Source organism: Lysinibacillus sp. K60, assembly GCF_019731275.1.
Classification (GTDB): domain Bacteria; phylum Bacillota; class Bacilli; order Bacillales_A; family Planococcaceae; genus Lysinibacillus; species Lysinibacillus capsici.
Genome location: NZ_JAASJR010000004.1, coordinates 230,686 through 288,356 on the forward strand (window position 1 = coordinate 230,686; position 57,671 = coordinate 288,356).

Genomic DNA, 57,671 nt, shown 5'->3' on the forward strand with positions numbered 1-57,671 from the left:
TGGGAAAGTCGGTACAAGTACATCCCCTTCCCACTGCGTTAATCCACCAGCATGATCAAAATGTAAATGCGTCATTAACACTGCATCAATATCCGCTGTCGTTAATCCTAACTCTTGTAAGCTATCTGCTAACGAAGATTCTTCTGTTACACCAAAGTTTCGTAGTTGCTTTTCATTTAATTTGTTAAAGCCAACACCCGTATCAATAAGGTAGTTTTTGCCCCCAAATTGAATAAGGATAGGTTCTGTTGGCAATTCAATTTGGTTTTTTTCATTGACTGGATATTTGCGGGACCAAAGAGGCTTTGGTACAACACCAAACATCGCACCACCATCTAGGCACGTAACACCCCCGTTTAGCCATGATAATGACATATTGTGAAACTGTAACTGATCCATCCATATTCCCCCTACAATTTAGTGATAAATTGCGATTCTAAGCGATAAATCGGCTGCCCCTTCGCAGAAAACTTCTCTTCATATTCCGTCATCACATTATCCTCTGGCATATTTGCATGCAGGTCGAGAGATACATACTTTAATAACATCCCATATTCAGACATACTGATTAAAGAATACTCGAAAAGACCTCGGTTATCTGTTTTAAAATGGACTTCCCCATTATCCACTAAAATCGACTCATATAATTTCAAAAAATCCCCGTGCGTTAAACGTCTTTTTGCATGTCTTGTTTTTGGCCAAGGATCTGAGAAATTCAGGTATACACGTGATACATCGTTTTTGTCAAAGAATTTATATAAATCTGCGCCATTTACTTTTAGTAACCGTAAATTCGCTGGAGATTTTGCCTCTAGCACTTTTTCTAGTGCACAAACAATCACACTATCGTAAAGTTCAATGCCAATATAATTGATTGTTGGATTTTGCAAAGCCATACCGGTCACAAATTGTCCTTTTCCAGACCCTACTTCAATATGGATAGGGTTGTCATTGCCGAAAACAGCCTGCCAATTTCCTTTAAAGTCTTCAGGATTTGGAATAATCACCTCTGGGTGATCTGTAATCATTTCCTCTGCCCAAGGCTTATTTCTTAATCTCAATGTTGTTCCTCATTTCTTTCTTATGAAATTATTGATTTTTTTATAGTATAACGTATTCCCTTATAATTCGCATGAAATTATTGCACCATGATATTTTTATAAATCCTTAACAATAACCTGCCAAGCATTTTTCTGTATTGTACAATGGATATTGGTCTCTTGATTGACAATGCCAATATAATTACCATCCGTATGGCAGTCAACCTTATCTGCTACGATAAGTTCAAAGACCTGCCCCTGTAAAAAAGTAACTTCCTTAAATTTTGTATGCTTTTCAAAAAACACAGTGACAAATACAAGTAATAATTTGATACGAGAAATATCATGTACAATCGTGATATCCACTTGCCCATCATCTGCTTTTGCGGCAGGTGATATTTTCATGCCGCCTCCAAAATAAGGTTGATTACTCATCGCCACAAACCACGTCTGCTGAAATTGCCATTCCTGTTCCCCTGAACGTATCGTTATGTCAAAGCGTTCAAAGCGAAATAACCCTCTAATTACAGCGACAGCATACGAAAGTTTGCCTAGTCCAATCTTATTGAGATAAAACTTAAGACGAGAAGTGTTAATTGATTTTGTCACAAAGGCATCAAAGCCTATGCCAGCATTATTAACAAATATTTCCTTTTTTTGATTACCAATATGAACGATCCCTGCATCCATTCTTACATTAGCCAAGGTAGTCTTTACATAATCCTCGATTTGCTGGGCATTGGAAAAGGTATGAAAATAACGTGCAAAGTCATTACCAGAGCCAGCACGAACTACACCAATTATGATGTATTTATTATGTATAACACCACTAACCACTTCATGAATAGTGCCATCACCGCCAACAACGACAAGCAATTTTTTCTCTTGTTGCTGGTGTGCCCATTGTTGAGCGATTTTCTGTCCATGTCCTGCATATTCAGTAAAAGCCACTTGGTAGGAAATCGTTAGTTGCTCTTGAAGTTGGAGCCAAACTTTTTTTCCTTTTCCATTCCCAGCAGCCTCATTGACAATAAATAGAATGTTCATAGATCATTCCTCTGTTGGCTGAGATGCTTGCTGCCAAATATCTCGGTTAAAGGAGGTGGTTTGGACCGTATTTAAAATTGTCTGCGCAGCTCGGATTTGCATATGCTTCATAGGAGAGGAAACTTTTCTTAAATGCTCTATCCATTCATGATAATTTCGACGATCAACAAAGCGAACCCCAAATGGTGAACCAGGATAATCAAAATAACCATTACGAGATAGCACAACCTTACGGATGGGCATATCAATATCCTCTTGTTTAAATAATTGCGACAGTACCGATTCCATCCGCCCTAAGTTAATTGTTGGATTCAGAACTTTAGAATCCTTCGTCCCTACTTTTTTAATCCAGAAGCGATCACTGCCACCTACATATACAGCTTGATTTTCAGCCTCTAAGACCGTAATACAAATACACTCTGTCGGCGACATTAACACTACATCTAGCTCTATAGGTGCTTTTCTAATTTGTAGTATTGGATAATAAAACAACAGATAATTATCTGGCAATGTTTGCAATAGCATACGGAGCAATGAGTCACGCATGAAGCGAGGATCTACATATGATTTTTCCCGTAATGTTGAACTGGCCCATTTCATTTGAAAATGAAAGAACTGATCAATAAACATTCGTTTCAACTCATGGATGGATTGTGGTGCATACACAATTTTAGGTTCAAATGTGAGCGTCGTTTCTTCTTCAGGAATGATATCCTCATCGCTAACAAGCTCATTTGATATTTCTACTTCTTCCACATCCTCCGTTGTTTCCTTTTGACGTCCAGCAAATAATTTTTTTATGAAGGAAAAACGTTCTTTTTCCTCGTAAGCCTCCGCTTCAGCCTCATTGTCGACATGTTGCCACTCGCTAATATCTTCTCCCAATTCCCACTGTCGCTTAATGCGCTCCCATTGGTTTTTCTTCAAGCGCACAAATTGTGTTGGGTATCTCGCTAAATCAATTTGATAGCGTGAAATGTAATCTTGTAATTTCACCAATTGTGCCATGTAAAGGTCACTCCATTCTTACTCACCATATCTATAGTTCTCTTTTATCTAGATTGCTTTGGTAGAAAAAAGAGGCATTGTATTCAATACATCGACAATTATTCTACAAATTTCAATCTGTAAAATTATTCATTACTATCCTTTTTATTTTACATGACGATACCAAACATTACATCCATAAAAAAGAGAACTACCCTTATCGATAGTTCTCTTAAACGGTTCTTTTATTTTGTATTCAAAGAAAGTGGTAATTTCGCCTCAAAAGCTTGTTGCAATTTACGCGTCCATTCACCTGGCACTCCAGTACCGATTTGGTTGCCATCCACATCAATAACAGGAGTAACTTCTGAAGATACAGAGGATACAATGATTTCATCCATTGTTAATAAATCAGCTTTTGTCATTGGTTCTTCAACGACAGGTAAACTAATTTCCTCTGCACATTTTAAAATGACCTGACGAGTAATACCGTTTAAAATGAAGTTATTAGCTGGGTGTGTATAAAGCTTACCATCTTTAATCCCATAAACATTTGCTGATGAACATTCTGTTACGATATCCCCTCGATGTAAAATTGCTTCGTAACAGCCCTTTTCAGCTGCCTCTTGTTTTGCTAATACTGCACCAAGTAAGTTTAAAGATTTGATATCACAGCGCAACCAACGAATATCCTCTACAAACGTAGCCTTAACCCCTTTTTCAAAGTTTTCATATGCACGTTCACCAGCTTTCACATTACCTGTTAATACAGCTGGGACACTCGCATCTGGGAAAACGTGATTACGTGAATTGGCACCACGTGTAATTTGGAAATAAACATGCCCTGTACCAAGATTATTTTTTTCAATCAGCTCATGTAATAATTTGTGTAAAACGTCTTTTGTATAAGGAATAACAAGACGAATTTTTTCGGCGCTTGCATAGAAACGATCAATATGCTCTTGTGCTGTAAACATATTTCCGTTATACACTTTGATTACTTCATAAATGCCGTCACCAAATTGATAGCCTCGATCTTCTGGTGATACTGCAATGGATCCTTCTTCAACAATTTGATCATTCCATAATGAATATGCCATGTTTTGTTCATCCTTTTCGTCTTTGAGTTATTTTTTTCCTGCAAGTTCAACAATTGCTTCAGCATAAATTGCCGCTGCTTTTACGAGGTTTTCAACGACAACAAACTCATCCGCTCGATGCGCTACATCTGGCTCCCCTGGGAACAACATGCCAAATGCCACGCCTTTTTTCATCACACGTGCATACGTCCCACCACCAGTTGATAATAAAGGTGTTTCTGTATCTCCCGTTTGACGTCTATATATAGCTGCTAATGTCTGGATGAATGGATCATCTTCGCTGACATAATGTGGCTTGGAGTCGTCTTGTATGTCTAGAGAAAACCCTTTTTCTACCGTTAAGCGTTGTGCTGCTGTTATTTTTTCATCGAACGGATAGGAAACTGAATAGCGCATACTAATTACTAAACTGCCACCTTTATGGACATCATAGCTTACGATCCCTGGATTTAATGTTGTTGGTCCTGACATTGTATCCTCAAACTGCAGATCGAGCTGACTACCATAATGATCCTGATAAAAAACATCTGCAATAAAGTCGACAAATTGTTTACTTGCTTCTGTCGTCAACTCTTGTTGTAAAAATGCTGCAAGATAAACAGCTGCATTGATACCTTTATCTGGTTCCATTGCATGGGCTGCTTTACCTTTGATAGTTATTATATAGCGAGACTCCTCCATTAATAAAGAGCCTTCTAGCTGATTTTTGCTTAAAAATGTTTGAAAATTCTGTTCGAATGATGCTGTTACATGCTGAATCATTGCTTTTGCAAAATCAGGTACCATATTTGAGCGCTTTCCTGCATTAAATAGTAGTAGTTGTTCTTTCGTTGCATCACCCACTTTATTTTGAGAGAACACAAGCTCTGCAATGCCTTTTTCTGCATTGATGAGCGGGAAATCTGCATCTGGTGCAAAACCAATTGTCGGCATTTCCTCCTGTTTAAAATAGTGGTCGACACAGCGAAATCCTGTTTCTTCGTCTGTACCAATAATCATTCGTACTCTTTTTTCTAACGGAATACCTGCATCTTTCACAAGTTTCATGGCCATCCATGCCGCAATCGTAGGCCCTTTATCGTCAATCGCACCACGTGCAAATAATTTACCATCAGCTACTGTGCCGCTGAAAGGAGGGTAAGTCCAATCTGCTTCTTCTCCAATTGGGACAACATCAACATGACATAAAATACCAAGTAAATCTTCACCAGTTCCCATTTCAATATGTCCAGCATAATTATTAACATTTTTCGTGAGCAGGCCTTCTTTTTGACCTTTTGCTAGTAACCATTCAAGCGCTTGAAGTGGACCATCTCCAAAAGGTACTTCAGTAGTTATTGTATCCTCATCGAGCACACTATTTATTTGCACAAGCTCCTGTAACTCTTGTATTAATTCGTCTTGCCTTTCTTTTGCAGCTTGTAACCAATCCATACCATGTACCTCCTTCAAAGTATTAACATTATTCTACACCTTACAACATATATGACAATCAGCTTTCTGACAACTATTTTCAGTAACTTCTACTGTCACTACCATATATAGCACGTTTTTCACGTATTCCCACAAAATACAGTATAAATTTTATATATTAATTGTAAATTTCTCTTGCATTCACTAGAAAATTAAGTAGTTTTTCTATATAATAAAGTTATCAGAATAATTGTTCTGACTATAAAATTAGAAAAGGGGATGTCTAAGGCAGCTACTTATTAGCCTAAGTGCACTCCGCACATATTGTCGTCCGCTAGTCTTTGCCAAGAGAATTAAGATGAAGGAGTGGTTCATTTAATGAAACCAACTACTGATCGAATGCTTAATCGTATTAAAGACGTGTACATGTTTATTTTAGACAAAGGAACCGTGTCTACACAGGATTTAGTCGAAGAGTTTAGTATCACTCCTCGCACCGTTCAAAGAGATTTGAACGTGTTAGCCTTTAACGATTTGGTGACGAGTCCAAGTCGAGGCAGATGGACAACGACGAAGAAAAAAGTAAAATTAACGTCTTAGTTTTACGTTTTGTACGTAAAGCATTATGTATGGAAAAAGAATGACCTTTCGTCGGGGTCATTCTTTTTTGTCGTAAGAAGATTATTAGATTTTTTGCCCACTTTGCTTACTGACTTCTCCGTAAATTGATGATTTATAAAGTGATTATTTACATCGCTCCTTTACCCTTCAATCTGAGCTACACATTTTAGCATAGTAGCATAAATCTGCGCGCCATTAGCTGCTCTGTTCTCTTTCAAGATTATTTTAACTATTTACAGTTGCTTAACAATCCGTTAAACTCGAAACATTCTAAATGTTGAGAGGAGGATTTTATATGACTTTGTCAAAGTTGTTTCATCCATTAGTTTGGATTATTTTAGGTGGGACAATTTTTACACGTATTGCAAGCTTTATGGCAATGCCTTTTTTAGCTATTTATTTACATAATGAAATTCAAGCCTCTCCCTTACAAATTGGATTGACAATCGGTATCGCGCCGCTCATTTCCACAGTAGGTGGATTTTTCGGGGGGTATTTAACAGATCGCTTTGGTAGAAAAAGCGTTATTCTATTAACAATTATCGTTTGGAGTCTTGTGTTCTTTGGCTTCGCAACGGTTCATGCTGTTTGGCTTTTTATCCTATTCAATGCTTTAAATGGACTTTGTCGATCATTTTTTGAACCTTCCACACAGGCATTGATGATTGATTTTACACCTGCCGATAAACGAAAAAGACTATTTTCCTTACGTTATACGGCCATAAATATTGCAGCGGTTATTGGTCCTATTATTGGCGTGTATATCTCACAGCTATCCAGTCCAAGTATCCCTTTTATGCTGACAGGGATGATGTATATTATTTACGCAGTGTTTTTATTTTTTGTGTTAAATCGCTATCAAATGCAGCAACCCAAAGCTGTTACACAAACAAAAATACTCAGTACATTCACGATTCTTTTGACAAATCGTGTGCTGCTTAGCTTCATATTGGGAGCCATTTTAATCAATATTGGGTACTCGCAATTTGACTCAACGCTACCTCAAATTATCGAATTAAAGATTGATGAAGGTGCGAAACTTTATTCGTTATTAATCTCTCTCAATGCAGCAGTTGTGTTATTACTACAATTACCTATTAGTATAGTATCAGAGCGCTTTTCATCTACAGCAACATTATTAGTAGGTGTACTGTTCTTTGCTATTGGATTATGTATGTTTGGATTCTCCAATAATTATACGCTCTATATCATTGCCATGATTATTTTTACCATAGGTGAAATCTTTGCCTTCCCTACAATGAATGTCATGATTGATGAAATTGCACCAGATACTCAAAAGGCAACCTATTTAGGTGCTGCACAATTTAAAAATTTAGGTGGCTTTATTGGCCCAATAATAGGCGGATGGCTCTTGACTCATTATATGAACGCTATGTTTCCAGTCATCGCTGTTCTTGTTTTATGTAGTTGTATCTTTTATAGAACAAAAATAGCAGCTCAATAATAAACGCCCCATTGCTATCAAAATAGCTAATTATGCTATCGATAGAATGGGGCGTTTTTTTAACTATTATAACCCTCGTCAGCAGCGACCTCTGCATAACTAGAATATTGATCCTTACCAGCATTTTTGGATTGATAAAGCGCTTTATCGGCCCGTTCAAATAAGCTCATTTCTGTATCCTCAGCATGATTATAAATGGCTCCGCCCATGCTCACAGACAACACAGACCATTTCTCGCTCACTTGGCCATCATATCTAACTGATCTTATTTGAGTCAAGATGTCCTCTGCCATGTGCTGCATCTGTTCCTCTGTTGTATCGTATAAAACAATGGCAAATTCATCCCCACCGAAGCGTACGACAAAGCCACTTTGTTTCACAACATGCTTTAAAATTTTCGCTGTTTCAATGAGGATATGATCTCCTTCTACATGACCAAATTGATCGTTTACTTGTTTAAAGTTATCTAAATCAATTAACAATAAACCTGGCACATTCATTTTTCTTTTTCTTAATAAATTATCAATTTTTCTAATATATGTAGCACGGTTATAAACACCTGTTAACGGATCGAAGGTAGCTAGGTGTATTGTTTTAGATAAAATTTTATTAATAACTAACAGCATAATAAAGGATGTTAGTAGGGCGATAGACAGTAAAAACCAAAATTGTTTCGTATTTTTTTGAAGAGCTTCCATTTTAGTGAAATTAATAAATTTCACATAGACAATTCTTTTGGATGACTCCCCTCTCACTGTCTCTGCTTCATAGGGCAGAAAACGATGTGTTTCTATATAACCATTGTCTAAAGCCTTTTCATACTCAACTGGCTCCATTGTTTTCTTTGCTAGCTCGAAGTATTCTTGAAATTTCTTAGATTGCTCCTGTACAGTGATTTTCTTCGATCTCGAATCATTAAAGAAAACGCCACCTGCATTAATAGCTTGCACATCCACTAAATCAATATATTTACCAATTAAGTACTGTGCAGTTTTCTCAAAATTAAAGGTTTGGAAGACAGGATCATTTAGTAGGTCTATACCTAACTCAAGCAAATATTTCTTATCATGTGTTGCCAGATAGCCAAATTTTCGATATTCTCCTGTTGATGTTGAAATATCAATGCCATCTGTAAAAAATTCGCCACTAGCGCGCCGTTCATCCAATAAAGCAGAAAAACGTTGACAACAAAGCGAGAAATCCAAGCCAATATCTTTGGCAAAAGTCGTGTAAACCACTGTATTGGATTGATCTACTATGTAAATATCCATACCATGTTTCTTTTTCATTTGCTGCAAATCCCAAGTAGCTACATTAGGGTTTTCATGGTAATAGTTTTTTAACTGTCTAAGCTCCTGTTCCATTTTGTCTGAAATAGTATTATCAAAATAAAAATGGGCATTATCAACAGTTTGCATATCTGTCAAAATATGATTTTCAATTAATATTTTATTCATGCTCACTTGTTTTTCTATCTCTGTTACCAGTATTTGTCGGTTCACATATGAAATAACAGCAACAAGTATGAGTGCAAATGCTATTAAAGATAGTAATAATTTAATACGCAGGTTCTTCATTTCATTGTCCTCTACTTATTTATACCATCGTCTTTTGGGAAACATTTCAAAATATGATACATTCTATGACTATATCACAATAACTCATTTCATATTATACAGTTACAGTCATATTACTGTATATAAAAATCCCCGATGCTATGTGAGGCATCGAGGAATAATATGTTTAATGATTGTTTTGTAAACCGTTTAGCTCTTCTGTAGTGAGCTCACGATATTCACCTAACGCTAGATTTTCATCTAATATCAGGCTTCCCATAGAAATACGCTTTAAATATGTTACACGTTTTCCTACAGCCTCAAACATTCGCTTTACCTGATGAAACTTGCCTTCTTGAATCGTTAGCTCTATTTCCGATTGCTGTGCAGACTTTAGAATCACAAGCTTTCCAGGCTTTGTAACATAGCCATCATCTAGTTCAACACCATTTGCAAATTTCTCGGCATCTTCTTCTGTCACAACGCCTTCAATCTGTGCGTAATAAACTTTTGGCACATGCTTTTTTGGAGACAATAAATTATGAGCTAATTGACCATCGTTTGTTAATAAGAGCAACCCTTCTGTATCTTTATCTAATCGACCAACAGGAAACGGTTGAAAATGCTGGTGTAATGGCTCTAATAAATCAATTACTGTTTCATCTCTTAAATCCTCAGTGGCAGAAATAACACCAGGCGGTTTATTCATTATAAAATAAACAAATTCTGTATAAACAACGCGCTCTCCAAACACTGAAACAATTTGCTGTTCTGGGTCTACATGTAAAGCTGCATCCTTGACATAAGCACCATCTACTGTGACAGCTTTTTGCTTTAATAACTGCTTCACTTCCTTACGAGAACCGTACCCCATATTTGCTAGTAATTTATCTAAACGCATCGTTCCACTCCTATTTCAATCCCAGTTTACTCATAATACGGGTTAATCGTTCACCTAATAGCTTTTGGGCTAAACCTAGGCGTAATGATAAAAAGCCATAAACAGCCGCACCAACACCCGCACAAATAATTGAGAATAGTAATGCTGAGAATTTACTATCAACTGGTCCCATTAGTAATTCCAATAATTTATGCACCATCAGCACGCTAATGGCCATCGCCATTGTCAATAAAGCAATTAGCATGACACGACGCACAACCATTTCTGATCGATAATTCAACGTTTTTCGTAACACAAGCATATTAATGATAATCGAAACACTATAGCCAATAGCTGTAGCTACTATTGCACCATCTGCCTCTAACCAGCGAATTAAAGGAATATTTAATGCTAGCTTTACGAAAATTCCAGATAATAAGCTGAAAACAATCCACTTTTGAAAATCAATTCCTTGAAGTAGTGCTGCTGTGACTTGAAATAACGCAAATAAAATAGCAACAGGTGCATAATGCGCTAAAATCGTTGCTCCCATTTCGCTTTCTGAATAAAGCATAAAATAAATTTCATTGGCTAATAGAGAAATACCAACCACAGCTGGCAATGTAATAAAGATTAAAATTTGATAGGTCTTATCCATTGCATGGCGGAGCGCTAAATACTCCCCCTGTGTAAAATACTTTGTAATTGTTGGTACAAGCGCCATCGAAAATCCAGTCGCTAGCATAACAGGGATGATAACAACTTTATGTGTCATAAAGTTAATCATCGATAAATAAGTATCTGTTACTTCTGCTAAACCAATGGACGTCATTGCTCCATTAAACGTAAGCATGTCGACTAATTGGAATAACGGATTGGCCACCCCTACAAACACCATTGGGATGGAATAGGTAATCACTTCTTTATAAATATTGGACATTGGTAACTGTGTGGAAGTCACACTTTGGCTACGTAATAAGTTAAATTCAGGCTGATACTTTTTCCAGTAATAATAAAGAACACCTAATCCTCCGATTGCCCCGATAAATGCAGCAAACACAGCAAAGGAGATGGCTGTCTCTGGTTTTCCTTTAAACACAATAACCACTAGGAACGATCCACCAAGTAACACAACAATTCGCACAATTTGTTCCACCAATTGTGAAACGGCAGTAGGCTCCATTTTGTCGTAGCCTTGGAAGAAGCCACGCCATAGACTCATAAATGGTACTACGATTAAGGCAAAACTAACCCATCGTATTACTGAAGCAATTTGTTCGACTGTAAAGACTTGTTCCTCACTCTTAATAACTAACCCTGCTATTGGCGTAGCAAGTAGAAAGAGGGCAATAAATGCTGCAAAGCCAGTCATCATCATAATAAGAATGCCAGATTTCATCAGCTTGCGACCCGATTGATAATCCCCCATGGCATTATATTTGGATACAAATTTAGAGACGGCTATTGGTGCACCTGAAATGGCGATTGCCAGCATAATTGAATAGGGAATATATGCATATTGGTAAAGCGCAATGTTCTTCTCGCCAACAATTGCATAAAACGGAAAAATATAAATTAATCCGAGTACCTTCGATAAAAACATCCCCATTGTTAATATCGCAGTACCTTTCATTAAATTGGACATCATACCCATCCATTCATTGTAAAATCAATATTATTATCGTAACACTTTAATGGCTCTTATAAAACATTTTCCTTACTCATACACGACATGCAAACGCTGTCACCTTGTAAATGATTTAAGTAAACCAATTGTAATCTTACCACATTTATAGGAAATGAGACGCATAAAAACACCAAAAAGTTCATTCATAAAGAAACTTGAAGAAAAAAGGCCTTAAAATAATCGGTGAGGAATTGAACATCCCCACCGATTAAGGTATTTCTTATACCATGTCCACAAAGAACTTTTTATACCATACTAGGAATACATAAACTGTCCAAATATAACGACCACGATTTGCTTTCCCTTCGTAGTGCTCATCTAGATAGCCAACTAATTGTTTTGTATCAAAAAATTCATTTGCAAAGTCAGTTGTAAACATTTCTTTTACCATACTGTAATACTTTTCTTCACGTAACCAGTGACGAATTGGCACTGGGAATCCAAGTTTCGGACGCTTTGCCCATTCTTCTGGCAATTCCTGATGTGCAGCTTGACGTAAAACATATTTTGTATCGATATCATTCACACGGTATCTTGAAGGAATATTTTTCGCTAACTCCATTACTTCCTTATCTAAAAATGGTACACGTAATTCAATCGAGTGTGCCATACTCATTTTATCTGCCTTCAATAAAATATCACCAGGCATCCAAAGATTTAGATCTAGATACTGCATTTTTGTCACATCATCATCGCCAGGCACTTCATCATAAATACGTTTTGTAATCGATTTTACAGATGGGGCATTTTTATAAGCTGGCTTTAAAACATTAATAGCATCTACTTCATCCCACACTACCGCTTCTCCAATAAAGCGCTCTTCTACTGTTTGAGCACCTTTAATAAGGAAATTCGTGTATTGATTTTTCGGTAGAGCTTCTGCCATCCCACGTAATGTTTTACGAAGACCTAATGGTAATTTTTCGTATTTTTGCATTCTTCCTGAGTTTTGATACCAAGCATACCCACCAAAAATTTCATCAGCACCTTCACCTGATAGGACAACCGTTACATCCTTTGAAGCAAGCTCCGAAAGGAAGTAAAGTGGCACTGAAGATGGATTGGATTGTGGTTCATCCATATGCCATTGAATTTTAGGTAGCGCTTCAAAGCACTCATCTGCTGTAATGTATCTACGTTCATTTTGAATATTCAACGTATCCGATAAATCTTTTGCAAGATTTGTCTCATTGAACATATCTTCATAGTCCGCAAACCCGACTGAGAAGGATTTATCTGGGCGTAATAAGGACGTAATATAACTAGAGTCAATACCACCCGATAAGAATGAACCAACTTTTACATCACTGATTTGATGAGCCTCTACAGATTCTTTAACAGTTGAACGAATTTCTTCAATATATTTTTCGATTGGTGCTTCTTTTGCATGGAATTTTTTATCCCAATATTGCACGATTTGCTTTTGTCCATTTTGAATTAGCATATAGTGTGCTGGTGGTAATTTAAAGACACCTTTAAAGAATGTTTCATCCATAGATGAATACTGGAATGTTAAATAAGGGCGAAGTGCCTGTTTATTTAACTCTTTAATAAATGATGGGTGTGGTAAAAACGATTTAATCTCAGAACCAAAGATAAACGTACCGTCAGTTGTATGCTCAGAGTAATACAATGGTTTGATTCCAAAGCCATCGCGCGCAATGAATTGTAAATCATTCTTTTTATCCCAAATACAGAAGGCAAACATCCCACGCAGTTTCTTCACAAAATCTACGCCATATTCTACATAGCCATAAATAATGACTTCACTATCTGACTGCGTTTTAAACGTATGACCTTTTTCAATAAGATCTGCACGCAGCTCTTGGAAGTTAAATATTTCTCCATTAAATACAAGCACAATATTGCCATCTGCACTATATAATGGTTGATTTGCTACGTCTGATAAGTCAATAATACTTAATCGACGGAAACCCAACGTCACTTTATCGTCACTATGAATACCACCGCTATCTGGTCCACGGTGAATAATTGTATTCATCATATTTTCTATCGTCTGATGATGATCAATCACATTTGTTCCATTAATATAACCTATAAATCCGCACATTCTATTTTTCACCTCATAATTTAGTGCATAACCTTTACCATAATAGCACGAAAAGACATTCATTTCATGCTGACAATGCTAATAAAGGAAAACTTTCATTCATCCAATTGTATAAAAAGAATATTGTGTTTCATTCTACTGTATAAGCTCTTCATCCCAAAAGAAGAGATAAAGAATTATAAAACACTTTTCTATTATTTTCAATGTCAAAGAAAGCCCCTCTCTATATAGACTTCATGTATAATAGGAAAGATTCCTAATTTGAACAGAAAGTGAGTTTCTAACTATGTATGATGTAATCGTGATTGGTGGTGGCCCATCTGGATTAATGGCGGCGATTGCTGCTGGAGAGCGCAAAAAGAAGGTGTTATTGTTAGAAAAAGGCACAAAACTAGGCAAGAAATTGGCCATTTCTGGCGGAGGACGCTGTAATGTTACAAATCGTTTGCCTGTTGAAGAAATTGTGAAACATATACCCGGTAATGGCCGTTTTCTCTATAGTCCATTTACCGTTTATAATAATGAAGATATAATTGCATTTTTTGAAGGACTTGGTGTCGCCCTAAAGGAAGAGGACCACGGTAGAATGTTCCCTGTATCCAATCGTGCACAAGATGTCGTTGATGCGCTGATTAGACAGCTACAACGTCTTCATATTGAAGTTCGTTTACACACAGCTGTCAGTAAGCTTCTAATGGATGAAGATAAAATTTTGGGTGTACGTCTTGCTGATGGCACAGAAGTCCGTAGTCAAGCAGTCGTTGTAGCCGTTGGGGGCAAGGCGGTTCCACAAACAGGCTCAACAGGTGATGGCTATCCTTGGGCTGAACGTGCGGGTCATACAATCACTACCTTATTCCCAACAGAAGTCCCTGTTATTTCAAAAGAAGATTTTATTCAAGCACGTGAGCTACAAGGACTAGCATTGCGTGATGTTGCTGTCTCCGTGCTAAATAAAAAAGGCAAGACACTCGTCACCCATCAAATGGATATGCTCTTTACCCATTTTGGTTTAAGTGGTCCTGCTATTTTGCGTTGTAGTCAATTCGTTGTGAAAGAATTAATGAAAACAGGCTATGAGCCCGTGACAATGCGTATTCAAACACTGGTACATTATAATGAAGAAACATGTCTACAATATTTAAATAAATTAATAAAAGAAGATCCGAAAAAGGCTGTGAAAAATGTTTGGAAAGGCATAGCACCTGAACGATGGCTCTTGTTCTTATGTGAGCGAGCACATATTGATGTTCAATTGACGGGCGCTGAATTATCCCAAGAGAAAATTCGTCAGCTAGCACGTTTACTAGTAAACTTCACCTTAACAGTGAGTGGCACACAGTCACTCGATAAGGCGTTTGTAACAGGTGGCGGTGTCTCTGTAAAAGAAATCGAGCCAAAAACAATGGCCTCAAAGAAAAAAGAAGGACTGTTCTTTTGTGGAGAAATTCTTGATATTCATGGCTATACAGGCGGCTATAACATCACTTCAGCCCTCGTAACGGGACGTATTGCAGGAATGCATGCGGCATTATAATAGAAGAAAAAGCGTGTCCGTAGAAAACGGACGCGCTTTTTTAGCTTTCACTAGACATATAAACTTCTTCAAATGGTTGGATAATAACAAAGCCCTCACCAGAAAACGCCATCTGGATGGATTCTCCACTGCCTCGGCCGATAAATGTACGGAAGCTAATATCTGTTTTAAATTCAGGTGTTAAGTTGCCTGACCATGCGACAGTAGCATGCGGATCAGTATATACTGTTTCACCTGGTTTCACTAATAATGTCAGTGGTTCAAAATGAGTTGTAATCGCAACCTTCCCTGTTCCTTGAAGGGTTACATTAAATAAACCACCTGACATGATGCCAGCCATTTTACGCATCAAACGTATATCCCATTCGATGCTAGGCTCAAAGGCAAGTAAATCATTGCCATTGACACAAATACTGTCGTTTCTCAAATCAAAAACAGTTACTTTCTTTCCTTGGTCCGCTAAGTAGAGTCTGCCCTTTCCGCTAGCTTTCATCAATTGCGTACCTTCACCCGTTAAAGCCTTTTTAAACATTTTGCCAAGACCATGCTCCAAGACGCGCTCACGTTCAAATTTAATATCACCTGTATAGGAAATCATAGCGCCCATTTTTGACCACACTTCACCGTTTAGATTAACCTCTAATACGCGTTCAGTTTCCAATTCAAAATAATCATTCTCATTATCGTCCTGCTGTGTTTTATGAACAAATTCATCTAAAGAAAATTTCCCCATGATTGATCCCTCCCTAATTACTTTATATACGTTGATCTTTGAGAAAAGATTCAATTTTTAACGGTTTGTTCCTCATTGTGCATTTCGTTACAAAATTTCTCTTTTAATAACGAAATCACTTTATTTCCAGTAATGTTATTGACATCAGACATGTGCTGTTATACATTAAACAAAGAAATTACAATTGTTATATAACAAGCGCTTCAAAAAAATAACTATATAAGTGCCATCCACGAAATGACACCTATATAGTAATTTGAAAGTTCATATTATTGTGTAGCAGATACATCTCCAACATTTTGCGCTGCTTTTAAAGCTGTTTGCTTACGTACATCTGCACGTAACGTTAAGGAAATAATCAACGAAGCTGCGATTAAACCTGCGAATACATAGAATACAGGAATATAGCTTCCATACGCATTTTTGATTGCACTTACTAACAACGGTCCAAATACTCCACCCAATGACCACGTTGTTAATAAATAACCATGAATCACACCAAGTTGCTTTGTGCCAAATAAATCACTTGCAAATGCAGGTAGATTTGAGAACCCACCACCATAGCAACTAACAACTAAGAAGATAAGTGCTTGGAAAATAATTACGTTAGTTGTATGTGGTAAAACGATAAATGTGATTAGCTGTGCTGTAAAGAAAATAACGAAAACGTTAGAACGACCGATATAATCAGACACAGCGGCCCAGATTAAACGGCCACCACCATTAAATAACCCCATAATTCCTACCATTGCGGCAGCACCTGCAACTGATAGACCAACAATTTCCTGTGCCATTGGTGAAGCAACAGAAATCATCATAATCCCTGCTGTTACATTAACTAAATGCATTGACCAAAGCATCCAGAAGTGCTTTGTTTTAACAGCTTCTCGTGCTGACATAACAGATAAATCTTTCTTCACTACGTCCTTACCATTATTGGCAGCTGCTTTCATATTAGCAGGCATATAACCTGGCTTAGGTGGTGCTATATATGAAGCCCCTAAAATCATTAACGTGAAGTAACTTGCCCCTAGAATAAAGTATGTTGTAGAAATGCCAACTGCCTCCATTAAGTTGGCTGCGACTGGTGCTGTAATCAGTGCACCCGATCCAAAACCAAGTACGGCCATACCTGTTGCTAGACCACGACGGTCTGGGAACCATTTTACAAGTGTTGATACAGGTGCAATATAGCCAATCCCCATTCCTAATCCACTAAGAACACCATATGTTAACCAATACATAACAACAGAATCCATTGAAATGGCTACACCAGCACCAGCTTGTCCTGCTCCAAATAAGACAGCTGCTACCATCGCCGATTTACGTGGTCCCATTTTTTCTACTAAACTACCAAATAATGCAGCTGAGAAACCAGCTAATCCCATCATAATGGTAAAGGCAATCGTTACCTTTGTTTCACTCCATCCCATTTCTGTGACAATCGGTAGCTTGTATACACTGTATGCATAGGCTCCACCGATTGAAAGGTGAATAGCGATTGCAGATAATGCAATTAACCATCTATTTTTATTCATAAATTCTCATTTCTCCCCTCTTTTGCTACCTGTGAAAATTCTATGAACGTCCATGTAAAACAATTTACCACTTAGAATTATTCAAATGCAAGATGTTTTTCTAAAAAATATTATTTCTCCAAAAAGTTTTTCATTCTTTTCTTAAAAATTAAAATCAAACAAACCTTACAGCCTCTAAGAAAAATGAAGTTTTACAAACTAAAAAATCTACATATACTAGATTTTATTATTTTTCTACTCTATTTTATCGTTATATATTAATTATTCTTAAATAATTATTTTTGTGTATATTTTCACATGCTGTTTATGAATAAAATCTTAATTAGAAAATTAATTTCTATTATCTATCTAAAGAAAGAACTATTTATTTAGTTTATTACGCTAGAATTTTTAAGAACAGAAGAGAAATTTGAAACTATTTTCTACAAGATTTTTACTTTTATATGTATGAACAAAAAGCTGGTTTCCGTCTTTTATTTCCATATTTGTATTATAATTTCAAAAAATTACAATACAATCAATGTATATTTCAAATTATTTATTGAAAGTGAAAAATTTTTTATTATTCAAATATATATATTAGAGTCCAATTTTCTGGCATATGTATGCCATTACAACAATATAAATCATATTTATCAATCGTTTTGTTATACTACACAATAAAAAAAATACTCTTCAACAAATCTTGTATTACAACAGCTTTGTTATTTATGGTAATTTAGTATAAACTAAGAATTTTTAGTATGTTTTAAGGTAAACATGCTTATTTTGTAGAATTGAGGTGATGAATGTATAAAAGAAAGCTAATAGCTATCGCTCTTTTATATGTCTATGAAAAATATATCTTTACGTCTAAAAATGTTTATTTTTTCATTTATTATTGTCCTTTTTTCTATAGCAACAAGTGGTGCTATCATGCTCCATAACCTTTCGGGTGCATTTGAGAAAGAATTTGGAGCACGAGCCATTGCTATCGCGAGAACCGTTTCACAACTGACAGATGTACAAAATAATGTTGGGAAGCCGAATGGATTTGAAGTTATTCAACCCATTGCGGAGAGAATTCGTTTAACAACTGATGTTGATTATATCGTGATTATTGATATGAAGAAAATCCGCTATTCTCACCCTTCCGAGAGCAAACTTGGCACAGTTTTTGAGGGTGGAGACGAAATAGAAGCTTTTTCACAGCATGAATACATATCAAAAGCTCAGGGAGTGCTTGGCTATTCCATCCGTGCATTCGTTCCTATAATGAATGAAGAAGGTACACAACAAGTTGGTGTTATTACAGTTGGGTTACTCACACCAAAATGGTACAACCTATTAGATGAATATCAATTTGATATATTGATTTCTCTTTTTTGGGGACTAGCTATTGGATTAGGTGGTTCAGTCTGGGTGGCTAATCACTTAAAGCGTCAAACATTTAACTTAGAACCATACGAAATCGCTCGCTTAGTCGAAGAACGATCTGGCATTATACAGGCAATGGATATCGGTATATTAGCAACTGACGAAAGCGGTAATGTATCATTTATTAACCGTCTCGCAAGGCAGTATACTCATTTCTTTGAACAAAGAATTTCCCGCAAAGAATTATTTAATGGGACATGGCTTGCGGAAGACATTTTACAGCAGCATGAAATATATAGACCTTTACTTATACATGACCAGATGTATTTAGTACGCACCTTCCCTATTCGAATTTTAGATCAAAATGCTGGATACCTTATAATGTTAACGGATCGTAAAGAGGCAAATATGTTAGCTGAAGAATTAACAGGGATTAAAATGCTTGTGGATTCCTTACGAGCTCAACAGCACGAATATATGAACCGTTTACATAGTATTGCAGGATTAATTCAACTAGATCGTAATGAGGAAGCTCTGAGTCTTATTATTGATGAAATTACGGATGAAGAGGAAATTATACAAATTTTACATGATAAAATACTTGATTACTCGATTCAAGGTTTACTACTTGGGAAGTACTCGCGAGCAAAAGAACTCGGCGTGGAACTGACCATTGATGATGATTCAAAGCTAGCCGATATTATGAGCGGTTTTTCTAGTGGTGATTTGGTAACTATAATTGGGAATTTGCTTGATAACGCGATGGAAGCATGCTTTGAGTGTACGTATAAAGATGTACGATTAACGTTAATTGGCGATAAGCACTATCTATATATAGAAGTACAGGATAGTGGCTTGGGGATAATAGGTTTACCGCATCGAATTTTCGAATATGGTTTTACTACCAAACAAAAGGAAGGACATGGTATTGGCCTTGCACTTGTTAAACAAATTGTAGAATCTAATAACGGAAATATACAAGTTGAATCAACGGTCAATATCGGTACAAATATTACTATTGAGGTAGGGATGATAGAGGAACAATGAGCATACTTTCAGTTTTTATTGTAGAAGACGATCCAATGGTGCTTGAGATAAATAAAGGTTTTTTAAATAAAATGGTTGGTTTTCAGCTTGTAGGCGAATCGATCACTGGTCGTGATGCTTACGAAAAAATTAAAGTGAAAAAACCAGATTTAATTTTACTAGACATGTTTTTACCAGATATGACTGGTATGGATTTATTTTTAAAACTCCGTTCAGAAAGGATTCCCTCAGATATTATTCTGATAACTGCTGCGCGGGATGCTCCGACTGTTCAAGAGGCTTTACGATTTGGTGCAAGCGATTATCTCATTAAGCCCTTTCGTTTCGAACGTTTTGAAAAAGCTTTACAGCAATATAAAAATAGCTCCAAGTTGTTTTCTAATTGCACGGCCTTAAATCAAGAGGATATTGATAATTGGCTAGGTATACAACAAGGGTCAAATGAATTACCTAAAGGCTTAAACAATTTAACGATGAAACAAATATTAGATTATTTAACAACATATCGAGAAGCTATAACCTCCGAGCAGCTGGCCCAAAATGTTGGAATGGCAAGGGTCACAGTTCGAAAATACCTAGATTTTTTAGCAACTAAAGGAACCGTTAGCATTGAACTACAATATGGAACAGTTGGACGACCAACGAAATATTATTCTATAAAATAGTTGAGCACAAATATTTATTAAAATAAAAACTCATATAGAATCTGCTATTTTTCTTATTATGCATAGCTTTATGATGCTTTACTATGCACATTAATAAAAGAAAAGTAAGCAGATTCTTTTTTCTCTAGCAATCATCTTGTATTATAACAATTTATCAATATAACTAATTGTTATATACCATAAATACCAAAATGTTCATTAAAACCATAATATTGAATATTTATTCGTATAAAATACAATAGAAAGCGTTCACATCTTATACAGTTAGGAGTGAATTGACATGTGGCGTAACCCTATAAAAGTACTATTCTTAAACTTATGTTTTTTAACCATCCTTATAGGCTGTCAACAGCAAACCTATCCAACTGACAATGAGCAATTAAGTCATGAAGAACAAATTGTCATTCGTTTTTCACATGTTGTTGGTGAAAACACACCAAAAGGAATGGCAGCAATTAAATTTGCGGAGCTTATTAAGGAACGAAGTAATGGTCATGTAGAGATTCAAGTTTTTCCAAATGGTGTACTGTACAAGGATGGTGAGGAGATGAATGCTCTTTTAAGAGGAGATATTCAGATGATTGCCCCTGCCATTTCAAAAATTACTACGTTTGTACCCGAATGGTCTGTCATGGATTTACCTTATGCATTTAAAAATGCAAAAGAAGTTCATACATATGTTGAAAGCGAAGTTGGGCAATCATTAATGAAGAGATTAAATAAACACAATCTAATCTCGATGGGCATATGGGATAGTGGTTTTAAACAGTTAAGTAATAGTATTCGTCCCATCCAAAACTTAACTGATTTACAAGGCTTACGCATGAGAATAATGCCAAGTGATATTTTAGCCGAGCAATTTTCCATTGCCGGTGCCTATCCTAGACGAATCGATTTTAATACGGTCTTCCATCAACTACAAAAAGGCAATGTTGATGGGCAAGAAAATACGCTCACTAATATCACAAGCAAAAATCTACATTCACTTCAAGATTACTTAACTATTAGTAATCATGGCTATCTAGGCTATTTGTTATTAATGAACAATGAATTTTGGAATTCCCTCCCTAAAAATGTACAGGAGCTTTTGATTGATACTCTTGAGGAAGTACAAAAATGGGAGTGGCAACAAGCAGAGAATTTAAGTGCAGAAAGACTTCAGGAAATGGAAGCATGTCAATGCATACAAATTCATTATTTAACGGAGGAAGAAATAGAGGATTGGGAAAACGCCTTTAAACCTGTATACGACTATTACACAGAAAATTATGGTTTTAAATATATTGAGGCACTTCCTAAAAATCAATTTCATTAACTAGGGTTTAAAAGGTTGCCCTTTTAACTATAAATATATATTTTAGGGGGATATAGAATGAAAAAATGGCTTTTCATGTCATTCATGGCTTTGCTTTTACTAGTACTTGCAGCTTGTGGTGGCGACAAAAAAGAACAAGCTTCTGCTCCAGCAGCTGAGGGAGATGGTGGCTACACCAAAGAAAAACCTCTTGTTATTAAATTCTCGCATGTAACTTCAATTGATAGTGTTAAAGGTAAAGCAGCCGAGGCATTTGCAAAATTAGTAGAGGAAAAAACAGAGGGTAAAGTGAAAGTTGAGGTTTATCCATCCTCGCAACTTTATGGAGATAACGATGAATTAGATGCCTTAGTATCAGGAAATGTGCATATGATTGCTCCTTCTGTAACGAAAATGGTAAAAATCGACCCTCGCTGGCAATACGTTGATATGCCATATCTTTTTGAAAATCAAGAGCATGCTCGTAAGTTCTTTAATTCAGATGTTGCAAAATTAATTTTAGAATCTGAACAACTAGCAGCTAACGACATTAAAGGTCTCGTGTTCTGGGAAAATGGCTTTAAACACTTTTCCAATAACAAACACCCACTTGTGACAGTGGACGATTTTAAAGGACTAAAATTTAGAGCACAAGCAGGTAAAGTTTTAGAATCGCAGTTTAAAGCTTTAAATGCAGGTTCTGCGACAATTGCATTTGGTGAAACGTATGCTGCCTTACAACAAGGAACAGTAGATGGACAAGAAAACACATTTAATAACTTTGATACTCAAAAATATCAAGAAGTTCAAAAGTACTTCTCCGTATCTGAACATGGTCGTCTAGACTATGCCATCTTTGTAAACAAAACATTTTGGGAAAAAATACCTTCAGAGCTATTGACAGCAGTTGAAGAATCATTAAATGAGGCAACAACGTTAGCTTGGGATTTAGCTGCGGAAGAAAACGAAAAATCATTCGAAAACATTAAAAACTCTGGCATCGAAGTCATTGAGCTATCAGATGCTGAAAAAGAAGCCATCAAAAAACAACTGGAACCAGTTTATGAAGAGTTTACTGATGTTATCACAGAAGAACTCATTAATGGTATTCGTGATTTAAAATAAAACAGAGTTCTTAAAAAACTTACTATTCCAACAATTAGTTGATGTAAGGAATAGAAAATCGTAACAACTTCTTGATTATTCTTTGTTAGGAAGTTGCACTGTAGTAGATGATTTATCGTCAATATCAATAATTTTATTAGTATATCGCTTACTTAAAAACGGGTGCTAAGAAGCTCACTTCAAACTGCAACATTTACAGTGGGAATAAAAGCATCCGTTTTTAACTTTAAATAAAGGAGGCAAAAACATGAAGGCCGTTTATAAAATATGGGGCTACTTAGAAGAAATTCTTGCAGGAATTTTTTTCGTAGCAGGTGTTGTACTCATTTTTTATGGGGTTATTATGCGCTACATATTCAATGAACCACAAGCATGGGTAGAGGAATTAGCACGCTATTCTATAATTTGGGGTACATTTTTGGGGTTTGGCTTAGCTCTTCGCCACAATCAGCATATACAGGTGGATATTCTATATGACAAGTTAAAGCCATCGAAAAAACGTCTATTAGATTTAGTAGCAACAGGCTTGAGCATCGCCTTTTGCTTAATTTACACGTACTATGGTTTTGTTTTAGTGGAAAATCGCTATACATCTGGTATGGTTTCACTTGATATCGGGATTCCAATGTGGATTGTATATTTAGTCCTACCTCTTTCAGGTATTTTATTTTTACTAAGATTCGTAGAACGATTAGTTAATATTCTACGAGGAAAGGATGAAGAATATGCTAATCCTCTTACTTAGTTTCTTTTTGCTATTATTTCTACGAGTACCTGTTGCTATTAGCTTAGCACTATCAACAATTCTAGTGTTCTTCCAAATAGATTTTAATATGAATATGATTCCACAGCGCATTTTTACTGCATTAGATTCCTTCCCTATGATGGCCATCCCAGGATTCGTGCTAGCTGGCGTATTAATGGCGCGCGGTGGGATATCAAAATATTTAATTGAAGCTTTACGTGCATGGATTGGTCACCTGCCAGGTGGTCTTGCAGTTGTTACAATTGTTGCCTGTGCTATTTTTGCCGCTATTTCAGGCTCTTCACCTGCCACAGCAGCAGCAATTGGCTCTATTATGATCCCTGCAATGATTTCAGCAGGCTATAAAAAACGTTATTCGATGGGACTTGTTGCAGCAGGTGGTACATTAGGAATTTTAATTCCACCGAGTGTTCCATTAATTATTTATGGTATCACCTCGGAGCAATCAATTGGTGAATTATTTATGGCTGGGGTTCTTCCTGGATTAGCTTTAACAGGAATTTTAATTATTGCTGCCATCTTTTATGCGAAACGCAATGGATTTAATGGAGATCAACCAGCTTCTTGGGAAGAACGTGGGCGTAAATCTTTAAAAGCCATTTGGGGAGCATTTTTACCTTTTTTAATTTTAGGAACAATCTATTCAGGAGTTGTGACACCAACTGAATCAGCGGTGATTGCAGTTTTTTATGGCCTTATTGTATCCTTGTTTATCTATCGTGAAATGAAGCTAAAGGATTTCCGCGAAGTATTAGTAGAATCTATTAATATTACCGCTATGATTTTCTTAATAATAGGTGCCGCTTCGTTATTTGGGCTTTATTTAACAAATGCACAAGTACCACAACAAGTGGGCGCATGGATTGCTGAAAGCGATTTAAATAAGTGGATTTTTATGATCATTGTCAATATTTTGTTCTTTATTATGGGTATGTTCTTAGAAGCTGTCTCTATTATTTTAATCACTTTACCAATATTATTGCCAATTCTTGCACACTTCGATATCAATCTATTACACTTTGCCATTATTATGACGATTAATATGGAATTAGGTATGATCACACCACCAGTTGGATTGAATCTCTTTGTGGTAAGTGGGATAGCAAAAGAAAAACTTGGGGAAGTGGTAAAAGGCGTTATACCGTTTATCATTTTAATGATTATCTTCTTAGCACTTGTTGTCTTAATCCCACAACTTTCTCTCTGGTTACCAGAGCAAATGAAATAAGGCATTAAGATGGGTATAAATACAAAGGGTTATTCAATAAGAGATCGCTCTTTTTGGACAATTGTCATTAGTTTGGGCGGGGCTTCGGTTTTTGTCTTTGCTGCAATGTATTCTGTTCAGCCCCTGCTCCCCTTCTTTACAGAGCAATTTCATATTTCTGTATCCGTTGCAAGTCTATCCGTATCTATGACTACTCTATCAGTAATTGTTGGATTAATCGTGCTAGGTTTTTTATCAGATCGATATGGAAGAGTATTATTCATTCATTTATCCATAGTCTTTACCATCATACCATTTTTCTTCATGCCACTAACTGATTCTTTTTCTGCTATTATTTTATTACGCTTTATTCAGGGCTTTGCTATTGCAGGTGTACCTGCAGCAGCACTTGCCTATCTTAGCGAAGAAATTGATCAACAATCAATGGGCTTTGCCACTGCATTGTATATTTCGTGTAATGCACTAGGCGGAACAATTGGTAGACTCATGATGGGGTATATCACTGAATATTTTTCATGGAAAATGGCATTTGTTTCATTAGCCATTATGGGGTGCATCGTTATGGTAATTGTCTGGTGGATGCTACCTAAATCCAAAAATTTTTCGGTACAACAGCGTACGATTCAACAAGATTTACAAGGCTTTTGTTTCCATTTGAAAAACCCTCAATTATTAATACTTTTTGGATTAGGAGTTATTTTACAATTATCCTTTACTGGGGTTTGGTCATTTATTCCCTATTACTTAACAGCGCCTCCTTTTCTATTATCTTTACAAAGCATTTCTTTTATTTTTTTAGCCTATGGTTTAGGTATTATTGGTTCGCCTATTGCTAATGCACTTGCAGGAAAAGTTGGATTAAATACCATTCGAACATTTGGTGTTTGTTTATTAACTGTGGGAATACTTTTTACATTAAGCAAGTCACTTTTCATTATTGTAATTGGACTTTGTCTAGCATGTTTAGGTTTTTTTACTGCTCATGCATTAACTTCTTCATTGGTAAGTCGGCTAGCTCTTTCTCAAAAAGGAAGTGCCTCTAGTCTATATCTGGTCGCTTATTACCTTGGGGTGGCCTCTGGAAGCACAATATTAAGCCCTGTTTGGTCATTATTTCAATGGCATGGTATCGTAATCATTACTGCTTTTCTGCCAATAACATACCTATTTATTTTAAATTCGCTACAGAAACAGCAAAAAAGAGATGTACTCAAAAAATGAGCATCTCTTTTTTTGCTAATTCATTGTTTTTTTACAAGGACAATTGCTTTCATTTCTTTATAATATATGCACAGCAAAATTCCTACTAAAATTAATAAAAAGCCATATAATTGAACACTTGTAGGGAATTGTTTTAAAAATACCGCACTCAATAGCATGGCTATAGCTGGCTCAAAGTTTAACAACAGTGACGCATTTGTTGAGCCGACCTCCTTCATTTTTTGATTCCATATTAAATTGCTTACCCCGTGGATAATAATCGCTGATAAAATGAGCAAAAACCAGTAGGGCATTGCAACTTGCCAATTCGTCTGCGGCAAAATAGTAAATGAAAACGGCACAAGCACCAGTAAACCTATTAAATTTGTATAGAACGTAATCGACTGGGCTGACATTTTCTGACTAAGATGATTGACAATAATGAGGAACAAAGCAAAGCTTAGCATTGTAATTAAGCTCAACACTTCACCCACACCGATTGAAATGGTGATAAGTGCCCCTTTGGTAATGATGAGGCCAACACCAACAAATGAAAGTATCGCACCTAGCCAAAATATGCCGTTCCGTGATTCATGATAGATCATTTTATTCAGTAGAGATGTAACAATCGGTGCACAGGCTAATATTAAAGCGGCAGTGATAGGAGAAATGTGCTGGAGACTAGCATAAAAGCTATAGTGATTAATGGAAACGCCTAGTATTCCTGCAAGGATCAATAACAATAAATCATTTCTTGTAAATGTTGTTCGGAAAATTATTTTCCAACTAATACTTCCTAAAAACAGAACAATGACAATCAATCTAAAAATGGTGACTGTTAAAGGATCCCAATGGTCAATTAAAATAGAGCCAATAATGAAGTTACTAGCCCAAAAAAATACACAGCTAAATAAAATCATATAGATTGTTAGTTGTTTCATATTTTATCACACCCGCAAATAAAGAGATTTCTACATAAGTAATGGCAAATCTACTTTCCTTTATTCATCTTTTCTATTAAAACATAAGTATAGCAAACTAGAAGATTTCTAGTTTGCTATGTTATCTAAATAAGGGGGATTTAGATTTATACTTTGTTGATAAACTTACCTTTTGACATAACCACTCGGTTGGATGGTTTACGTGCAATAACTTCAGCGCTTGAAACTGCGTCAAAGAATACAAAACTTGCTTCATCTTTCACATTAGGCCAAGCCTTTTGACCATTTGCATCCAATGGTGTGATACCATTTGTAATATATTTTAATGTTTGTCGAATCGAACGTTCGTCAAGTTTACGAGAAATGTCTGCAAAAGTAGTCGCTTTTTCTAAAATATCTCCTGAGCCATTAGGACTCCAAGAATCATAAAAGCCGTCACAACCAAAGTGGACATCCACGCCGCGCTCTGCTAGTAATTCAATTGGTGGAATTAATCGTCGCAAATCAAATGGCACCGTTGACATTATTTTTACTTGTTGTTGTGCTAAACGATCTGCAATTTTATGCTGCTCCATGACTGATACATCACCAAGTGAAAAGGCATGACTTATCGCCGTTCTCCCCTGATATTTGGCATCCTCCACGATATCTATCCATTTATCGATTGTGTAATACCCAACATGGCCACCATCATGTAAATGAATATCGACATCAACATTAAATTCCTGTGCAATATCCATCACTTCATAAAGAGAAGGCTCAATCGAGTTATCGATGCCAGCTGGATCTAGGCCGCCAATCATCGTCGCTCCATTGCGTAAAGCTTCACGCAATAATTTAGGGACATCATCTCTTAATAGACCATGCTGTGGAAAGGCAATGACTTCGGATGTCACGACATCTTTATAATCGTCCAATGCCGCTAGTACACCTTCTAAATTTTTTAATCCAATGTATGGATCAATATTGACATGTGTACGAATATGATTCGCACCATTCTTAAGGATTTTTTCAATCATTGCAGTCGCACGTTGTTTACCTGTTGTAGCAAGAACGGATAGCTCTTGTGCTTCACGATCAAGTCGTTCCTTTAAATTCTTTACGGGCACACAAGCCTTCCAAGGTAAAGATAAGTAAGTTTTATCTAAATGATTATGCATTTCCTTAAAGGCAGGTAATAGCAGCTTCCCTTTCATATCTGTGACTTCGCTTGGAGACTCGATTGCGTCTGTTGCGGGTACAATTTGCGAAATGAAGCCATCTGTAATTTCAAGGTGAAAAAGCTCCACTTTCGTTCCAACTGTATCATTTTCCTTTAGATATTCTCCTGTTTCAAGTAGAACATTTGTCAGCCAGTGCTTCATCTGAATTCTCCTTTCAACTCTCCTACATCCTGTTGGTGTATCATTTTACCTCGTGAAATGACGGTAGTAATTGGACATCTTCTTGCTATCACATGGGCAGTGCTCACACCATCCACTAACAGCATATTAGCTTTATCACCAACTTGAGGCCAAACCCGTTCTCCAGCATCATTCAATGGTGTGATACCACCAGAAGCGTATTTCCAAGCTCGACTTAATGAATATTCATCAATAAAGCGGAATCTCTCCGCCATGACATTTAATTTCATAATCGTATTACCAGTACCATATGGTGACCAATGATCTGTTAAGCTATCATGTCCTACAGATACCTTGACACCATTGTTATAAAGATAAGGAATTGGTATCGTCGAACGATTCAAATCGATTGGGACAGTTGTCGTAACATCCATTTGTACCTCAGCCATCGCTTGAACTAAATTTTCTAAGCGTGACTGTTCTAAATCAGCAAGTGCCATCGCATGGCTAATTGTGACTTGTCCTTCTTTTTTCGCTTGTTTCGTTAACTCAATCAGCTTATAAAATTCAAATTCGCCTAGTGTGTTCGCCGTGTGAATATGAATATCTATCCCTGCATTATAGTCTTGGGCAATACCTATCGTTGTTTGCAATGACTTTTCGATATTGCGATCTACAATGGATGGGTCAACGCCACCAACAAGCGTTGCTCCCATTACCATTGCCTCACGGAGCAGTCCCTCTACATTGGAGCGTAATAAGCCATGCTGTGGGAAGGCCACAATATCATAGGTAATTTGATCTCGATAGTTTGCTAAAACCTCTTTTGTCATTTCAATATGCTTTGTCCCAATTTGTGGGTCGACATTACAATGGGAACGAATATGTGTATGCCCTTGTGAAATGAGCCACTTCACCATTTCCTCAGCTCGATAAGCAGCTGTCGGCAATTGTTTAGGTAGTAGTGTTCTTTCTTCTTCAATGCGTGTTAAAATCCCTTTAGTAATGGGCCTTGGTGCCTGCCATTCTCCGCCGAAATAAGTTTTATCGATATGAATATGCATCTCTCGGAATGAAGGGACTAATAGTTGCTGTTGTGCATCTATTACTTCTACATCTCCATCAGCCACTATATCCTTATCTACTTGTTGAACATACCCATCCTCGATTAGAACATCATAAATACCTGTACGAGTAGCAACAATGTGTTCATTTTCGCGCTCATATGCTTCTTCTAATCTCACATTTTTCAGCAATAGTTTACTCATAGTTTCCTCCCAATTGGTATTTTTTCGTCTATCACCAAATTTTGACTACTCTACAATTTCAACGCCACTGATCATCGTGTAGTTAGATGCATCTAACCAGAAACCTTTTACAGCATTGCTGTAAACTGCTAAATGCTCATAGTTACGCACTGGAATATAGACAGCCTCGTCTAACTCGATTTGCATTGCTTCTTTGTAGATTTCATTACGTGCCTCTTGGTTTGCTTCAGAACGTCCTTGCTCAATTAGCTTATCTACTTCTGGATTTGAATAGTAGAAATGGTTTCCTGGAGGTCCCATAGAAGCAGTGTGGAATAGATTGTATTGGTTATAATCAGCATCACCCGTTGCATTACCCCAGCCACTAATAAAGATTTGGTGCTGCTCTTTCGTAATTTCAGAAATAAATGCACCATACTCCATTACTTGAATATCTACATCTAATCCGATTCCTTTTAATTGAGATTGAATAACCTCCGCCATGTTGATACGCTCTTTACGATCACTTGTCAGTAATTTAACTTTTGTTCCCTCTTGAACACCAGCTTCTTTTAACAATTCTTTTGCCTTCACTACATCATAGTCATACGGTTTCGTTTCACTAGAATATCCAATAATTTTTGGACTCATTGCAGAATTTGCAAGTGTTCCTACATTATCATAAATACCGCTAATAATTGCTTCACGGTCAACAGCATAGCTAATAGCTTGACGTACTTTTACATCTGATAATAACGCATCTTTCACGTTGAATCCGATAAATTCTACTGCTAGTCCTTCTGCACGGAATAAATTCATCGTTGAAGAATTTTCAATACGATCAATCTCTGTTACAGGTACTTGTTCAGCAATATGTGCTTCTCCACTTTCAATCATTGCTAGACGAGTAGAATCCTCTGGTACAACTTTAAATGTTACTTTATCTACTTTCGGTACAGTCCCCCAATAATCTTTATTCGAAATTAAAGTGATTTCTTGACCAGATTTCCAAGTTTCAAATACAAATGGACCTGTCCCTACTGGATGAGTTGCTAATTCGTCCGCTGCTTCAGCAATCGCTTTCGGGCTCATCATGCTACCCTCTTGACTGGCTAAAATAGATAGAAGCGGAGCATATGGTTCTTTTAATTTCAACGTTACAACATATTCATCATCTACCACTACTTCACTAATCATAGATAATTTATCACGTTGTGGTGATCCAGTTGCAGGATCTAGAATTCGGTCAAATGTCGCTTTTACAGCCTCTGCATTAAAATCTGCTCCATCATGGAATTTAATGCCTTCATTTAATGTAAATGTCCAAGTGACTTCATCTTTTTGCTCCCACTCTTTTGCAAGTAATGGAACAATTTTACGATCTCTATCAAAAGCGACAAGTGTTTCATATACCTTGCCATGAATAATATTTGCTGATGGAATATCTGTAATAAAGTGAGGATCAAGACTTGTCGCATCTGCTGCTCTTAGAACAACTAATTCTCCTCCTACGCTTTTTGATCCCTCTTTGGAACCTTCTGTACTATTATTGCTAGCAGTAGAGCAGGCTTGCAGAATAAGTACAGTTATTAGTGCCATGAATAAAAACAACTTCATTTTCTTCATCAACATTTCCTCCTTGTGTGATTTGTTCCTTACATTTCGAATTATAAAGAAATAAAATTCACTTGTTTTTTAAAATTTTTACGTGTTTTTTAAATTTTCTGACTAATAAGCCATAAAATATTTACATTCTTTACGCTTTTCACTAAATTGAAATCAAATCAAATAGAAAAGGAGTATTCGATATGAATAAAGTAACAACTACTATTGATCATTCTGTTTTAGTGAATGCACGCAAGGCATCTAGAAAAAAGAATCTTGTTTCTTTCCTAAACAAAATCAAAAAGAATAAAGCAGCTGTCGTAGGAGGCATCATCATTCTTCTATATATATTGATGTTTCTTATCGGGCCCATTTTAGCCCCTTACGATCCCTACGACGTACAATTAGATCAAAAATTACAAGGACCAAGCGTTGAACATCTAATGGGAACGGATGACAAAGGGCGAGATATTTTAAGTCGAATTTTATATGGATCCCGTTTATCAATTGGTGTTGGTATTTCAGCTGTTTTATTCGGTGGTACAATCGGCACTTTCTTAGGTCTTGTTGCTGGCTATTATGGCAGATGGGTTGATTCTATTATTAGTCGAATTTTAGATATCATGCTTGCCTTCCCTGGTATTTTGCTAGCTTTAGCGATTGTCAGTGCATTGGGACCAAGCCTTATCAATGTCACAATTGCTGTTGGGTTTTTCTCTATTCCCATGTTTGCTCGTATAGTACGTGGTTCAACAATGGAAGTTAAAAAATTAGAATATATCGATGCTGTCAAAACACTTGGAGCGAAAGATATGACGATTTTAATTAAGCATATTTTTCCAAATATTTTATCACCTATTATTGTACAAGCATCAATGCGCTTAGCAACCGCTATTCTATCTGCAGCAGGTCTATCATTCTTAGGTTTAGGTGCTCAGCCACCATCTCCTGAATGGGGTGCCATGCTTTCTAACGGACGAGATTTCCTATTTACTGCTCCTTATATGGCGCTATTCCCAGGTATTATGATTTCTATACTGGTATTAGGCTTTAACTTATTTGGTGACGGTTTACGCGATGCACTCGATCCAAGAATGAAAAATTAAAGGAGAGAAGACACATGACATTATTTATCTTAAAACGACTAGCTCAAATTATTCCTGTGACACTTGGTGTAACGCTTGTTGTTTTTCTAATTATGCAGATGATTCCTGGAGACCCAGCGATTATTTTAGCAGGAGAAGGAGCTTCTCAAGAAACAGTGGCAGAATTACGTGAAAATTTAGGACTCAATAAACCATTAGCAGTTCAATATACAGACTATATTAAAAATCTTCTACAAGGAGATATGGGTAACTCTTTAAAAAATAATCAACCAGTATTCGAGGAAATTATCTCCCGATTACCAATTACAATAGAGCTAGCCTTTTATAGTATTTTAATCACAATTGTTCTAGGGCTTATTGCGGGTATTATCTCCGCTATCCGTCCTTATTCATTGATGGATGTAGGATTAATGGTTGTCGCTTTATTAGGGATTTCCCTTCCAAGCTTCTGGTTAGGAATTTTATTAATGTATGTATTCTCTGTACAGTTACACTGGCTTCCTGTAGCAGGCTGGGATAGTGCCAAACATATTATTCTACCAGCTGTCACACTTGGTGCTGGTGGAGCTGCCATCGTCGCTCGTATGACTCGCTCTAGTATGTTAGAGGTTGTAAACCAAGACTATATACGAACAGCGAAAGCAAAAGGCTTAAAAGGATACATCATCATTTTAAAGCACGCATTACGCAATGCCTTGATTCCAGTTATTACAGTAGTAGGCTTACAGTTTGGTAGTTTACTTGGCGGAACAGTTTTAGTTGAATCTGTTTTCGCTGTAAACGGATTAGGACGAATGATTGTAGATGCCATTCGAACACGTGATATACCAGTCGTACAAGGTGGCGTTCTTGTTGCCTCATTAATATTTGTTTTCATTAATCTTTTTGTAGACATATTGTACCGATTCTTTAATAAACGGATGGATTTAAACTAAGGAGGGGAAAAACGGATGAAACAAGAAACCGTGTTGGAAGTAAAAAATTTACAAACCTATTTTTATTCGAGTGAAGGGGTTGCCAAAGCTGTAGATGGGGTATCCTTTACGCTTCAAAAAGGGGAAACACTGGGCATTGTTGGTGAATCTGGTTGTGGGAAATCCATGACTTCCCTGTCATTACTTCGTTTAGTACCATCGCCTCCTGGTAAAATCATTAATGGCGAAATTTTATTAAATAATACAGACATTTTGAAGCTCTCAGATGAAGAGCTACGTAAAATTCGAGGCAATAAAATCTCGATGATTTTCCAAGAGCCTATGACAAGCTTAAATCCTGTGTTATCCGTTGGAGAGCAAATAGCTGAATCCATTCGATTGCACCAAGGCTTATCACGTAAAGAAGCATGGCAAAAGGCTGTCGATATGATTCGCCTAGTTGGAATTCCTGCACCCGAAAAAAGAGCGAAGCAGGAGCCTTATCAGTTAAGTGGTGGGATGCGACAGCGCATTATGATTGCCATGGCACTAGCGTGTACACCAGATGTGTTAATTGCTGACGAACCGACGACTGCTCTAGATGTAACCATTCAAGCTCAAATTATTGATATTATTCAAAACCTGCAAAAACAACTAGGCATGAGCATTATCTTCATTACCCATGACCTTGGTGTTGTAGCAGAAATCTGCGATAAGATTGCTGTTATGTATGCGGGGCAGGTTGTAGAAGAAGGCACAACAGAAAGTCTTTTTGAAAAACCGCTACACCCTTATACAAATGGATTAATTCAATCATTACCGAAGCTATATGAAGACCAAGAAGAATTATCTACTATTCACGGAACTGTCCCAAGTCCCTATAATTATCCAATTGGCTGCCGTTATGCAGAACGTTGCCCTTTTGCTACGGATTTATGTCGTGAACAACAGCCTGAGCTTTTGACTGTTGAGCAAGGTAAAAAGGTAAGATGCTGGATGTACAGTAATGAATGGCAAGGAGACACACTTATGAAGGAGCTGACAGTATGACAACAGCGCAACACACACAACCACTATTACAAGTAAATGATTTAAAGCAGCATTTTTTCTTAAAAAAAGAAAAGCTCTTCGGTCCACAGCAGGTTGTAAAAGCTGTGGATGGGGTATCTTTCGACATCATGCCTGGTGAGACCCTCAGTATTGTTGGAGAATCTGGCTGCGGAAAATCAACAACTGGTCGTTCTATTTTAAGATTAGATGAGCCTACTGCTGGAGAGGTATTGTTATTCGGTAAAAATTTAGTGAATATGAACAAAAAAGAGCTTCGTGCGGCACGCAAGGACATTCAAATTATTTTCCAAGATCCCTATGCTTCCCTTAACCCACGAAGAACGATTCGTAAAATGTTAACAGAGGCCATGTCTATTCAAAAAATTGTACCACCTGAGCAACAAGAAGCACGCATGATTGAATTAATGTCCCTTGTAGGGTTACGTCCTGAATACTTAGAGCGTTATCCACATGAATTTTCTGGTGGTCAGCGTCAGCGTATTGGTATTGCCAGAGCCCTTGCTGTTAATCCTAAAATTATTATTTGTGATGAGTCTGTTTCTGCCCTAGACGTTTCCATTCAAGCTCAAATACTAAATTTACTAAAACAACTACAAAGAGATTTAGATTTAACCTTTTTATTTATCTCACACGATTTAAGTGTTGTTCGACATATTTCAGACCGTATTATGGTGATGTATCTTGGAAAGGTCGTAGAAATTGCTGATAAGCATTCCCTTTTTACTCAGCCACATCATCCTTATACAAAAGCACTGTTTTCTTCTATACCTGTCATTGATAAGCAGCATCGAAAGGAGCGTATTATTTTAAAAGGTGACTTACCATCACCTCTTAGCCCCCCTACTGGCTGTAGCTTTCACACACGTTGCCCATTCGCAACAGATAAATGTAAAGCAGAAGTACCAGCACTACGAGCCATCACTGCAACACATAAGGTAGCTTGCCATTTCGCAGAAAATTTAGTTTAATGTATCTTACACTTATAAATTAAACGGAGAGGTCATTATGTTACAACCAGAAACCTTCAACATATATATTCTCCTATGTGTAATTGCTCCAATTATTGGAGCTTTTCTGCTTACTTTTATATTTATTTTCGAAAAGCAAATCGATAGCCTTGAGGAGGAAAAAAGAAATTTAGAGCTTGAGCAGGATTTACAAAGAGCAAATATTCTTCAGTTGAATCAGCAAATACAGCCACATTTCTTTTTTAATGCATTAAATTCATTATTAAGCCTAGCTCGCATCAATCGGAAGGAAGATTTAGTTGCGGGCATGGAGGCTTTGGCAACATTTTTTAAATTTAAATACAATAATCATGAGGTGTTAATTGCGTTAAAGAACGAGATACAATTTGTCGATAGTTATTTAAATATTCAACAATTGCGATTTGGCCATCGTTTGACTGTAAATAAATATGTTGATGATAAAGCACTATCCGTCCAAATACCACCTTTTATTCTGCAGACCATTATTGAAAATGCATATAAACATAGCTTTGAAAAACATATAGGACCTGCAGAGCTATCCATTATAATCAAAAAAATGGATAATAGCTTATTAATTGAAATTAAAAATACACAGCCATTAGAAAAAATAGAAATGACTACTGAACAGGTAGTAGACGAACTGCAGCAAGGTTATGGTCTCGAAAATATTAGAAAACGGCTTGAGCTTATCTATGGGCTAGAAAATATTTTATTCTCGATACAAAACAATGAACAGCATTACACCGTTACAATCCATGTTCCTGCTTAGGCATTCTATCAACTGGAAGGAGAAAGGAGAATCTCACCATGAATATTTTAATCGCAGATGATGAGCCATTAGAGCTTGAGCAAATGATTTATTTATTAAAGCCACATTTTCCAAATTGGACCTTCCATACTGCCCAAGATGCCTCACAAGCTCTGCAATTAGCTAAAAAGCACCGTATGACTATCGCCTTTTTGGATATTCAAATGCCTGGGAAAGATGGAATCACGTTGAGCAAGGAATTAAAAGCGCTTTATGAGGTAGACATCATCATGGTAACAGCTTATCAAACGTTTGAATATGCCCAACAAGCATTGCGGATCGGAGTAAAGGATTATCTTACAAAACCAGTCATTGCAAGTGAATTAGATGCGATTGTGGAGAAATATAAGGTGTGGAGTTCTAACCATGATGCGATCCAAAGCGCACTTTCCTATATTCATGAAAACTATTATGAAAAACTGAGTCTCAATATTATTGCTGAAAAAATTCATTTGAATCCTAGCTATTTAAGTAGGAAATTTTTGGAGGAGCAGTCTATTGGCATTAATGAATATATTAATAATTATCGCCTAGAAATGGCTGTAAAGAAAATCAATGAAAATCTAGACACAAGTATGTCTGCGATTGCTGAGAGCTGTGGTTTTAATAGTCAGCACTATTTTAGTGTTGCGTTTAAGAAAAAATATAATCAATCACCACGTCAATATAAATCCTCTAAAATGAGTAAAGGTCTTTAGATAGTATGTTAAGGAAGTTTTCATTGCTTGTTCCATTTGGAAGTTTAAGCACAGCAGCAGGAGTCATTATTCTTTTAGCGAGATGGATTAATGGTAATTTATTATTGTCCTCTCCTTCAGCCCTTATTTCTTTTGGTTTTATGGCGGGCATTTGTTATACATTAGCAACAGCTATTTCGTTTATCATACTTGGCTCATTGTTGAATAAGAGCGATTACACAAAAAATCAGCATACACAAAGTTTTTTGCTCTTTACCATACAGCGTAAATTGTCTGGTATGAATTTAAAGGTTATACGTCTATTTTACCTGCTAACAGGTATTGAACTTTGGCTTATTCAATTAATAAGCATTAGTGTATTGTCTGAAATTATGTTAAATATTCCAGTACCTATTACACTTTTTTTCTTTTTAATCGGCATCTTACTTCTTGACCGCATCATGTCAGTGAAAAGTATACTATGGTTGGAAATTTTATTTATTATTGCTCTTTTTTCATTACTTATTTTTATCCCTATTTATTACTTTGTATTAAATGGGGCAAGCACCGTATATGAGGGTATTCGCTTATATCACCCTTATTTATTTTATTTTAAAAATAGCGGAATTCTGCTGTTCTATGTCATTATTCAACTAGCTGTTTTAGGACAAGTATTTTTTGATAAATCAACATGGTATTTAATTGCCTTTATAAAACCTAAAAAAGTACGTCGCAGTCTGTTTTCCTCAGGTGTAATTTTAGCGTTATTAACGCTATCATTTACTGCGATTTTAATGATTGCCCTATACAGCGGATCATTTGGCCAATTCCAAGTACTGATTTTTACGTTTTTATATGAAGTGCAACCAGGCTTTCTTACATTTGCTTTTCTCGTCATTGTCCTATTAGCCATTGTCACAACCTTGCTTGTGGACATGCGGGCAACGAAACGTTTTTTTGTGACCAAAAGACCCTATTATTTCTATTTGATTGGCCTGATGATTATTTTATTCACCTGTTTCTTATCTATCGATTTAACGATTTTAGGTGTTATTTATTCTTTTGCCTTCCTGCACATTACCATGCTACCGTTTGTGTTAATCCTTTTATTTACGAATCGTCATGTTCATAAGCATAGTTGGCTTGTCATCCTGCTTTCCATCATCATTGGAATTGGTGTTGGTTTAAGCTTTAATACGCTTTACGGATTAGCTGCAAGCTTTATGATCTCGAGTATTTATCAATTAATGCTTCAGACAGAAACGATAGAAAAAAATACCTGAACTCGAGATTATTCGGGTTCAGGTTTATACTTTATTTAACTGATATAAAATAAGAATAGAATTAGTGATAGCAAGCCAACAATGGCCGAACTAATGGAAACATAATGTCTTTTTTCCTCTCGACCATAGTAATAGTCAATAAAAATAGAGCTGAAAAGGCTGACAGCTAAATATCCTCCAATGATAACAGTAAATAAAATCCATCCTTTTATTATGATCACCATGAGCATCATGGTATTCAAAATTTTAATAGCCCAAACAGCACGTCTATGCCGACTATTGACATATTCCTTTGGTATGTTAAATTTTTTCCTCATTAGTTTATCGACAAGCATTTGGATAGCTATGAGCAAAACTAGCATAACGATTAAACCTGACATTCCCAATTTAGCATCTTCTTTGAGAGCAAGATCTAAATAAGCCTTTGCCAGCTCTTTATTATCTACTTTATAAAATGAATTGTTGTCATAATCAACAATTCCGATATCCTCCTCGTTTATGAACATTTTCAGCTTCATAACCTGCCCTTTTTCAAACTCTACCCAGACATCACGTTGTAATCTAAAAAAGGTACGCTCATTCATTTGTTTCATTGTAGCTTGCTGTAATAGTTGATGTAATAACTCTTTTTCTGAACTTTGCTCCATTACTCGTTGTCCAATGACCCACCCAGGTCTTCCAGCCTTAAAGATCTCCTCATCTGAATTATAAATCATTGTATATTTTTTTATTGATTGCTGCTGTGCTAACTGAACAATTGAAGCATGTTGCTTTTGCTCTATCTGCCCTAATGGACCGATTTCTATTATCAATAGAAACATGACAATCGTGCCTATGATGATCAAGGGATATGTCCAGCGTCTTGTTTTTTTTGTTTTCCGCACTTGCCGTAAAATATCCTCCTGTAAGGATTGTGTAAATCGTGGTGCTTCACCAAGTTCTTGATCCAATTTCTCTTTAAAAGTAGTCATCCATTAACACCTCCCACTCACTATTCACTAATTTTTCCTGTAACATTTTCCTTGCTCGATGCAATCTGGTTTTAACTGTATTTTCTGCACATGTAAGAATATCTGCAATTTCTCTAACCTTTAATTCCTGATAATAATAAAGAATGACGACTTCTCTATAAGTAATAGGCAACTCAAATAAAGCATTTGTTAAGTTTGACCGTTCATGCTGTGCTAATAGCAGCGTTTCTGGTGTTCGTTTACTTGCACCAATATGCAATTTTTCAAAAAGTTGATGGCGTTTATTTTTCCAGCTTCGTAAATAATCATGACTTTTATGTACAGTTATTTTAACTAAATAGGTCTTTAGAGATGCTCTATGTTCAAAGCGATCCCGCTGCCGATAATAAGAAAAAAAGACATCCTGGACTATTTCTTCTGCCATCGCCCAATCCTTTACATAAAGATAAGCCACACGTAAGCAATATTCTCCGTGTTCTTTCATAATGGCCACTAAATGCTCACTCATCCAAACACCTCCTATAAACATTCACCCTATAGTCGTAATCCGAACTTAGTTGGTTTCAAAAAAATCGAAAAAGTTTCGTTAACATGAGAGTCATAAAAAGAAAAAATCCTCACACAATAAGAGGGTATTTTTTATGAAATATCCTACATTTTTTAGACTGAATTTATTTGTATGCCATGTTACATACTTTTTTTCTATTATCTATTGAATAACTAGCAAAAAAACTGTTATAGTGAGATTGTTTGTCTGACGTCTGACTAATTAAGATCTTTTAGCTGTTCTTCTGAAATTGGAACATCAGGACAAAAAATCACAGATACTTATGGAGGAACTTATGAGATACTTAATTTCCCTTTGTGGATTGTTACTTGTTTTTGCCTTAGCTTTATTAATGAGTAAAAACAAAAAAGAAATAAAATATAAATATATAGCGATTATGTTGATCATCCAATTTTTATTGGCAGCTTTACTCCTTAATACAACAGTTGGCTATGTGCTAATTAAAGGAATCACCAAAGTATTTGATCACTTATTGTCCTATGCAAATGCGGGCATATCATTTGTTTTTGGTGGCTTAGCAAATGAAGGAGAATCACCCTTCTTTTTAGCAGTTTTATTACCGATCGTCTTTATATCTGTTCTGATTGGGATCTTGCAGCATTTTAAAATTCTTCCCTTTCTAATGAAATGGGTAGGCTTATTTTTAAGTAAAGTAAGTGGTATGGGGAAGTTGGAATCCTATAATGCTGTTGCTTCTGCTATGGTAGGCCAATCAGAAGTGTTCATAACTGTTAAAAAGCAATTAGATAAGATTGCACCTCAACGAATGTATACATTATGCGCATCTGCTATGTCGACTGTTTCGATGTCAGTAGTGGGAGCTTATATGACGATGATTGAGCCAAAGTATGTTGTTACAGCCATTGTATTAAACCTGTTTGGTGGATTTATTATTGTTTCCATCATTAATCCATATACTGTGGATGAAAAAGAAGATATCTTAACAATTGAAGATGAACAGAAGCAAGCGTTCTTTCAAATGATTGGCGAATATATTATGGATGGCTTTAAAGTAGCCATCATTGTTGGGGCGATGCTTATTGGTTTCGTAGCATTAATGGATTTAATCAATTCATTATTCGATATGATTATCGGTATATCTTTCCAAGAAATATTAGGCTATATCTTTGCGCCAATCGCTTTCCTAATGGGTATCCCATGGGCAGATGCTGTGGCTGCTGGCGGTATTATGGCAACCAAATTAGTAACAAACGAATTTGTTGCTATGATTAACCTTGGCGATGTTGCCGAGTCCATGAGTGAACGTACATTAGGTATTATTTCTGTATTCCTCGTATCTTTTGCCAACTTTTCATCAATCGGGATTATTTCAGGAGCTGTAAAAGGTTTGAATGAAAGGCAAGGGAATGTCGTTGCTCGATTTGGTTTAAAGTTGTTGTACGGCGCTACACTCGTAAGTATCCTAACAGCTATTATTGTGGGATTGATTATTTAAATTGTATCAGGAACTATTTATTGAACTGCACTCAGTTAGAGGGGTGCAGTCCTTTTTTATTGCTTAGGGTTACTCCAAATTAAAAAATGTACATTACTAAAATTGAATTTAGTAATGTACATTTTTACTTTATATCTCTTTATTTTACGACAATATTGACAAGTTTGCCTGGAATAACGATGATTTTCACTAAGCTCTTTCCTACCATGTATTCTTGAACCTTTTCATCGGCAAGTGCTACTTTTTCAATATCCTCTTTTGAAGCATCTTTTGCTACGACGATCTTAGCACGTACTTTACCAGCAACTTGTACTGCAATTTCTACTTCATCATCCACAAGCTTTGCTTCATCATATGTTGGCCATTGCTCATATGAAAGTGTTGAATCGTGTCCTAATAACTGCCATAGTTCTTCTGCAATATGCGGAGCGATTGGAGCTAGCATTTTCACAAAGCCTTCAGCATAAGTCGTTGGAATCACATCAGCTTTATAGCAATCATTAATAAAGACCATCATTTGTGAAATAGCTGTGTTAAAGCGAATGCCTTCATAATCCTCTGTCACTTTTTTCACTGTTTGGTGGTATGATTTTTCAAGTGATTGATCGTTAGACACTTGGATTTTTGCTGAAATTGCGCCATCTTCTTCATTGACAAATAGACGCCAGATACGGTCTAAGAAGCGGCGTGCTCCATCTAAACCATTTGTCGACCATGCAACAGAAGCCTCAAGTGGGCCCATGAACATTTCATATAAACGTAATGTATCGGCACCATGTGACGTAATGATTTCATCTGGGTTGACAACATTACCCTTAGATTTAGACATTTTCTCGTTACCTTCACCTAGAATCATTCCCTGGTTAAATAATTTTTGGAATGGCTCTTTTGTATGAACAACGCCTAAATCATAGAGAACTTTATGCCAGAAGCGAGCGTATAGTAAATGCAATACAGCATGCTCCGCACCACCAATATAAATATCCACTGGTAACCAACGTTTTAGTAACTCTGGGTCTGCAATCGCCTCTGTATTTGTAGGGTCGATATAGCGTAGGAAGTACCAGCTCGAACCTGCCCACTGCGGCATTGTATTTGTTTCACGACGCCCTTTTTTACCTGTCTCTGGGTCGACAACATTTACCCATTCATCAATATTTGCTAATGGTGATTCACCAGTACCTGATGGACGGATATTATCTGTTTTTGGTAGCATTAATGGTAATTCTGATTCTGGAACTGGCGTTATCGTGCCATCTTCCCAATGAATCATTGGAATTGGTTCACCCCAATAACGCTGACGGGAGAATAACCAGTCACGTAGACGATAAGAAATTTTCTTCTCCCCTACACCTTTTTCCGCTAACCATTCAATGGCTTTCGCAATGCCATCTGCTTTATTTAAGCCATTCAGGAATTCAGAGTTAATATGTTGACCATCACCTGTAAATGCTTCTTTGCTAATGTCTCCACCTTCAAGGACAGGAACGATGTCTAAGCCAAATTCAGTTGCAAATTCATAGTCACGCTCATCATGTGCTGGCACCGCCATAATAGCACCTGTACCATAAGACACTAACACATAGTCAGCAATCCAAATTGGCACTTTTTTACCGTTAATCGGATTCACTGCATAAGCACCTGTAAATACGCCTGTTTTTTCTTTCGCTAAATCTGTACGCTCTAGGTCAGATTTCATTTTAACTTTCTCTAAATAAGCCTCAACAGCTTGGCGTTGGTCAGCTGTTGTAATTTGTTCCACTAATTTATGCTCTGGTGCAAGCACACAGTATGTAGCACCAAACAATGTATCAGGACGTGTTGTGAAAACTGTGAAGTTTTGATCTGAACCGTCAATGGCAAATGTCACTTCTGCCCCTTCTGAACGGCCAATCCAATTGCGTTGCATATCTTTAATAGATTCAGGCCAATCAACTTCTTCTAAGTCATCGATTAAACGGTCAGCATAGGCTGTAATTTTAAGCATCCACTGCTTCATTGGTCGGCGTTCTACTGGATGACCACCACGCTCTGATTTCCCATCAATTACTTCTTCGTTAGCTAATACCGTACCAAGTGCTGGACACCAGTTAACAGCTACTTCATCCACATAAGCTAAACCTTTCTTATAAAGCTGGATAAAAATCCATTGTGTCCATTTATAATACTCTGGATCAGTTGTGTTAATTTCGCGATCCCAATCATAGCTGAAGCCTAGCTCTTGAATTTGTCGTTTAAATGTCGCAATATTTTTAGCTGTAAATTCAGCTGGATCATTCCCTGTATCAAGTGCATATTGCTCAGCCGGTAAACCAAAAGCATCCCAGCCCATTGGATGAAGTACATTATAGCCTTGCATACGTTTAAAGCGTGATAGAATATCAGTTGCCGTATACCCCTCTGGATGGCCTACATGAAGTCCTGCGCCAGATGGATAAGGGAACATATCTAATGCATAAAATTTAGGCTTCGCTGTTTCATTTTCAGTTTTAAATGTTTTGTTATCAGCCCAATATTGCTGCCACTTTTTTTCAATTTGTTCATGATTAAAACTCATTTTTTTTCCTCCTTCGATTGATCGTGCTGCTCTCCATCATAATTGACAAAATATTTAAAAAATAAAAAAACTCGCCCCTTTCTTATAGAAGGGACGAGAGAATTTGTACTCCCGCGGTACCACCCAAATTAGTGATTACACTCGGCTCAAGCTTCCTTAACGCGGAAGAAACGACACACGTTGTTTCACGCGGGCAGACTCAGAAGGCGAGTTCAACTTGCATTCTTACTAGCTCCCACCAACCGCTAGCTCTCTAAAAAGAACCACAAATCTACTATTCCTCATCACAGTCTTTACATGATATTGCATTTATTCTAATGGAAAGTATTGAAAAGCACAAGCCTTTGTTTACAGCTTACCCATTACTGAACAATTAAATCCTTTTCTTCCTTAGACTTTGATAAATCCTGACATTCATGAAAAGCAAAGTGCTGACAACCAATACATTGATTGACGTTTAAATAATGGAAAGCTTTTGTAATCGCTTCTCCAGTATGCTGAAAAAAATGCTGCGCGCCTATTTTATCGTAAAGTCCATTGTGCTGCAGAGCATCCTTTAAATCTCCTTGCACACCCGTTACCAAAATAGTACCGCCCTGTGCTGTATAATTTTCAATGATATTGCTAAAATATGCTTCTCCAGTAGAATCCATAAAGGGCACTTTCCCCATCCGTAATATCAAAACTCTTGGTTGCTGATGCAAAGTACTTTCAATCGTTTGTTCAAACATTTGTGCAGCACCAAAAAACAACGGCCCTTCAATTGTGTACATACTAATTTGCGGGCAATCATGCTGCTGATGCACTACATGTGGCTGTACCTTTTCACTTTTATTTGAATGATCTGGAAGTACTTTTGTAACAACAAGCTTTTCACTCATGCGTTTCGCAAATAATAGCACAGCCAGCACAAGCCCTACCTCAACTGCTAATGTAAGACTAGTGAATACCGTTAATAAAAAGGTAATCAATAATACTAGTGTGTCGCCTGATTTTAATTTTGCGATATGTGAAAAATGATGTCGTTCACTCATATTCCAGGCTACGACCATCAGTACCGGAGCCATGCTTGCTAACGGAATATGAGATGCATATGGAGCTAATAACAATAATGTGATTAAAACAAACACACCATGAATGATACCCGACATGGGAGATACTGCGCCTGTTTTGATATTGGTCGCTGTGCGTGCAATGGCGCCTGTTGCTGGAATACCACCGAATAAAGGCGTCACAATATTAGCAATCCCCTGACCAATTAACTCACGATTACTGTTATGCTTACTATTTGTCATTCCATCCGCCACAACTGCCGATAATAGAGACTCAATACCACCTAGCATTGCAATGACAAACGCGGGACCAATAAGTTGTTGTAATCGTTCGAGCGTGATGTTCGGTAAGGCGAAATGAGGTAATGTATTAGGAATCTGACCATAAGCGGTTGCAATAGTAGCAACTTGTCCTGAAAAGAAGAAAGTTGCCATCAGTGTAGAGACAATGATACCCGCTAATGCTCCAGGAACCTTTGGAAAAAACTTTGGTGTTATCATTATTGTCGCCAAGCATACGGCGGCAGTAAGAATACTATACGTATTTGTCGTACCAAGCTGCTTAATGATTTCCTGTATGTTGGCGATAAAATATTCATGTCTTTTAACATTTGTTAGGCCTAGAAAGTTAGCGATTTGACCTGTAAAAATAATCACAGCTATCCCTGCTGTAAAACCAACTGTTACAGGACGTGGAATAAACTTAATTAAAGTCCCTAACTTAAAAAAGCCCATGACACAAAGCAATACCCCTGCCATTAAACCCGCAAGTAATAAATCTTCATAACCATAGGTAAGTACAATCCCCAATAGAATTGGCACAAACGCCCCCGTAGGCCCTCCTATTTGATATTTAGAACCGCCAAAGAGAGAAATAAGAATACCTGCAATGCAAGCCGTATAAATCCCATATTCTGGTTTCACACCCGATGCTATGGCAAAGGACATGGCAAGCGGAATAGCAACGATTCCCACAATAATCCCTGACAATAAATCCTTCTTTACATGTTGAACTGAATATCCTTCAAAGCGTCCTGTAAACAGTGACTTCATAGATAAATCTTCCCTTCGAAATAATAAGCAAAGCCCAATTTGTCATCATCATTGATTTACTTATTCTCTTCGTCACCTTCATTACTTGTCATTTCCTCTAATCTCGAAATGGTATGAACCAAATGGTTATTAAAAATATCCTTTGCCACCCCAAGTAATGCACCAATCATTGGGTCACTTAAAGAATAATAAACTTTTTTGCCTTCCTTGACGCCATAAACAATATTTTTAGCACGCAATACACTTAATTGCTGAGAAACAGCAGAACCCTCTTTCTCTAAGCAATCTTGAATCTCATTGACACTTTTCTGTCCATCTACAAGGAGTTCAAGTATTCTAATGCGTAACGGATGTGCTAATGCTTTGAAAAAATCTGCTTTAAACTGTTGTAAGCCCTCTTCCATAAAAAACCCCTCCATATAACTACATATTCAAATATTTGAATATGTATGATTGTAATCCTGTCACAACATTTTTTCAATATCTACTATAAAAAAAAGAACAAAAACAAGTGCTTAACACTCGTTTTTGCTCTTTTCAGTGCGTCATTATTAATCTGCTACTATTTTGTTCTTCTTTAAAGGATAATCGTATGTTAAACATGGAATAATCGCCAATAGTACGATGACCACCAATGTTAAAACGAGAGGAATCATGCCAAATTGATCTACCATAATTCCACCAAATAGTGGACCAATCATCCGTCCTCCAGTAGCAGCACTATTGATAATCCCTTGATAGAATCCTTGACGACCTTTTGGTGCCAGTTGATTAGCAATCGTTGGTAATGCTGGCGTATAAAACATTTCGCCAAATGTTAAGACAAGCATCGCTGCTCCAAACATTTTAAAATCATTTGCAAAGGCAATAATACCAAAGGAAAGTGCGATCAGCGTTACACCAAATACTAACTGACGCTTTAAATTGTGTTCCCACCGCTTTACGAGCGGTGCAATGAGTGGTTGCCCAATGACAATTAGAAGACCGTTGATTGTCCAAAGTAGGCTGTATTGCTTTAATCCCAATCCTAAATCTTGTGTATAAGATGAAATGGTTGCACTCCATTGAGAATATGCTAGCCAGCATAAAACAGAGGATGCACTAATTATTAACAAAGCATAGAAAGGGGCCTTGTTTACGATTCGTTTACTTTCACTCAAGACATTTTTAGGTGCAATACTGCCCGCCTCCAAACGCTTAAATGTAAATAAGGCAATGAAAAAGAATAAAATATACATACCTAAATTTACTTTAAACACATAGTCAAATTGATAATCTGCCACTATACCTGCAAGGGCAGGACCTACGGCAACACCGACATTTTGTGCTAAATAGATAGTATTAAAAGCCTTACGTCCACCTTCGGGCCAGGCAGCTCCAGCTAAGGCAAACATACCCGGAAAAACAATGCCCCCACTAAAGCCTAGTATCGTTAAAAACCACACATAATGTGGCCAACCATGCCAAATTGTTAAGCCAATTAATGAAGCAATCGTTAACAGAATACCAAGCATAATAGCTTTATAGCCACCAATTCTATCAAATAAGTAACCACCTAATAGATTGCCTATTACTCCAGCAGCGGAATTCAACATTAAGACAAAACCAGCCATAGCTAAAGATTTGCCTAAATAATCATGCATATAAATGGCATTCAAAGGCCATAAAAAAGAGTTGCCTGTTGTGTTCACAAGCATTCCTATAATTAAAAACCAAACACGTTTTGGCATAGAATGACCTCCATTATTTCGCTTCTCTAAATAGCTAGTGTATGCTGAAATACTTAAAAGTACAAGGAAAATAATTTTACCTTTTTTACAAGACTTCTATCCTATTTTCCATCATATTTAGTTATGTTCCTTTCCATTTTTCTTTATCCAAATCTTGATAATACCCTTACCCCATGACGGAACGAAATGCACATGATAGAATAGAGCGTTAGAGGAGTGAAATAAATGACAGAGACGAATTTTCCTTTTCCTTCAGAGGGGAAAAGATACTATACATGGAATCGCTATTTACGTGACCAATTTGGTCATAAAGTATTTAAAGTGGCCTTAGATGCAGGATTTGATTGCCCTAACCGCGACGGCACAGTCGCTTTCGGTGGCTGTACATTTTGCAGTGCTGCAGGTTCTGGTGATTTTGCTGGCAATAAGGTAGATCCAATTGATGTTCAATTTGCTGAAATCCGAGACAAAATGCATCAGAAATGGAAGGATGGCCAATACATGGCTTATTTCCAAGCCTACACAAATACACATGCCCCTTTGCCAGTTTTAAAAGAAAAATTTGAAGCAGCTTTAGCGCAAGAAGGTGTAGTAGGTCTTTCTATTGCTACTCGCCCTGATTGTTTACCCGATGATGTTGTCGAATATTTAGCAGAGTTAAATGAACGGACGTATTTATGGATTGAGCTCGGTCTACAAACGGTGCATGAGAAAACGGCTAATCTTATTAATCGCGCCCATGATTATGCAACGTATGTGGAAGGCGTTGAAAAATTGCGTAAGCATGGCATTCGTGTTTGCTCACATATCATTAATGGGTTGCCTCTCGAAGACTATGACATGATGATGGAAACGGCACGAGCAGTTGCTCAATTAGATGTCCAAGGCATTAAAATCCACTTACTTCATCTATTAAAAGGAACGCCTATGGTGAAGCAATATGAAAAAGGTATGCTAGAATTTTTAGATCAAGATGTCTATACAAAACTAGTAGCAGACCAATTGGAAATTTTACCACCAGAGATGGTCATTCATCGTATTACAGGTGATGGACCGATTGATTTAATGATTGGACCAATGTGGAGTGTCAATAAATGGGAAGTACTGAATGGCATTGACGCTGAGCTTGAACGTCGTGGTAGTTGGCAAGGGAAGTTGTATAAGACAGAGGTTACGAAATGAAACTACAACGCGTTTTACAATATGCCCAGCAGTTATTAAAAGATAATATAGAAGAGGGAGATACAGTTGTTGATGCAACTGCTGGAAACGGTCATGACACATTGTTTCTGGCACAGCTTGTTGGGGATGAAGGGCAAGTTTATGCCTTTGATGTCCAAAAAGAGGCGGTTGACACGACACTCCTTCGACTTTTAGATCATGGTTTAGAACATCGAGCACTCGTTTTAAATAAAGGGCATGAAGAAGTCAAACAGTTTGTACACAAGCCAGTAGCTGCGGCAATCTTTAATCTCGGCTATTTACCTGGTAGCAACCATGATATTATTACAAGGCCTAATACAACAATTCAAGCTCTTGAAGATATATTAAAGCTCTTGAAAGTGGGCGGTTTGATTGTTCTTGTTATTTATCATGGTCATCCAGGTGGAAAAGAAGAACGTGATAAGGTCATTGATTATGTAAGTCAACTTCCACAAAAATATATCCATGTCTTAAAATACGCATTTCTTAATCAACAAAATGATCCACCATTCGTCATTGCGTTAGAAAAAATGAAAGAATATCCTATTTAATACTATTGTTGAGGACAAGCTAAAAGGCGATCAGCTAGTTTGATAGAAACTAGCTGATCGCCTTGCTTTATCTACTTGTTATTACGTTTTTCATTATAGTCAACCCAGAAATCTGCACCTTTAATTCCTAATTTACGAGGATCAAAGACTGGGTCTTTTCCTTCTTTTTTCTGTTTCTCGTAATCTTTTAATGCAACAATAGCTGGTTTCATAATAATTAAAATAGCTATAACATTAATCCAAACCATCAGACCAAGGCCTACATCACCCATTGCCCATGCTAGACCAGACGTACGGATTGTACCATAGAAGGCCGCAACTAAAATGGCAATTTTGGCAATCCAGATGAATACCTTTTCTGTGCTACCTCTAAATAAGTAAGCAACATTTGTTTCTGCAATATAGTAGTAAGCCATAATTGTTGTAAAGGCAAAGAAGAATAACGCTATGGCTACAAACGGAGCTCCAAAGCCAGGTAATGATGAGTCAACTGCATATTGTGTATACGCAGCTCCTGCTTCAATACTTTTCGCAAAAGTCATTTGCTCATCGCCTGCTAATCCACCACTATTGAATTCTCCAACATGAATAAATGGATCTGCGCCTTCAGCTGCCTTTTCATCTTGCACATTATACATACCTGTAAATAAAATCATAAAGGCCGTAGCAGAACAAATTAATAATGTATCAATATACACAGACGCTGCTTGAACAATTCCTTGCTTAGCAGGATGCGATACTTCCGCAGCTGCCGCAGGGTGAGCTCCAGTTCCTTGACCAGCTTCATTGGAGTAAATTCCACGTTTAACACCCCAAGCAATCGCTGAACCAATAACGCCGCCAAAAATTTCTTGAGCCCCAAAGGCACTAGAAAAAATTAATCCGATAACTGTTGGTACTTGTGAAATATTCATAAAGATAATGATAATGGCCATAATGATATAAGCTAATGCCATAAATGGTACAATTATTTGAGCAGCGTTTGCAATCGATTTAATACCACCAATGATAATAGCACCTAGTAACACAACAATTATAAGTCCTGTGATCCATGTATCCAAACCGAAAGCGTTTTCAACAGCACCTGCGATGGCATTTGACTGCACACCAGGCATCAAAATTAACATTGCAATTAAAGCAGCTACAGCAAAAATAACTGCAAACCATTTTTGACCCATTCCTTTTTCTATGTAAAAGGCCGGTCCACCACGATATTCTGTATCTTTCTCTTCTTTATAGATTTGAGCTAATGTTGACTCTACATACGCGGTAGCCGCACCAATGAAAGCGATTGCCCACATCCAAAAGACAGCACCGGGTCCTCCCATTCCAATTGCTGTCGCAGTACCAGCAATATTACCTGTACCTACACGTCCTGATAATGCGATAGACATTGCTTGGAAAGAAGATATTCCCTTTTCCGATTTCTCCCCTTTAAACATTAAAACAAACATATCTTTAATGTGCCTTACCTGTAGGAACCTTGTGATAATTGAGAAAAATAACCCAATCAATAAGATACCATAAATAAACCATGGTCCCCATAAAATACCATTCAACTTCTCCACAATTACATCCATTTTACCCCTCCAATTTAAAATACCTTACTTTAGATCATTATAGTATTACACTTTTCAGAAAATTACAATATTATTTTTGAGTAACAATATTTAAGTAAGTAACCTAGTAAATGGAAGGGTATAAACCTATTTAATTATATAACCAATTCTTCGAAGAGCATTATTAATAAAATCTCGTATATACATAAAAATTTCTTCGCGCTCTCCCTCATGGAATAAATTATGATAACAATTTGCCCATTCTTTAAACTGAAATTCCGTGAATTCCTGTTGATGAAGCCAATTTCGAGTTTGGCGAGTGTCCGTAATTTTATCCTTCTCAGCTGTCATAATGAGCATAGGCATATTTGGCATTTCACCTTTAGGCAGCATCACTAAATTTTTCATCATCTGCTGAAGCTCTCGATACCATTTCACAGAAACAACAGACATGAGCGGTACCTCATCTTTCATTTCTTCTCTGCCTTCAACACTACGCGTTAATTTCTCTAATGTAATGTCATGTGTCAATTTAACATTCGCTGTTAACGCACTTAGACTTGTTAAAGCATTTGTTAATTTACCTGGTAATAGCTTTAGTTGCAACCAAGGTGATGTTAAAATAATGCCCGCACATTCATATTGTCTCTTTTGCATTGTATGGAGGATTAATGTTGCACCTAGTCCATGTCCTATTACAAAGGTTGGTAAATTATATGAAAAAGCATTCTCAATCAGGTTTCTTGTATACTTATTGTACAATTTGAAGTCTTCATCATGGACTCGAGCAAACCTTGCATTACCCCCATGATTCGGTAAATCCCCCATGACTATGTGGAAGCCTTCTAATCTTAATTTCTCTATCAGCCATGCATACCAACGGTGATTTTCATAAGCACCATGAAGAATAGCAATCACAGCTTTTGCTTGTCCATCAGCTTCCCATTTCCACATTTACATAGTCCTCCTAAAAAATAATTACACTTTGATTATATCGAAATAAATAGCACATTTTAATTTTATATTTCCATAATGTTGCGTATTTGATACGATAATACTACATTATAGAAAGAAAAGAGGCGATTTTCATGATTTATCCATTTAAAGATAAAACGCCAAAGATCGATCCGTCTGTTTTCATTGCTGATTATGCAACTGTTACGGGCGACGTAACAATTGGCGCCGAAACAACCATTTGGTTTAATACGGTTATTCGTGGTGATGTTTCCCCAACGATTATCGGTAAACGTGTCAGTATTCAAGATCTTTGCTGTTTACACCAAAGCCCAAAATATCCGCTCATTATTGAAGATGAGGTAACAGTTGGACACCAAGTCACTTTACATAGTTGTACAATTCGCAAAAATGCCTTAATTGGTATGGGATCCATTATTTTAGACGGAGCTGAGATTGGAGAAGGTGCATTTATTGGAGCAGGAAGCCTAGTACCTCCTGGTAAAGTCATTCCTCCAAATAGTCTAGCTTTAGGTCGTCCAGCAAAAGTTGTCCGAGAATTAAATGCTGAGGATAAAGAGGATATGGAACGCATCGTACGAGAATACGCAGAAAAAGGTCGATATTATAAATCACTTCAAAAATAAATAATCTACACAAAAAAATTAATACCAACGAAAAAATCCCTCGCGTTTTCGTGTACCGAATATGTTCACGAATCCTAGCGAGGTATTTTTTATAAAAAAACAAAAGGAGCAGTATTGCTCCTTTGCTTATTAATACATTAGAATAATTTTCTAATGACTTCATTACTTTAGTTCAATAGTTTATAAACATGCTTTTTCTCGTAACGCGTCTGCTTTATCAATTTGCTCCCATGGTACATTTAAATCTGTACGACCAAAATGTCCATATGCAGCAGTTTGTTTATAAATGGGACGACGAAGATCAAGCATTTTAATGATACCTGCTGGGCGTAAATCGAATAGCTCGCGTACCCATTCAACGATCTCGCTTTCTTTCACTCTACCTGTGCCAAATGTATCGACAGCAATGGAAACAGGCTGGGCAACGCCAATCGCATAAGCGAGTTGCACTTCAGCACGCTCTGCTAAGCCAGCTGCTACGATATTTTTCGCTACATAACGTGCTGCATATGCCGCTGAACGGTCTACCTTGGTTGCATCCTTACCTGAGAAGGCACCACCACCGTGACGTGCATAACCACCGTATGTATCAACAATGATTTTACGTCCTGTTAATCCAGCATCACCTTTTGGTCCACCAATTACAAAACGGCCAGTTGGATTGATAAAGTATTTCGTATTAGCATCTAATAATTCACTTGGTACAACTGGTGCAATAACAAATTCTTTTAAATCTGCTTGAATTTGTTCAAGTGTTGCTTCTTCATCATGCTGTGTTGAAATAACAATTGTATCCACGCGAACCGGTACATTATTGTCATCATATTCTATCGTTACTTGCGTTTTACCATCAGGACGTAAATAGGCAAGTTCACCTGATTTACGTACTTCTGTTAAACGGCGTGCTAATTTGTGTGCCAAGCTAATTGGTAATGGCATTAGCTCTGGTGTTTCATTACATGCATAGCCAAACATTAAGCCTTGGTCACCAGCACCAATTGCTTCAATATCTGCATCTGTCATAGAGCCTTCACGTGCCTCTAATGCCTGATCAACACCTTGAGCAATATCAGGTGATTGTTCACCAATTGCCACAAGCACCGCTAAGTTCTCAGCATCAAAGCCATATTTACCTCGTGTATAGCCAATTTCAGCTACAGTGTCACGAACAATACCTTTAATATCTACATAAGTAGAAGTTGTAATTTCTCCTGCTACTAATACTAATCCTGTTGTTACAGTTGTTTCACACGCTACACGTGCATTTGGATCTTCTGCTAAAATAGCATCTAAAATGGCATCCGAGATTTGGTCACAAATCTTATCTGGATGTCCTTCTGTTACACTCTCTGATGTAAACAGTCGACGGTTTGTCATTTGGTTTTCCTCCTAAATACTCTTACAATAAGTAGTTGTGTATGAATACGGTACTCATTACCCATGTCAAGTCCGCTCCTAAGGATTGAACTCTCAAGCCGTTACTGCTGCTTTTAACACGAGGATTTCGAAAGATCCGTCATTATAATAAGGAAAGAACTACATATACTTACCTTTACATTGATTTTTAACAATAAAAAAATCCTTTTCTCACGTTACTTTACATGAGGAAAGGAATAATGACTGCGTAACCTTTCACTCTTATCGTTCAAGGGATGTTCCCTTGCATCAGGTTGGCACCAACGCATGTCGTGAAATAGTTCATGCAGGTTGCCGGGTTTCACAGGGCCTGACCCTCCACCAGCTCGGGATAAGAGTATCCGTTCAATCTCATGTTACTGAAAAGGTCGAACGTTGTCAAATATTTTCTTATGTATTACTGTATAGAAAGGAAAGAACTTATTACACAAAAACTTTTCATACTTGGATGATGATGTAAATAGAAGCAAATTAATCCCTACAACATACCTAGCTACTTGTGGTAACATATGTGTGGCTCAATCTTCATGCCTAATTACAGTAGGATTGATGGTATTCTCCTCGAAAAACATTATTTTTTGTCAGTTTATTGAAAAGTGGTAAAAACTCTAAAATAATTTCTTAATTAGTATAGATTATTTAAGCAATTGTGTTATACTATTTTTGAAATTAAGAAAAAATCCCTCTAAATCAAGGGAATACTATAAAAAAGGATGGTATTTAATCGATGAATTCAGTAGAAATTGCAAACGAACTGAAGGAATTATTAAACGGCGGTAACATTAATGTTCAACTTTCAGTACCACAATTAGCAGAAAAAGCTACATCTCGTGGTGAAGCAATGTTAACAGTAGATGGCGCAGTTCGTGCAGAAACTGGCAAATACACTGGTCGTTCACCTAAAGATAAATATACGGTAGAAGAAGAAAGCACAAAAGATCAAATTGACTGGGGTAAAGTAAACCAACCAATTTCTTCTGAAGTGTTCGATAACCTATATGTAAAAGTAATAAAATATTTAAAAGAACGTGACGAGTTATTCGTATTCAAAGGCTTTGCAGGTGCTGACAAAGATTCACAATTAAGCATTCAAGTTATTAATGAATACGCATGGCACAATCTTTTTGCTCATCAATTATTTATCCGTCCAACAGCAGATGAATTAGCTTCTCATGTTGCTGACTTCACTGTCATCTCAGCTCCTAACTTTAAAGCAGATCCTGCGGTTGATGGCACTGCTTCTGAAACATTCATCATCGTATCACTTGAAAAGAAAATTATTTTAATTGGTGGTACAGAATATGCTGGTGAAATGAAAAAATCTATCTTTGGTATCATGAACTACTTATTACCACAACAAGGTATTCTTTCAATGCACTGCTCAGCAAACGTTGGTGAAGCTGGCGATGTGGCGTTATTCTTCGGTCTATCTGGTACTGGTAAAACGACGTTATCAGCTGATCCTGATCGTAAGCTAATCGGTGACGATGAACACGGTTGGTCTGATAATGGTGTGTTCAACATTGAGGGTGGTTGCTATGCAAAAACAATCAACCTTTCTGCTGAAAAAGAACCAGAAATCTACAATGCAATCCGCTTCGGCTCTGTATTAGAAAACGTAGCTGTTGATCCAGAAACTCGTATTTGTGACTATGACGATGGTTCACTAACAGAAAATACACGTGTAGCTTATCCAATCCAATATATCGAAAATATCGTTGATCCTTCTGTTGCAGGTCATCCAAAAACAATCATCTTCCTAACAGCTGATGCATTTGGCGTGTTACCTCCAATCAGTAAATTAACAAAAGAACAAGCAATGTATCACTTCCTAAGCGGGTTCACTTCTAAACTTGCTGGAACTGAACGTGGTGTGACTGAGCCAGAACCAGTATTCTCTACTTGCTTCGGTTCTCCATTCCTTCCGCTTCCTGCAACAGTATACGCAGAAATGTTAGGTCAAAAAATTGACGAGCACGGTGCACAGGTATACTTAGTAAACACTGGTTGGACTGGTGGCGAATATGGCACAGGTAGCCGTATGAAACTTTCATACACACGTACAATGGTCCGTGCAGCAATCGATGGTAAATTAGCAGATGTTGAAACAACACAAGATGCTGTGTTTGGTTTACACATTCCAACAGCAGTTGAAGGAGTACCTTCAGAAGTGTTAAATCCTCGTGAAGCTTGGGCAGATAAAGCTGCATACGATGCAAAAGCTGCTGAGCTTGCAGGCTTATTCAACGAAAACTTCAAGAAATTCTCAAACGTTTCTGAAGCCATCACTACACTTGGTGGCCCATTAAAGTAGCGTCTATATAAAAGACAAAGGGAACAAATTATTCGTTCCCTTTGTCTTTTTGTTTTCTCTACGCTTTATTGTTGTTTCATCCACTTGCAAAGAGCACGGACAGTTTCACGATTTTTTGCTGGTGGATATTGATGTGCATAGTGAAGATCATACCAAGTTTCGAATGATTTATTTGCTTCTTCTAAAAAAAATGCCAATTGTCTGGCATGTTCAATATCCACATTTTCATCACGATAGCCATGAATGATAAGAACGGGAGCTGTTATTCGCTCTATCTCAAAAAGAGGTGTTCTTGCATCATACGCTTCTGGTACACGATTAGGTGTTCCTCCAATAACGCGCTTCATCATCCTGCGCATATCTGTACGTTCCCAATAAGTGGCCGTTGCATCAGAAACACCTGCCCATGTTACAACAGAAGTAATATCCCTTCTTAAAATGGCTGTCCACAGAGCCATAATACCACCTCGTGAAAAACCAAAAACATGGATATTGTCATTGCAGAATTGTTTGAGTACATCTACGGCATAGACCGCATCGTAACGGTCTGCCCCTGCAAACTCGTCACGACCCTCTCCCCCACGATTCCCACGATAATATGGGGCAAATACGATAAAGCCCTGCGCCGCAAATTGTGCAATACGAGAGGGTCTGACCATCCCAATGCTTTGCATGCCGCCTCTTAAATATAAAAAGCCATCATATGTACCTTCTGCCTTTGGCTCTGCTAATAGTCCTTTTATACGTAAGCCCTGTGAAAGATAGGTTATTTCCGTTAAACTTATAGCTGGATTTGGTGAAGGATAGGGGCGTTTTTCGATAATATCACCATTGTGTGTCACGATGTTTCAGCTCCTCCAGCATTTTCTTCATCCCCTCATCCTTCATGTGAAAACTCAAGTAAGGATGCTGAACAAATTCTTCATCGGTTAACCAAAGCATGCCTGACGTTTCTAAATCAAATTCTATATCCTCTTGCGCTAAAAATTGTGCAGTGAAAACGGTTTTACAAAAAACGATTTCATCATACACTGCATACTCTGCAAACCATTGAAGATTTTTCACATGAACACCCGTCTCTTCAAAAACTTCTCGAATCGCCGCCTCCTCTAATGTTTCGCCTTCTTCTAATTTCCCCCCTGGCACTTCTACACCACGTCGTTTATGGACAGTACATAACCATTTATTTTCATACTTTAAAAGGACAAGGACGTGTTTAGGTTCTACTTTAAATTCGCCTCTTGTAAAACTCAAATCTACTTGTAGGCCATGTAAATCTGTAAATGTTAACATCTCTTCA

General features: G+C 37.0%; 49 protein-coding genes, 1 riboswitch and 1 other annotated feature (1 of these 51 running past the window's edge). Of the genes, 22 read left to right on the forward strand and 27 right to left on the reverse strand.

All coding sequences use genetic code 11. The annotated features are described in order from the left end of the window. The 6 genes from HCH28_RS11435 to pepV form a co-directional block, all read right to left on the reverse strand. Nucleotides 1–399, reverse strand: the start of a protein-coding gene (locus tag HCH28_RS11435) for a YtnP family quorum-quenching lactonase (protein WP_221681024.1). It extends 465 nt beyond the left edge of the window; the window shows 399 of its 864 coding nt (coding positions 1–399); it begins with the start codon at nt 397–399; the stop codon falls past the left edge of the window. A gap of 11 nt (nt 400–410) precedes the next feature. Continuing rightward, nucleotides 411–1,061, reverse strand: coding sequence for a tRNA (guanosine(46)-N7)-methyltransferase TrmB (gene trmB / locus HCH28_RS11440; RefSeq protein ID WP_016991781.1), 651 nt, complete (start codon nt 1,059–1,061; stop codon nt 411–413). Between the two features lie 96 nt (nt 1,062–1,157). Next, nucleotides 1,158–2,087, reverse strand: a complete 930-nt coding sequence (locus tag HCH28_RS11445; RefSeq protein WP_221681025.1) for a diacylglycerol/lipid kinase family protein — start codon at nt 2,085–2,087, stop codon at nt 1,158–1,160. 3 nt (nt 2,088–2,090) lie between these two features. Then, entirely contained in the window at nt 2,091–3,095 is a 1,005-nt protein-coding gene (locus tag HCH28_RS11450; protein WP_221681026.1) for a nuclease-related domain-containing protein, read from the reverse strand. A gap of 224 nt (nt 3,096–3,319) precedes the next feature. Next, entirely contained in the window at nt 3,320–4,174 is an 855-nt protein-coding gene (gene dat, locus HCH28_RS11455; protein ID WP_221681027.1) for a D-amino-acid transaminase, read from the reverse strand. Between the two features lie 27 nt (nt 4,175–4,201). Next, the gene (gene pepV, locus HCH28_RS11460) at nt 4,202–5,608 is read right to left on the reverse strand and encodes a dipeptidase PepV (RefSeq protein ID WP_004226076.1); all 1,407 of its coding nucleotides are present in this window, start codon (nt 5,606–5,608) and stop codon (nt 4,202–4,204) included. A gap of 357 nt (nt 5,609–5,965) precedes the next feature. On the opposite strand from pepV, the gene HCH28_RS11465 reads away from it, so the two are divergent. After that, nucleotides 5,966–6,187, forward strand: a complete 222-nt coding sequence (locus tag HCH28_RS11465) for a DeoR family transcriptional regulator (protein ID WP_004226074.1) — start codon at nt 5,966–5,968, stop codon at nt 6,185–6,187. A 316-nt stretch (nt 6,188–6,503) separates the two neighbouring features. Further along, a complete protein-coding gene (locus HCH28_RS11470) occupies nt 6,504–7,673 on the forward strand; it encodes an MDR family MFS transporter (protein ID WP_221681028.1) in 1,170 nt (389 codons plus the stop codon). A gap of 59 nt (nt 7,674–7,732) precedes the next feature. On the opposite strand, the gene HCH28_RS11475 is transcribed toward HCH28_RS11470, so the two are convergent. The 4 genes from HCH28_RS11475 to asnB all read right to left on the reverse strand — a co-directional run bounded on the left by HCH28_RS11475 (nt 7,733) and on the right by asnB (nt 13,867). Then, entirely contained in the window at nt 7,733–9,250 is a 1,518-nt protein-coding gene (locus HCH28_RS11475; RefSeq protein WP_221681029.1) for a GGDEF domain-containing protein, read from the reverse strand. Between the two features lie 166 nt (nt 9,251–9,416). Next, entirely contained in the window at nt 9,417–10,130 is a 714-nt protein-coding gene (locus tag HCH28_RS11480) for a pseudouridine synthase (protein ID WP_221681030.1), read from the reverse strand. Between the two features lie 10 nt (nt 10,131–10,140). Further along, nucleotides 10,141–11,754 (reverse strand): putative polysaccharide biosynthesis protein, encoded by a 1,614-nt coding sequence (locus HCH28_RS11485; protein ID WP_221681031.1) that lies wholly within the window; start codon nt 11,752–11,754, stop codon nt 10,141–10,143. A 262-nt stretch (nt 11,755–12,016) separates the two neighbouring features. Next, nucleotides 12,017–13,867: an asparagine synthase (glutamine-hydrolyzing) gene (gene asnB, locus HCH28_RS11490; protein WP_131521294.1), complete on the reverse strand. Its 1,851-nt coding sequence runs from the start codon at nt 13,865–13,867 to the stop codon at nt 12,017–12,019. A gap of 286 nt (nt 13,868–14,153) precedes the next feature. Between asnB and HCH28_RS11495 the strand changes: the two genes are divergently transcribed. Beyond that, nucleotides 14,154–15,404 (forward strand): BaiN/RdsA family NAD(P)/FAD-dependent oxidoreductase, encoded by a 1,251-nt coding sequence (locus tag HCH28_RS11495; protein WP_048393473.1) that lies wholly within the window; start codon nt 14,154–14,156, stop codon nt 15,402–15,404. A gap of 40 nt (nt 15,405–15,444) precedes the next feature. On the opposite strand, the gene HCH28_RS11500 is transcribed toward HCH28_RS11495, so the two are convergent. Further along, nucleotides 15,445–16,137 carry an AIM24 family protein gene (locus HCH28_RS11500; protein WP_221681032.1) on the reverse strand — a complete coding sequence of 231 codons (693 nt, stop codon included), beginning with the start codon at nt 16,135–16,137 and terminating at the stop codon, nt 15,445–15,447. 269 nt (nt 16,138–16,406) lie between these two features. Further along, a complete protein-coding gene (locus tag HCH28_RS11505) occupies nt 16,407–17,675 on the reverse strand; it encodes an L-lactate MFS transporter (protein ID WP_221681033.1) in 1,269 nt (422 codons plus the stop codon). 915 nt (nt 17,676–18,590) lie between these two features. Between HCH28_RS11505 and HCH28_RS11510 the strand changes: the two genes are divergently transcribed. From HCH28_RS11510 to HCH28_RS11540, 7 genes are all read left to right on the forward strand, one after another. Then, on the forward strand, nt 18,591–20,078 hold the full coding sequence (locus HCH28_RS11510) for an ATP-binding protein (protein ID WP_221681034.1): 1,488 nt from the start codon (nt 18,591–18,593) through the stop codon (nt 20,076–20,078). Then, nucleotides 20,075–20,743 carry a response regulator gene (locus HCH28_RS11515; protein WP_221681035.1) on the forward strand — a complete coding sequence of 223 codons (669 nt, stop codon included), beginning with the start codon at nt 20,075–20,077 and terminating at the stop codon, nt 20,741–20,743. Before HCH28_RS11510 ends, HCH28_RS11515 begins: the two co-directional genes overlap by 4 nt. A gap of 280 nt (nt 20,744–21,023) precedes the next feature. Further along, nucleotides 21,024–22,058, forward strand: a complete 1,035-nt coding sequence (locus HCH28_RS11520; RefSeq protein WP_221681036.1) for a DctP family TRAP transporter solute-binding subunit — start codon at nt 21,024–21,026, stop codon at nt 22,056–22,058. A 57-nt stretch (nt 22,059–22,115) separates the two neighbouring features. Then, the gene (locus HCH28_RS11525) at nt 22,116–23,162 is read left to right on the forward strand and encodes a DctP family TRAP transporter solute-binding subunit (protein WP_221681037.1); all 1,047 of its coding nucleotides are present in this window, start codon (nt 22,116–22,118) and stop codon (nt 23,160–23,162) included. 247 nt (nt 23,163–23,409) lie between these two features. Further along, nucleotides 23,410–23,907, forward strand: coding sequence for a TRAP transporter small permease (locus tag HCH28_RS11530; RefSeq protein WP_048391136.1), 498 nt, complete (start codon nt 23,410–23,412; stop codon nt 23,905–23,907). Next, a complete protein-coding gene (locus HCH28_RS11535) occupies nt 23,888–25,156 on the forward strand; it encodes a TRAP transporter large permease (RefSeq protein WP_004226042.1) in 1,269 nt (422 codons plus the stop codon). The genes HCH28_RS11530 and HCH28_RS11535 overlap by 20 nt, the downstream gene beginning before the upstream one ends. A 9-nt stretch (nt 25,157–25,165) precedes the next feature. Further along, the gene (locus HCH28_RS11540; RefSeq protein WP_221681038.1) at nt 25,166–26,377 is read left to right on the forward strand and encodes an MFS transporter; all 1,212 of its coding nucleotides are present in this window, start codon (nt 25,166–25,168) and stop codon (nt 26,375–26,377) included. Between the two features lie 20 nt (nt 26,378–26,397). Here HCH28_RS11540 and HCH28_RS11545 read toward each other — a convergent pair whose 3' ends face one another. The 4 genes from HCH28_RS11545 to HCH28_RS11560 form a co-directional block, all read right to left on the reverse strand. Continuing rightward, nucleotides 26,398–27,297 (reverse strand): DMT family transporter, encoded by a 900-nt coding sequence (locus HCH28_RS11545; RefSeq protein ID WP_221681039.1) that lies wholly within the window; start codon nt 27,295–27,297, stop codon nt 26,398–26,400. Nucleotides 27,298–27,443: 146 nt separating this feature from the next. Next, nucleotides 27,444–28,661, reverse strand: coding sequence for an amidohydrolase (locus HCH28_RS11550; protein WP_221681040.1), 1,218 nt, complete (start codon nt 28,659–28,661; stop codon nt 27,444–27,446). Then, the gene (locus HCH28_RS11555) at nt 28,658–29,908 is read right to left on the reverse strand and encodes an amidohydrolase family protein (protein WP_221681041.1); all 1,251 of its coding nucleotides are present in this window, start codon (nt 29,906–29,908) and stop codon (nt 28,658–28,660) included. The genes HCH28_RS11550 and HCH28_RS11555 overlap by 4 nt, the downstream gene beginning before the upstream one ends. 45 nt (nt 29,909–29,953) lie before the next feature. Then, nucleotides 29,954–31,513 (reverse strand): glutathione ABC transporter substrate-binding protein, encoded by a 1,560-nt coding sequence (locus tag HCH28_RS11560; protein WP_221681042.1) that lies wholly within the window; start codon nt 31,511–31,513, stop codon nt 29,954–29,956. Nucleotides 31,514–31,695: 182 nt separating this feature from the next. On the opposite strand from HCH28_RS11560, the gene HCH28_RS11565 reads away from it, so the two are divergent. The 7 genes from HCH28_RS11565 to HCH28_RS11595 are packed head-to-tail and all read left to right on the forward strand — an operon-like array spanning nt 31,696 to nt 38,340. Further along, the gene (locus HCH28_RS11565; protein ID WP_221681043.1) at nt 31,696–32,598 is read left to right on the forward strand and encodes an ABC transporter permease; all 903 of its coding nucleotides are present in this window, start codon (nt 31,696–31,698) and stop codon (nt 32,596–32,598) included. A 14-nt stretch (nt 32,599–32,612) separates the two neighbouring features. Next, on the forward strand, nt 32,613–33,533 hold the full coding sequence (gene nikB, locus HCH28_RS11570) for a nickel ABC transporter permease (protein ID WP_221681044.1): 921 nt from the start codon (nt 32,613–32,615) through the stop codon (nt 33,531–33,533). A 15-nt stretch (nt 33,534–33,548) separates the two neighbouring features. Continuing rightward, entirely contained in the window at nt 33,549–34,562 is a 1,014-nt protein-coding gene (locus HCH28_RS11575; RefSeq protein ID WP_221681045.1) for an ABC transporter ATP-binding protein, read from the forward strand. Next, on the forward strand, nt 34,559–35,551 hold the full coding sequence (locus HCH28_RS11580) for an ABC transporter ATP-binding protein (RefSeq protein ID WP_131521280.1): 993 nt from the start codon (nt 34,559–34,561) through the stop codon (nt 35,549–35,551). The genes HCH28_RS11575 and HCH28_RS11580 overlap by 4 nt, the downstream gene beginning before the upstream one ends. A 37-nt stretch (nt 35,552–35,588) precedes the next feature. After that, a complete protein-coding gene (locus tag HCH28_RS11585) occupies nt 35,589–36,341 on the forward strand; it encodes a sensor histidine kinase (protein ID WP_221681046.1) in 753 nt (250 codons plus the stop codon). Between the two features lie 38 nt (nt 36,342–36,379). Further along, nucleotides 36,380–37,078 (forward strand): response regulator transcription factor, encoded by a 699-nt coding sequence (locus HCH28_RS11590; RefSeq protein WP_004226027.1) that lies wholly within the window; start codon nt 36,380–36,382, stop codon nt 37,076–37,078. A 23-nt stretch (nt 37,079–37,101) separates the two neighbouring features. Beyond that, complete coding sequence (locus HCH28_RS11595; protein WP_255601238.1) at nt 37,102–38,340, forward strand: permease; 1,239 nt, start codon at nt 37,102–37,104, stop codon at nt 38,338–38,340. A 35-nt stretch (nt 38,341–38,375) separates the two neighbouring features. Here HCH28_RS11595 and HCH28_RS11600 read toward each other — a convergent pair whose 3' ends face one another. Together HCH28_RS11600 and HCH28_RS11605 are read right to left on the reverse strand one after the other, a co-directional pair. After that, nucleotides 38,376–39,311 (reverse strand): DUF4181 domain-containing protein, encoded by a 936-nt coding sequence (locus HCH28_RS11600; protein WP_221681048.1) that lies wholly within the window; start codon nt 39,309–39,311, stop codon nt 38,376–38,378. Further along, nucleotides 39,298–39,819, reverse strand: coding sequence for a sigma-70 family RNA polymerase sigma factor (locus HCH28_RS11605; RefSeq protein WP_221681049.1), 522 nt, complete (start codon nt 39,817–39,819; stop codon nt 39,298–39,300). Before HCH28_RS11605 ends, HCH28_RS11600 begins: the two co-directional genes overlap by 14 nt. Nucleotides 39,820–40,153: 334 nt before the next feature. Here HCH28_RS11605 and HCH28_RS11610 point away from each other — a divergent pair, with 334 nt between their 5' ends. Beyond that, nucleotides 40,154–41,335 carry a NupC/NupG family nucleoside CNT transporter gene (locus tag HCH28_RS11610; RefSeq protein WP_305068589.1) on the forward strand — a complete coding sequence of 394 codons (1,182 nt, stop codon included), beginning with the start codon at nt 40,154–40,156 and terminating at the stop codon, nt 41,333–41,335. Between the two features lie 139 nt (nt 41,336–41,474). Here the strand turns inward: HCH28_RS11610 and leuS are convergent, their stop codons facing one another. From leuS to HCH28_RS11630, 4 genes are all read right to left on the reverse strand, one after another. Continuing rightward, nucleotides 41,475–43,892: a leucine--tRNA ligase gene (gene leuS / locus HCH28_RS11615; RefSeq protein ID WP_221681050.1), complete on the reverse strand. Its 2,418-nt coding sequence runs from the start codon at nt 43,890–43,892 to the stop codon at nt 41,475–41,477. A gap of 86 nt (nt 43,893–43,978) precedes the next feature. Beyond that, nucleotides 43,979–44,189, reverse strand: a binding site (T-box leader). A 65-nt stretch (nt 44,190–44,254) separates the two neighbouring features. Continuing rightward, on the reverse strand, nt 44,255–45,997 hold the full coding sequence (locus HCH28_RS11620) for a SulP family inorganic anion transporter (protein WP_221681051.1): 1,743 nt from the start codon (nt 45,995–45,997) through the stop codon (nt 44,255–44,257). A gap of 56 nt (nt 45,998–46,053) precedes the next feature. Next, a complete protein-coding gene (locus HCH28_RS11625) occupies nt 46,054–46,401 on the reverse strand; it encodes an ArsR/SmtB family transcription factor (RefSeq protein ID WP_221681052.1) in 348 nt (115 codons plus the stop codon). A gap of 147 nt (nt 46,402–46,548) precedes the next feature. Further along, entirely contained in the window at nt 46,549–47,727 is a 1,179-nt protein-coding gene (locus HCH28_RS11630) for an MDR family MFS transporter (protein ID WP_221681053.1), read from the reverse strand. Nucleotides 47,728–47,952: 225 nt separating this feature from the next. Here HCH28_RS11630 and mnmL point away from each other — a divergent pair, with 225 nt between their 5' ends. Then, complete coding sequence (gene mnmL, locus HCH28_RS11635; protein ID WP_221681054.1) at nt 47,953–48,909, forward strand: tRNA modification radical SAM protein MnmL/YtqA; 957 nt, start codon at nt 47,953–47,955, stop codon at nt 48,907–48,909. Beyond that, nucleotides 48,906–49,481, forward strand: a complete 576-nt coding sequence (gene mnmM, locus HCH28_RS11640; protein ID WP_221681055.1) for a tRNA 5-(aminomethyl)-2-thiouridylate-methyltransferase MnmM — start codon at nt 48,906–48,908, stop codon at nt 49,479–49,481. Before mnmL ends, mnmM begins: the two co-directional genes overlap by 4 nt. Before the next feature lie 71 nt (nt 49,482–49,552). Here mnmM and HCH28_RS11645 read toward each other — a convergent pair whose 3' ends face one another. After that, the gene (locus HCH28_RS11645) at nt 49,553–51,061 is read right to left on the reverse strand and encodes an alanine/glycine:cation symporter family protein (protein WP_221681056.1); all 1,509 of its coding nucleotides are present in this window, start codon (nt 51,059–51,061) and stop codon (nt 49,553–49,555) included. A 126-nt stretch (nt 51,062–51,187) separates the two neighbouring features. After that, nucleotides 51,188–51,994 carry an alpha/beta hydrolase gene (locus HCH28_RS11650; RefSeq protein ID WP_221681057.1) on the reverse strand — a complete coding sequence of 269 codons (807 nt, stop codon included), beginning with the start codon at nt 51,992–51,994 and terminating at the stop codon, nt 51,188–51,190. A gap of 134 nt (nt 51,995–52,128) precedes the next feature. Between HCH28_RS11650 and HCH28_RS11655 the strand changes: the two genes are divergently transcribed. Continuing rightward, complete coding sequence (locus HCH28_RS11655; RefSeq protein ID WP_221681058.1) at nt 52,129–52,641, forward strand: gamma carbonic anhydrase; 513 nt, start codon at nt 52,129–52,131, stop codon at nt 52,639–52,641. A 180-nt stretch (nt 52,642–52,821) separates the two neighbouring features. On the opposite strand, the gene metK is transcribed toward HCH28_RS11655, so the two are convergent. Further along, on the reverse strand, nt 52,822–54,018 hold the full coding sequence (gene metK / locus HCH28_RS11660) for a methionine adenosyltransferase (protein ID WP_221681059.1): 1,197 nt from the start codon (nt 54,016–54,018) through the stop codon (nt 52,822–52,824). A gap of 258 nt (nt 54,019–54,276) precedes the next feature. Next, nucleotides 54,277–54,395, reverse strand: a riboswitch (SAM riboswitch). A gap of 389 nt (nt 54,396–54,784) precedes the next feature. Here metK and pckA point away from each other — a divergent pair. Next, a complete protein-coding gene (gene pckA, locus HCH28_RS11665; RefSeq protein WP_066038097.1) occupies nt 54,785–56,371 on the forward strand; it encodes a phosphoenolpyruvate carboxykinase (ATP) in 1,587 nt (528 codons plus the stop codon). Between the two features lie 65 nt (nt 56,372–56,436). Here pckA and HCH28_RS11670 read toward each other — a convergent pair whose 3' ends face one another. Both HCH28_RS11670 and HCH28_RS11675 read right to left on the reverse strand, forming a co-directional pair. Beyond that, nucleotides 56,437–57,213, reverse strand: coding sequence for an alpha/beta hydrolase family protein (locus HCH28_RS11670; protein WP_221681060.1), 777 nt, complete (start codon nt 57,211–57,213; stop codon nt 56,437–56,439). Further along, on the reverse strand, nt 57,197–57,664 hold the full coding sequence (locus HCH28_RS11675; RefSeq protein WP_221681061.1) for an NUDIX domain-containing protein: 468 nt from the start codon (nt 57,662–57,664) through the stop codon (nt 57,197–57,199). The genes HCH28_RS11670 and HCH28_RS11675 overlap by 17 nt, the downstream gene beginning before the upstream one ends. Nucleotides 57,665–57,671 lie beyond the last annotated feature (7 nt).

Coding starts and splice junctions, on each gene's coding strand:
- HCH28_RS11445 (WP_221681025.1), bottom strand. CDS start 2,087: ATGAACATTCTATTTATTGTCAATGAGGCTGCTGGGAATGGAAAAGGA.
- HCH28_RS11450 (WP_221681026.1), bottom strand. CDS start 3,095: ATGGCACAATTGGTGAAATTACAAGATTACATTTCACGCTATCAAATT.
- dat (WP_221681027.1), bottom strand. CDS start 4,174: ATGGCATATTCATTATGGAATGATCAAATTGTTGAAGAAGGATCCATT.
- pepV (WP_004226076.1), bottom strand. CDS start 5,608: ATGGATTGGTTACAAGCTGCAAAAGAAAGGCAAGACGAATTAATACAA.
- HCH28_RS11465 (WP_004226074.1), top strand. CDS start 5,966: ATGAAACCAACTACTGATCGAATGCTTAATCGTATTAAAGACGTGTAC.
- HCH28_RS11470 (WP_221681028.1), top strand. CDS start 6,504: ATGACTTTGTCAAAGTTGTTTCATCCATTAGTTTGGATTATTTTAGGT.
- HCH28_RS11475 (WP_221681029.1), bottom strand. CDS start 9,250: ATGAAGAACCTGCGTATTAAATTATTACTATCTTTAATAGCATTTGCA.
- HCH28_RS11480 (WP_221681030.1), bottom strand. CDS start 10,130: ATGCGTTTAGATAAATTACTAGCAAATATGGGGTACGGTTCTCGTAAG.
- HCH28_RS11485 (WP_221681031.1), bottom strand. CDS start 11,754: ATGTCCAATTTAATGAAAGGTACTGCGATATTAACAATGGGGATGTTT.
- asnB (WP_131521294.1), bottom strand. CDS start 13,867: ATGTGCGGATTTATAGGTTATATTAATGGAACAAATGTGATTGATCAT.
- HCH28_RS11495 (WP_048393473.1), top strand. CDS start 14,154: ATGTATGATGTAATCGTGATTGGTGGTGGCCCATCTGGATTAATGGCG.
- HCH28_RS11500 (WP_221681032.1), bottom strand. CDS start 16,137: ATGGGGAAATTTTCTTTAGATGAATTTGTTCATAAAACACAGCAGGAC.
- HCH28_RS11505 (WP_221681033.1), bottom strand. CDS start 17,675: ATGAATAAAAATAGATGGTTAATTGCATTATCTGCAATCGCTATTCAC.
- HCH28_RS11510 (WP_221681034.1), top strand. CDS start 18,591: ATGCTCCATAACCTTTCGGGTGCATTTGAGAAAGAATTTGGAGCACGA.
- HCH28_RS11515 (WP_221681035.1), top strand. CDS start 20,075: ATGAGCATACTTTCAGTTTTTATTGTAGAAGACGATCCAATGGTGCTT.
- HCH28_RS11520 (WP_221681036.1), top strand. CDS start 21,024: ATGTGGCGTAACCCTATAAAAGTACTATTCTTAAACTTATGTTTTTTA.
- HCH28_RS11525 (WP_221681037.1), top strand. CDS start 22,116: ATGAAAAAATGGCTTTTCATGTCATTCATGGCTTTGCTTTTACTAGTA.
- HCH28_RS11530 (WP_048391136.1), top strand. CDS start 23,410: ATGAAGGCCGTTTATAAAATATGGGGCTACTTAGAAGAAATTCTTGCA.
- HCH28_RS11535 (WP_004226042.1), top strand. CDS start 23,888: ATGCTAATCCTCTTACTTAGTTTCTTTTTGCTATTATTTCTACGAGTA.
- HCH28_RS11540 (WP_221681038.1), top strand. CDS start 25,166: ATGGGTATAAATACAAAGGGTTATTCAATAAGAGATCGCTCTTTTTGG.
- HCH28_RS11545 (WP_221681039.1), bottom strand. CDS start 27,297: ATGAAACAACTAACAATCTATATGATTTTATTTAGCTGTGTATTTTTT.
- HCH28_RS11550 (WP_221681040.1), bottom strand. CDS start 28,661: ATGAAGCACTGGCTGACAAATGTTCTACTTGAAACAGGAGAATATCTA.
- HCH28_RS11555 (WP_221681041.1), bottom strand. CDS start 29,908: ATGAGTAAACTATTGCTGAAAAATGTGAGATTAGAAGAAGCATATGAG.
- HCH28_RS11560 (WP_221681042.1), bottom strand. CDS start 31,513: ATGAAGAAAATGAAGTTGTTTTTATTCATGGCACTAATAACTGTACTT.
- HCH28_RS11565 (WP_221681043.1), top strand. CDS start 31,696: ATGAATAAAGTAACAACTACTATTGATCATTCTGTTTTAGTGAATGCA.
- nikB (WP_221681044.1), top strand. CDS start 32,613: ATGACATTATTTATCTTAAAACGACTAGCTCAAATTATTCCTGTGACA.
- HCH28_RS11575 (WP_221681045.1), top strand. CDS start 33,549: ATGAAACAAGAAACCGTGTTGGAAGTAAAAAATTTACAAACCTATTTT.
- HCH28_RS11580 (WP_131521280.1), top strand. CDS start 34,559: ATGACAACAGCGCAACACACACAACCACTATTACAAGTAAATGATTTA.
- HCH28_RS11585 (WP_221681046.1), top strand. CDS start 35,589: ATGTTACAACCAGAAACCTTCAACATATATATTCTCCTATGTGTAATT.
- HCH28_RS11590 (WP_004226027.1), top strand. CDS start 36,380: ATGAATATTTTAATCGCAGATGATGAGCCATTAGAGCTTGAGCAAATG.
- HCH28_RS11600 (WP_221681048.1), bottom strand. CDS start 39,311: ATGACTACTTTTAAAGAGAAATTGGATCAAGAACTTGGTGAAGCACCA.
- HCH28_RS11605 (WP_221681049.1), bottom strand. CDS start 39,819: ATGAGTGAGCATTTAGTGGCCATTATGAAAGAACACGGAGAATATTGC.
- HCH28_RS11610 (WP_305068589.1), top strand. CDS start 40,154: ATGAGATACTTAATTTCCCTTTGTGGATTGTTACTTGTTTTTGCCTTA.
- leuS (WP_221681050.1), bottom strand. CDS start 43,892: ATGAGTTTTAATCATGAACAAATTGAAAAAAAGTGGCAGCAATATTGG.
- HCH28_RS11620 (WP_221681051.1), bottom strand. CDS start 45,997: ATGAAGTCACTGTTTACAGGACGCTTTGAAGGATATTCAGTTCAACAT.
- HCH28_RS11625 (WP_221681052.1), bottom strand. CDS start 46,401: ATGGAAGAGGGCTTACAACAGTTTAAAGCAGATTTTTTCAAAGCATTA.
- HCH28_RS11630 (WP_221681053.1), bottom strand. CDS start 47,727: ATGCCAAAACGTGTTTGGTTTTTAATTATAGGAATGCTTGTGAACACA.
- mnmL (WP_221681054.1), top strand. CDS start 47,953: ATGACAGAGACGAATTTTCCTTTTCCTTCAGAGGGGAAAAGATACTAT.
- mnmM (WP_221681055.1), top strand. CDS start 48,906: ATGAAACTACAACGCGTTTTACAATATGCCCAGCAGTTATTAAAAGAT.
- HCH28_RS11645 (WP_221681056.1), bottom strand. CDS start 51,061: ATGGATGTAATTGTGGAGAAGTTGAATGGTATTTTATGGGGACCATGG.
- HCH28_RS11650 (WP_221681057.1), bottom strand. CDS start 51,994: ATGTGGAAATGGGAAGCTGATGGACAAGCAAAAGCTGTGATTGCTATT.
- HCH28_RS11655 (WP_221681058.1), top strand. CDS start 52,129: ATGATTTATCCATTTAAAGATAAAACGCCAAAGATCGATCCGTCTGTT.
- metK (WP_221681059.1), bottom strand. CDS start 54,018: ATGACAAACCGTCGACTGTTTACATCAGAGAGTGTAACAGAAGGACAT.
- pckA (WP_066038097.1), top strand. CDS start 54,785: ATGAATTCAGTAGAAATTGCAAACGAACTGAAGGAATTATTAAACGGC.
- HCH28_RS11675 (WP_221681061.1), bottom strand. CDS start 57,664: ATGTTAACATTTACAGATTTACATGGCCTACAAGTAGATTTGAGTTTT.